This is a genomic window from Chryseobacterium edaphi, from assembly GCF_025628985.1.
GTDB lineage: Bacteria > Bacteroidota > Bacteroidia > Flavobacteriales > Weeksellaceae > Chryseobacterium > Chryseobacterium edaphi.
Genome location: NZ_JAOTEM010000001.1, coordinates 1,499,455 through 1,557,125, shown reverse-complemented (window position 1 = coordinate 1,557,125; position 57,671 = coordinate 1,499,455). Strand labels below are relative to the sequence as shown.

Sequence of the window (57,671 nt, the reverse complement as noted above, 5' to 3'; positions counted from 1 at the left end):
CGGAATGTACATTGCAGAAATGAAACTGAAAACGAAGTAAAATGAAAAAAGTCTCCTGTCTTATTGCCGACGACGAACCAATGGCATTGAATTTAATTGAAAGCTATGTTCTGAAAACCCCTTTTCTAGAATTAACGGCAAAATGTAATAATGCTATCGAAGCAATGCAGGTTTTAGAAGAAAAAGATATAGATCTGTTTTTTCTTGACATTCAAATGCCGGATTTGTCTGGTCTGGAATTTTCAAAATTGCTGCCTTCGAAAAGTAAAGTAATTTTTACCACTGCGTTTGACCAGTATGCAATTGAAGGCTACAAAGTGAATGCTCTAGATTATTTGCTTAAACCATTTGACTATAATGAATTTTTGAGCGCATCTTCAAAAGCGAAAAGTCACTTCGAATCACTACAATCAGTTTCGTTTTCAGAACCAAAGAAAAAGCAGGAATTTATTTTCGTAAAATCAGAATACAAACAAATTAAGATCAATTTTTCTGAAATCCTCTACATCGAAGGTTTGAAAGATTACGTTAAAATTTACCTTAAAGACAATCCAAAACCGATTTTGACTTTGATGAGTCTGAAAAAACTGGAAGAAGAATTGCCTTCTGAAGATTTTATGCGTGTTCACCGTTCTTTTATTGTTGCTTTAAATAAAATTGAAGCTATCGAAAGAAATCACATCATTATCGAAAAGGAGCAGATCGTCATTGCTCCAAATTATAAGGATAGTCTGATGGAATATATTGGCGGGAAAAGTTTATAGTTACTATATCTATTTATGAAAATAAGTTGCTCTTAATTTCATAAATTGCATAAAAATTTCAGGCAATGCATAATTTAGATAAAGTTGACTTACTTAAATCTGATTTGAACAAACTAAAACCTATCAATTTTACTTATCAAAAAAGAATTGATGAAAAGTTTAGGCTGGAATTTAATTATAATTCTAATCATCTCGAGGGTAATACGCTTACTTATGGTGAAACAAAATTATTACTTATTTTTGGAGATACTCAAGGAAGTCATCAGAAGAGAGAATTTGATGAGATGGAAGCTCATGATGTAGCATTTAATATTGTCAGAGAATGGGCAAATGACACTGAAAGACCGTTAAGTGAAAATCAAATTAAAGAGTTGAATGAGATAATTTTGGTTAAACCTTTTTGGAAAGATGCAATTACAAATGAAGGTCAGCAAACCAGAAGACAAATAAAAATTGGGAATTACAAAGAATTTCCAAATTCGGTGATACTATCAAACGGAGAAATATTTGATTATGCTTTACCATCTGAAACTCCAAGATTGATGGGAGAACTTATTGATTGGTATAGACACGAAGAATATGTTTTGAATCCTGTAACTTTAGCAGCAATGTTGCATTATAAATTTGTGAGAATACACCCGTTTGATGATGGAAACGGAAGGATTGCAAGATTGTTATTGAATTATGTTTTATTGAAATTTGGATTTCCACCCGTTGTAATAAAATCTTCTGATAAACAAAATTATTTGAGAGCATTGCATATCGCTGATTTAGGAGATTATACTGCTTTTATTAATTATATTTCTGAGCAATTAATTTGGAGTTTGGAACTTTCCATTAAAGGCGCAAGAGGAGAGTCGATTGAAGAACAAGGAGATTGGGAAAAGCAATTGGAAGTTCTTAAAAAAAACTATAATTATGATAAAATAAAAATCAGACAAAGAAATTCGTTTGCTGTATTTAATGAAATTTATCAAAGAACTATAATTCCATTTGTCAATTTATGGCAGAATAAAATTTCAAAATTTGATGATTTATTTGAAGAGAAAATAGTTAAAATTCATATTGAGACAGATAATGGACATATTACAGAAACAGGAGATAATCTTTTATTCTTTTTTGACAAAGTTTTTCAAGATTCTATTTCTAAGTTAGGTTTGATTTATGAAGAAATAAGATTCTCGGTTGAGTTTAAGAATTTGAAAAAATCAAATATTTCGAAAAACTTTTCAGGAGGTCTTATTGAATTTCAATTTGACGAATATAGTTATGAAATTGATACATTAAATACTTACAGCTTCATTTATGGCGATTATCTTTCGAATGAACAAATAGAAAATATAATTGATTCTTTTGGTAAAAATTTATTAAAGGAAATTAATAATCAGATTATTTAATCTCCATATTTTTTACCATCGAAAGAAATCACATCATTATCGGAAAGGAGCAGATCGTCATTGCTCCAAATTACAAAGATGATTTGATGGATTACATCAGTGGCAAAAGTTTATAAGATTCTATCGCAGTTTTCGATTGTATATTATATAAATAAATTGGAATTGTAGGTGCCTATAAATTTCTTTTTTTCTTAAAAAAACACGACATTTGTAACTTGAAAAAATTCAAAATAAATTTTCAAAATTAAAGGATGAAAATATCAAACAACTGGCTGAAAGACTATATTAAAACGGAATTAAAATCTGAAAGAATCGGTGAATTCCTTACAGATATAGGTCTTGAAGTAGAAGGGATAGAGAAATTTGAAAGCATAAAAGGAAGTTTGGAAGGTGTAGTTGTAGGAAAAGTTTTGACCTGCGAAAAACATCCGAATGCAGATAAATTAAAGAAAACAACGGTAGATGTAGGAAACGGTAAAGTTTTGGAGATCGTTTGCGGTGCTCCGAATGTTGAAGCCGGACAAACGGTTCCTGTAGCTATTGTCGGAACCAAAATCTATGATAAAACCGGAAACTTTTTTGAAATTAAAGCTGCTAAAATAAGAGGTGAAGTTTCACAGGGAATGATTTGCGCAGAAGACGAATTGGGATTAAGCGACGATCATGGTGGGATTATGGTTTTAGATGAAACTAAATATGAAGTTGGGAAAAATTTTGCAGATTATTTTGAATTGACAAATGATGAGGTTTTCGAGATTGGTTTGACACCAAACAGAACCGATGCAATGTCACATTACGGTGTTGCAAGAGATTTGTATGCATTTCTTTCAACCAATCAGCAAAAAGGTGATTTTCAAAAAGTATCATCAGTTGCTTTGAATAACGAAGGAACACACGAATTTACATTAGAGGTTGAAGATGCCGAATTAACACCGAGATACATCGGAGCTGTTATCGAAAACGTAAAAGTTTCAGAATCTCCATCTTGGTTGAAAGACAGATTAAAAGCAATAGGATTGAGTCCGATCAACAATATTGTAGATATTACCAACTACATTCTTCATGGTTTTGGTCAGCCGCTTCATGCTTTTGATGCAGATAAAATTTCGGACAAAAAAGTGAAAGTAGGAACTGTAGCAGAAGGAACAAAATTCACAACTTTGGATGGTATTGAAAGAACGTTGAATGGTTCTGAAATTATCATTAAAGACGGAAAAAATAACCCGATGTGTATTGCAGGAGTTTTTGGTGGGGCCAATTCGGGAGTTTCCAGCGAAACAAAAACGATTTTCCTGGAAAGTGCTTATTTCAATCCTGTTGCAGTAAGAAAAGCTGCAAAAGCACATGGTTTGAATACTGATGCATCTTTCAGATTTGAGAGAGGTGTAGATCCAAATATTACAAGAACTGCAATCACTCACGCAATCAAAATGATTCAGGATTTGGCAGAAGGAAATCTTGTTGGAGATTTATTGGAAGAATACCCTAAGAAAATTGAAGACAATTATGTGATCATCAGATTTTCAAAAATTGAGCAGATTTTAGGAACGAAAATTCACAGAGAAAAGGTAAAAGAAATTTTAAAAGCGCTTGAAATTCAGGTTTTAAATGAAATTCAGAATGGTTTTGAAATCTCTGTTCCTGCTTACAGAGCTGATGTGACAAGAGAAATCGACGTCATTGAAGAGATCTTAAGAATTTACGGTTACAATAAAATTGAAGCTCCGCAGAAGATTTCATTCACACCTGTAAAACTAAGTGCAAAAGATCAGGACGAATTAGAAAATAACTGGGCGAGAACTTTACAAGGTTTAGGTTTCAATGAAGTGATGAACAATTCTCTGACTTCTGTGAAAGATGAAACTGATGCTGTAAAGCTTTTGAATCCTTTAAGCAATGATTTGGCTTTCATGAGAAAGTCTTTATTGGAAGGACTTTTACAGAATGCTGTTTACAATATCAATAGAAAAAATCAAGATCTTAAGTTTTTTGAATTCGGAAAAATTTACCACAAAAAAGAGAAGTACGAAGAGAGAAAACAATTGGCAATTTTAGTGACAGGAAGAAATCTTTCTGAAAACTGGCTACAGCCAAAATCTGCAACAGATTTTTACAATCTAAAAGCTTATGTGAAAGTTTTGTTGGAAAGATTGGCAATTGATTATAAAGAAGTTGCTTTGTCAGACGATAGATTTTCAGATGCTTTAGCTTATGAATCTGAAGGTGAAACTTTAGTGAGAATCGGAAAAGTAGCTCCTCGAATGCTGAAAGATTTTGATATCGATCAGGATTGTTTCTATGCAGAAATCGAATTGGAATTTGCACAGAAATTACGCTCTGCAAACGAGCTTAAATTTAAAGATATTCCTAAATTTAATAAAATCAGAAGAGATTTAGCTTTATTGATCGATAAAAATATTACCTATCAGGAATTATTTCAGACTGCGAAAAAGAATAAGTCTCCATATATCAAAAACATTAATTTATTTGATGTTTACGAAGGAAAAAATCTTCCGGAAGGTAAGAAGTCTTACGCAATGAGTTTTGAATTATTGAATGAAGAAAAAACATTGGAAGAGAAAGAAATTTATGAAGTGATGGATTCTCTAATCAAGTCTTTCCAGAAAGAATTCAATGCAGAGTTGAGATCGTAATCACGAAAATAAATAAATTTCAACAATACAATATAACGGACTTTTGTCCGTTTTTTTATGGAATAAAGTGTAGAAACTGCCGTAAATAATATTATTTCCGTAAATTTGGTTTAAATCAAAAAAGAAGAATGGAACTTTTGTTGCATTTGACTTTAAAATAAAAAATCTAAAAATGAAAAATCTTTTTTTAAGTATATGCACGGTTGCTTTTCTAGCTTCTTGCGGAACAATGGCGAGTTCTTCGTCATCAAAAGTTGGAAAATCTCAACCTTCAATTGCAGCCACAAAATGGGTTTTGGCAGATAATGTAAAAGGGAAAACGCCTACATTAAACATTGATGGCGCAAAGGTGAACGGAAATGCAGGATGCAACAGTTACTTCGGAACATTGTCTACAGACGCAACTTCAGGAACTTTTACGGCTTCTCAATTGGGTTCTACAAAAATGGCTTGTGATAACATGAGCGTCGAGCAGAATTTTATGAGTATGATGGGGAAGGTGAATAAATATGTTGTTTCCGGAACTACTTTAGAATTGTATCAGGATAATCTTTTACTATTGAAATTTAATAAAGCTGACTAAAAATAAAAAAGGAACTCAAATTTGAGTTCCTTTTTTTATGAGTAATAAATTGATTATTCTTCCTCGTCTTCGTCGTATTTTGCCAACTCTTCATCACACCATTTGAAAGCAGCTTCTACAACCTTTGTAGCCTCATCTGCCATAGTTTCTTCATCGTCGCCTTCCAGATCATCTAACCATTCAACTTCCTCTTCCTCAACATTCAATATGAATCTTGGATATTCTGTATGAACTACAAATAAATCTTCAGGAAATTCCGAATTGTCTGCTAATAAAAACTTTGGTAATTTCATTTTTTTAATGTTTAAACTTTCTCAAAGATATATAAAATTATTGATATTTATTCTTGTCGATTTTAATTTTTTGTAAAACTTTGTAACGTGTAAGTGTTGTTTTCTGAAGCGTATCTGAAGCCTTAAAAGTTAGGGTAATATCGGGATTTACAGTGCTCAAAATTTCGGCAACCTGTATTTTTTCAAGATCTTTTTCTTCAATGACAAAGAATTTTAGAGGGATTTTATCCATTTTTTCAGCTTTCAGATATTCAGAAATAATCTTTCTGTTCTCCAGATAGTTTCCCTTTGATAACCATGTAAACATAAGTCCCGATGCCAAACTTAAAGCGCCAATTGCATATACTTTGATGTCAAATTTTTCAAATAATCTGTTGAAATAAACCAACCATATTCCCAAAACAAAAGGAGCCACCAATCTGTAATCTAGTGGGTTGACTGGATAAAAATACTGTACAAAATACGAGCAGATAATGCCACAGATTCCAATAAAAATATAACAAGCCTCAGTTTCTGATAGTTTTTTTCGCAGGAAAAAATAAACCATTAGAGCGATATTTAGAACACCAATACCATAAATTGCATAATTAACTGATCTTCCTTCTGGATCGGAAATGTGAATAAAAGGATTAAAGCTTGTCGCCAAACCCTGAAAAAGTTCTTTTAATAATTTTGAGGTTGGATAAAGGCCAATCAGCAAAGACTGATCAATATATTTTTCGTTAAAGTAATCTGTATAAATAAATTTAAACAACACCACAAATAAAAATCCGATTGCGCCTGAAATAATAAATGTTTTCCCGAATTTTTTTTTCCAATTTAATAATCCAAAAAGACCTGTTGCTCCGATAATAAAGAGCGAACTGAATCTTATATTATACATTAAAACAAGTAAGAGTGAAAGATAAAATATGGCTTTTAACTGAGACAATTTTCCTGAAATCGCCAAATGACAGGTATAAAGATAAACCATGACGAAAGGGAGAATAAAAGCCTCGCTCATCGTAAATGAAAAAATAGAAAGAAAACTAAAAAGAGAACATAAAATAACGGATTCTCTGAAATAAAACTTTTTCTTCCATGAAAAGATAATGATGAAAAGAAATGCCGCGATTCCCACCAATTTGCTACTCCAAAATTCATCAAGACCAAAATAAGTGAAAAATTTAATGCTCAAAGGATAACCAGCCGGAGTTTGCGTATTATCAATCACAGGAAATACATGCGCAAATCTCATATAATTGATTGAATCCGGATTTACGCGTCCTTTTTCATTGAGTAAAAAACGCAAAATGGTCATCACTAAAGTAATGATGACCATTGATATCTGAATATATTTTTCTTTAAATTTTATCAAGGTTGCAGTTTTTAGATTACAGGTTTAGGTTTTCGTTACCCAAATTTATAACTTAAAACTTATAACTTGTTATTCAAACATTATTTTGAAAACATTTTAGCAACTTTTTCTGCTTTTTTGCTTTCAGAGTAATCGTAAAAACCTTCTCCCGATTTTACTCCTAGTTTTCCTGCCATGACCATGTTGACCAACAACGGATTTGGCGCATATCTCGGATTTTTGAAACCGTCATACATGACGTTTAAGATTGCTAAACAAACATCAAGACCAATAAAATCTGCCAATTGAAGCGGTCCCATCGGATGAGCCATTCCTAATTTCATTACCGTATCGATTTCTTCAACTCCGGCAACACCGTTATATAATGTTTCAATAGATTCGTTGATCATCGGCATCAAAATTCTGTTGGCCACAAAACCTGGATAATCGTTCACTTCAACCGGAACTTTCCCTAAAGTTTTGCTCATTTCATAAATTGAGTCAAAAGTTTCTTTAGAAGTAGAGTAGCCTTTAATGATCTCAACCAATTTCATGATCGGAACAGGATTCATAAAATGCATTCCTATTACTTTGTCCGCTCTTTTTGTTGCTGCTGCAATTTTAGTAATAGAAATTGACGAAGTATTAGTTGATAAAATGCAGTTTTCGGGAGCAAACTCATCCATCTGAGCAAAGATTTTCAGTTTCAGATCCTGATTTTCTGTTGCAGCTTCTACAACCAGATCTGCATTTGTTACTGCATCTTTAAGCGCTGTAAAGATTTTGATATTTCCTAAAGTTTCTGATTTTTGTTCTTCGGTCAGGTTTCCCTTTGCAATTATTCTGTCAAGGTTGGTGGTAATGGTTTTGATTCCTCTATCTAAAGCGTCCTGTGAAACGTCTACCAAATTTACACTAAAACCGCTTTGTGCGAAAGTATGTGCAATACCATTTCCCATGGTTCCGGCCCCGATAACTACAATGTTTTTGATCATTTTTCCTTATTTAGTTTTAAATTATTTTTTATAGATAATTAAGTTTTTGATTTTTGATAAATCTGCCTTTGTCACCATTTTGGTACCTTCAAAATTCACAATTCCGTCACTGTTTTGGTTTCTCTTCGTATTTTGGGCAGTGATTGCTGACTGTAGACCTTTCTTGAAATTTACTTTTTGAGTTTTTGATAGCTGATCTGTGCCGATGTATAAATTAAATTCACCTTCACGTCCCAATCCCGACTGTCGGAGAATTTCAAAATTTTTGGTTTTATTTTTCTTTTGAAACTGATTTACATAATTCATGACAGGATCTGTTGACGGGGTTCCGCAACAAATACTTGAGTAACCGATTTCTATATAATTCTGATTTTTCTGCGCAGAAACGAAAGTGCAACAGAATATTGAAAAGATGAAGATTAAATTTTTCATATCTAAATTTTAAATTACCATTAAACTGAGTCAATGGCAATTTTCAAGCCTAAAAATAAGCTTTAAAATTTACTTATTAAAATGATCCCAAACAGCCTTCGAAATGTCGGAAATCATCTTGCAATTTGTCACTTCAGATTCTGTGGAATTGCTTACAAATACGGCAATTGCATAATGTTTTCCGTTGGGTAAAGTGATAATGGCAATCTCATTTTCAGCGCCTGTCAAACCCGAATCGTTTTTCCCGGAAGATCCCGTTTTTCTTGCAACAGGAGTGTTTTTTAAAAGTTGTTCTATCAATTTATTCAGTCCTGTTGATGTGGAAAGCATAACTTTCATCAGATAATCTGTTGATTTTTTTGAAAGTAATTTCCCGTCATAGAATTTCTTTAATACATCAACAGCAGATTGTGTTGTGCTGTAATTTTCATATTGCACATTCCAGTCTTTGTGCATTTCAGCTTCATTATATTTAATCTGAAAACCTTTTACCCCTTTAGAATCCATAAATTTCTGAACAGTTTTTGTGCCTCCCAAAAGTTTCAGCATAATGTCGCAGCCGTTGTTATCGCTTTTTGCAACCGTCAATTCAAGAATTTCACTTAGAGGAACTCCCGAACTTCCATTTGGATATTTATCACGAAGAGGCGACCAAGTATTTTCTAATAAATTTGATTTGTCTAAAACAATTTTCTGATCCAGAGACAGTTTTCTTTTTTCAACAAAGTCTAAAACTGCAGCAGCAATATGAAATTTAAAAACACTCTGCATCGGAAGCTTTTTATCTGAATTTTTATTGTAGTTGAAACCACTTTCAAATCCAAGAACCGAAATTCCGACCGTCGCCTTTTTATCTTTTGTAATTGAATTGATTTTCTGATCTAAAACTGATTGTTGTGCAAAAGCAAAACTTGAAATCAGAAGAAATAATAGTCCTATTTTTTTCATAATATTTGGTTAAAATAAATCCCTTTTAGAAAACTAAAAGGGATTTGCAATTTAAGATATTTTCTTATTTCAATTCAAAAGAATTTAAATTCACTCCATTATTTTCAAAATAAATTCTGATTTTGTTTTCTCCTTTTTGAAGATTGATTCCTTTTGTGGAAACGGTTTGCCAATTTTCTTTTCCCTTGGTAGAGCTTAGTGAAATGGTTGCCAATTGTTTTCCTGAAGCATTTTCAATTCTGATTTTTGAATCATTTTCACTTGAATATTTGATGTCAAAAGTGTAAGATTTGTCAGTTTTAGAATTGACGGTATATTGCAGCCATTCTCCAATTTCAGTTTTCCCAACGTAATATTGATTGTCTTTTGATTTGTAAATATCAACTCCATCGTTTCTGAGTTGATTTCCGGAATTCCATTCAGATCTTTTTGCAGAATCGCTTACCCAAAGATTGATAAAATCTTTATCTTCGTAAGCAGAACCCATTCTTCCCAAATCATAATCTGTTGCCCATATTTTCCCCGGAATCTGGTTATTTTTAAATGGCTTTGTGGAATTATCTTTCGTTTGTCTAAACATCGCATCAATCACATCATTTTTGATGTCGACATTAGAAAATTTATAATTTTCAGCGATTTTCATCAAAGTTTTTGTAGCAAATTCTTTCGAAGGTTTTTCGCCGCCATTTTTCCAGTAATCTAAAAGTCTTTGATATTCAGGGGTGATTTTTACATTAGTAATTCCGGCAATATTGTCGATCTTTTTCATTGGCCAAAAGGCGTAACCAATATTGTGTCTATCCAAAAGCTGGATCAGTTCTGTAAACCAAACGTTAGAATTTTCACCTGTTTCGCCCAACCAAATTGGCATATTGTGTTTTTCTCTCAGGTCCAAAGCAAATTTCAGGGTTTCGTCATTATTGTAATTCCAGTATTTATGAAAACTGAACGCCATATTTTGGTCCCAAATCGGAATCAATCCGTTATAATTGTTTCCCCAACCGTTTCCTTCAAGAAAAATAATATGCTTTTTATCAACTTGGCGAATAGCTTCTGTAATTTCCTTCTGTAATTTCCAAAGCGGAGCATTTGACATTTCATCGGTTCCGTTCGGGTTTTTTCCTGTGAAATTAATATTGGGTTCGTTGATCAGATCATAACCTCCAATCCATGGCTCATCTTTATATCTTTCGGCTAGTTTTTTCCAGAGGGCAATGGTTTTTTTCTGATTTTCGTCACTTTCCCAGAGTGAAGGTTTCGATTTGTCGTTGTCAGAAATATTGGCATCATTTCCTTGTCCTCCGGGAGCTGCATGAAGATCAAGAATCAAATATATTTTATTGTCTTTGCACCATTTTAGCAAATCGTCAGTCATCTTAAAACCTTCTTCCAACCAAGTGTTTTGTCCTTTAACAGATTCCTTTTCAATTGGTAAAGTGTACAGATTATAATGCATCGGAAGTCTTATTGAATTAAATCCTGATTTCGCTAAAAAATCAATATCCTGTTTTGTAATTCCGTTTTTTAGATATGCCTTATAAAATTCATTCATTCCGTCTTCACCGATCAATTCTGCAATTTTTTCTTTGATTTTAAATTGAGGTCCAGCAAAATCTGCGGTTTTCAACATGTAACCCTCCTGCAACATCCAGCCTCCCAAACCAAGACCTCTCAACTGAATATTTTCACCTTTGTCATTGACAATTTTTTGTCCTTCTGTTTTTAATAATTGTGATGTCCCAAAATGAGACAATAAAAGTGCGGATAATAGAATAGCTCTTTTCATAGGTTTGATTATTTAAATTTTAGGGAAGTTTTTAGAATTATAACTTTTAGACAATAACAAATATATTTAAAATTTGTTGAATAAAATTTAAATATACTAACTGCAATAAAATAAATTGGATACAATTATCAGTTTGTCATTCCGAAGGAATCTAGATACGAATCTTTTCATAAAGTTTTCTAATACTATGCTAAGATTCCTCCGGAATAACAATCGCTGGGAAATTAAACTTATAGAAATTACAAGAAATAGCCTCAATGTTTATCATTACTACGAAATGACAAAATTGTTTAGCGGTCTTTAGTTAGTTAGAGAACTTTATAAAAAAATAACTGAAACTAATTTATAACTGAAAATTATTTTTTTGATTTTAATCTTAAGCTATCGAAAAATTGATGCCCAAATTTAGCATGGAGATTATTATTCATCATTTCTTTATAACATTCAAGATTATTTGGATCAGTCTCTGAATTGGGTAAACAACTTGCAAATCGGAGTGTATCAAAAACAACCTTAATATTATTTTCTTTCATCAATATTGCAAAATTCTTAAGATCATTATTATCATTATTGTCCAATAAATCAATATGCTCAAAGTAAGTAAATTGGTTGTTTTTTAAATCTCGTTTTGCTTTTTTCCGTTGAGATTCACAAGTTATGTTTCCTTGTTTTTTGTCATTGCAGGAAAAAATAAAAAGAACCAATATCATTAATAAACATTTTTTCATTTAGCTGATTAGTTTCATAATTTCCAAAGCTACTTTTAAAGCTTCCGTTCCGTCTTCCAAAGAAACTTCTACGTCTTTATCTTCTAAAATTGCATCTGCAAAAGAATTTAATTCATCTAAAATCGCATTATTGGACTGAATATTTGGATATTCGAATAAAATCTGATTTTTTTCACCTTCTGAATTTTCAATGATCATATCAAATGGAGTAGGGTTTTCCGGAGCATCCTTCATTCGGATTACCTCTGCTTTTTTCTCTAAAAAATCAACTGAAACATAAGCATCTTTCTGGAAAAATCTGCTTTTTCTCATGGCTTTCATCGAGATTCTTGAAGTCGTCAAATTGGCAACGCATCCATTTTCAAATTCGATTCGTGCGTTTGTAATATCAGGAGTTTTACTTACGACACAAACTCCGCTTGCATGGATATTTTTTACTTTAGATTTTACAACACTCAAAAGAATATCAAGATCGTGAATCATTAAATCCAAAACTACGGAAACATCGGTTCCGCGAGGATTAAATTCCGCCAAACGGTGAATTTCAATAAACATCGGATTCTGAATGTAATCTTTTGCCCCGATAAAAGCCGGATTGTATCTTTCAACGTGACCAACCTGTGCTTTAATGCCGTGTTCACGACACTTGTAAAGAATTTCCTGAGCCTGTTCAAGAGTTTGGGTTACTGGTTTTTCAATGAAAAAATGAAGACCTTTATCAATTGCTTTTAGTGCATAATCGTAATGATAAATCGTAGGAGTTACGATGTCCAACATTTCTATCTGATCCAGTAATTCATCGAGATTTTCAAAATATTTATAACCGAATTCGGCTTCCAGTTTTTTACCGTTTTCCGCATCTTTGTCATGAAAACCGATAAAATCATATTTATCTGACTGATTCAGAAGTTTTAAATGTATTTTTCCCAAATGTCCGGCACCGACCAAACCTGCTTTTAACATAGCTTTTTAATTTTTGTAAATATAGCAATTTTAGGTATTCGGAAAGAGATGATAGGTTTTAGGTTGACAAATACTGATTCTTTTGCTATTTTTGTGAAAACTCTATTAACGATAATCTAATAACTACTGAATAAATGCAGGATTCATTCGTACACAAAGGGAAAAGAAAGATTTTGGTTGAATATCTCCATCAGAGAATCGGAATTTCCGATGAAAATGTACTTTCGGCGATTAATGAAGTTCCTCGACATCTTTTTATCGAAAGTATTTTTGAAGATTTTGCCTACGAAGACCGTGCTTTCCCGATTTTGTCGCATCAGACGATTTCGCATCCTTCAACAGTCGCTGAACAGTCGGAATTGCTGCAATTGAAAGCTGGTGAAAAAGTTTTGGAGATTGGAACAGGTTGTGGTTACCAGACTGCGGTTTTACTGGCAATGAAAGGATTAGTTTATACAGTTGAAAGACAGAAAGATTTGTTTGATTTTTCTAAGAAAAAATTTAGAGAACTAAATCTCCATCCGAAATTTCAAAGTTTTGGAGACGGTTTTGCCGGATTACCGACGTTTGCGCCATTTGATAAAATCATCGTGACTTGCGGAGCAGCAGTTTTACCGACAGAATTATTAAAGCAACTAAAAGTTGGTGGGAAAATGGTAATTCCTTTAGGACAGACTGACGAACAGGTTTTATACAGATTTACCAAAACTTCACCTACGGAGTTTGAAAAAGAAGAATTTGGAGCGTATAAATTTGTTCCGATGTTGAATAATACCAATCAGTAATTTAATTTTGAATTTTTTAAATCTGATAAAATTATTTTAATTAAATCTAAATACATGAATCCCGAAATTCAAAATTACAACAACTTACAAACTGAATCTGATCAGGAAATCTGCTCAAAATTATCTGAATTAATTAATGAAAACTTAAACAGTTCAGAATCAAAAATCTGGCACAGTCATCCGGTTTGGTTTCTGGAGGGAAATCCGATTGTTGGATATAGCAAACAGAAAAAAGGAATTCGTCTGATGTTCTGGAGCGGAAAATCTTTTAATGAAGAAAAATTAAATGTAGAAGGTGAAAAATTCCAGGATGCGTCCATATTTTTTAATGATAAAAATGAAATTGACGAAGATGATCTGAAACGATGGCTGGGAAAATCTAAAGAGATTCAATGGGATTATAAAAATATTGTGAAGAGAAAAGGAGAATTAATCAGATTAAAATAATTTTATTTGAAGTGCTCTATAAGATAGTCATTGATTTCGGAATAAAAATTGAATTCATTTTTAAACCTAATCACTTAAATCTTATTATTATGGACACAAACAGATTTAAATCGTCTCACGATTTCAGCAATATCGAAAAAAATCTGCACAATAATCCTGGTTACAGTGTAGAAAGTTTTTCTCAGCAGGCAAAAGATTATATCAATGACATGAGAAGTCAGAATCAGGAAGCTACAAAACAGGGATTTTTGTCTCACGCTCAAAAATCGGCACATGAAGTTTGGGAAGAAATTCAGCAAATGGCTTCCGAAGCATGGGAAAAGAATAAGGATCAATCGGATTCAGAAAAAGAAAAATAATATTTAACAAATCAGAACCTCACTTTTAATAGGAGTGAGGTTTTTTATTTTAAATAAATCATAAAAAGTAAATCAATGAAAGTATTCATAAACAAAAGAATTCCGGAAATAGGAATACAAATGCTGGAAGAATCGGGTTTAGAAATTATATTCCCTGAGAATGAAAATTTATCTCATGACGAATGGCTGAAATATTGCCAAAATGCAGATGTTATCTTGAATGTCGGACAACAAAAATATGATAAAGAATTTTTTGATGAATGTCCTAATATAAAGGCAATTGCTTTATTCTCGGTAGGTTTTGATTCAGTGGATATTGAGCAGGCAAATCAAAGAAAGATTCCTATCGGAAATACACCGGACGTATTGAGCAGAGCCACTTCAGATATTGCATTTTTATTGATGCAGTCGGTTGCAAGACGTGCAAGTTATAATTTTCAAAAAGTAAAAGATGATAATTGGGGAGATTTCGATCCTTTGCATGCTTTAGGTCAGGAATTGTATGGGAAAACTTTAGGGATTTTTGGTTTGGGAAGAATCGGATTTGAGATGGCTGAAAAATGTAAAAAAGCTTTTGATATGAATATTATTTACCACAACAGAAGTCACAATGAAGAAGCTGAAAAAGAATTGGGAGCTAAATATGTTTCTTTCGAAGAACTGATTGCTCAGTCTGATGTTTTAAGCGTTCATGCAAATTTTAAGGCTGAACAGAATGAACTTTTTAACAGTTCTGTTTTTGAAAAAATGAAGTCTAATTCGATTTTCATTAATACGGCAAGAGGTGGATTTCATAATCAGGCTGACTTATATAATGCACTGATTGAAAAGAAAATTTGGGGAGCAGGTTTGGATGTCACCAATCCGGAACCAATTTTACACGATGATCCTATTTTGGAACTTTCTAATGTCTGCGTTTTGCCACATATAGGTTCTGCAACAGTAGAAGCTCGAAACGGAATGGCAAAATCGGCTGCAGAAAATATTATCGCTTTTTCAAGACGTGAGAAAATGCCGCATTGCGCAAATCCTGAAGTTTATCAATAATAATGAAAGGTTGGAATCATTTTTGTCTTACCATGAGCAACACTAAAACATACTATTATGATATCAGAAGATAATAAAAACGAGCAAGACAGAAAATTAGAAGAAATGGATTACAATCCGGGAGAAGATATTTTCAATAAAGAAGAGCATATTCCTCTGGACGGTGACGGAAATCCAATCATCAATCCTGAACACGTAAATGACGGAATGCCTTACGGATTAGATGTTCCGGGTGCAGAAGATGATGATAATTTTGAACAGATCACAGATCAGCTTCCGGATGAAGAAAATGAATTCTACAGCAGAAGTGATAATGAAGATGATCACGAAGAAGAAAATGATGATATTGTGAGTTAAATCACAAATTAATAAAATTAATCAAAGCTGTCTCAATGTAGGCAGCTTTTTTATGTAAATTAAATATTAATTATAGATAAAAAAATATTTATGATTGAGTATTTAATAATAATAAAATTATATTTTTGCCGAAAATTTATTTGTAATTAATTATTGTTTAATAAAATGTTTATTTTATTCTCTGTTTAATGAAAAAATATTTATCGGTTTTATTGCTGTTTATCTGTGTTTTCTTCTTTTCACAAACTCCACTTCAGGTGAAAATAAAAGATGCGTCAGGAAATGAAAATTTTCATGTAACCTGTACCAATGATTTAGATCCAAACGGATGTCTTCAACTTCATGCAGAATACCCTGTTCTAAAAGCGACTACTTCCTACGCTTTGACGCCGGAAGTTTACAGTCCTGCAATTCCTTTGAATCAGGGAACTTCTATCAATGCCAACTTTGATGATCTTTTTGCAGTAAAATTGGATCTTCCGTTTTCTTTCTGCTTTTTTAATCAGAACTTCAACGCTTTGGTGGTCGGCTCAAACGGAATGGTTACTTTTGATGTCAGTCAGCTCGGAAATATCAACTATCCGAACGTTTTTTGGCAAAATCCGAATGCCAGTTTACCAAAAAACTCAATTTTCGGAGTTTATCATGATATGGTTTTTGCGGCAGGAGATTCTTCAGAAATTTATTATTCAACGATAGGAACTGCACCTTACAGAAAATTTGTCATCAATTTTTATGATGGAAGAGTTGCAGGATGTACAGATCGTTCATCGTCACAAATTGTTTTGCATGAAACTACCAATATTGTAGAAGTTTTTGTGGATAAAAAACTGACTCCTTGTCCCACGAGAAAGTTTGAGAATGCATTGATCGGAATTATGAATAATGACGGTGCTTTAGGCTATTCTCCGGCATCAAGAAACACAGGAAACTGGGAAGCTTTACAGGAAGCCTACAAATTTACTCCGACTGGAAATACAATTCAGCCGGAAGTTATCTGGACGAATTCTACGGGTCAAACGGTAGGAAACGGAATCCAGACTACAATTTGTCCGACACAAAATGATACTTATACTGCAACCGTAAAATTCAATGTTTGTGGCACTGGTTTTTTGACCTTCACAGATGATTTTATTCTTGATTTTGACGCAAGTTATCCGGTTGCAAAAAATTATACGCAGAGTTTTTGCGGAAATGCTCCCGTCAATATTAATTTGAATAGTTTTAAGCCCAATCTTACGTCACAAAATCCTTCTAATTTCAACTTTAGTTTTCATTCGACCTTGCAGGATGCGCAATCTGGTCAGAATGCTTTATCAACAAGTTACAGCCTAAATTCTAATGCTGTTTTTTATGTTAGAATTCAAAATCCGAATGTTCCCAATTGCTTTAGAGTTGCGGTTCTTACTTTAAATTTTCTTACGAAAAATTTAATCACTGATAATATTTCTATTTGTGATACCAATAATGATGGTATTGAAAACGGATATGATTTAACATTATTAAATAATCAGATTCTTCCACCGGGTACTACCGGAATTTCATATTTTCTTACTCAGACAAATGCACAGAGTAATACAAATTCTGTGGTGACGGCAAACATCAATTCAAACACAAAAGTTTGGGTAAGAGTTCAGGATGCGAACTGCGTTTATGTTTTAGGACCTTTAAATTTCTTTTTAAAACCGGGTGTAAATGCTAATTTGATTATCAATTATCCATATACAATGTGTGATATTAATGATGATAATCTTGAGCCTTTTGATTTTGTAGCCAATTTAGCACCGCTGATTACAAGTCAGGGAGGAGCGAGTTTTACTACTTACGATTCTTTTGGATCTGCTTATTCAGGTAACGGAACTCTTTTAGAAACTATTAAAAAAGGAATCAATAATGTTTACATAAGAGTGCAGATTCCGGGTGGTTGTTTTACCGTAGTATATGTTATTATGGATGTAACATTTACAGAAATCAAAGCAAATGAAAAAAATGAATATATCTGCTTCAATGGAACTGATAATATAAGTTTTAATTTACAGACTCTATCTGCAAATATGCTTGTGATGCCTACAACAGTTCCTGTAACAGAATTTTTTGCGACTTACGAAGATGCTGTAATAGAGAATAATCCCATTTCTCCCAATCAGACGATTACGACTAATGGAGATTTTGTAACTCAAACCTATTTTGTGCGTTTTGAGCAATCTAATACATGTTATACAATCAGACCAATCAATGTTCATTTAGTTCATCCTGTGATTGCAAGTTCAAATTTCAGTATTTGTGATTTTAACAATGATAATACAGAAAATATTTCGCTGGATTCGTTTTCAGGAGCGATTATTGGAGGTCAGAATACTACTGCTTTATATTATTTGAATCAGGCAAATGCTCAGTCTGGAAATAATCCTGTCACAACTGCTGCGATTACTGGAAATACTCAACTTTGGGTGAAAATCACCTCTTACAATTGTTCACAGATTTATCCTGTAAACTTTACCCTTGTTTCAACTCCTGCTGTTAATCCCACGGTAAATATTGCTTTGACGAATGTTTGTGATAATAATAATGATGGAGTGGAGAATTATAACCTTACACTTTCTCAGTCTCAGATTTATAACGGAACGTCAAATGTGACATTTACATATTATAGTTCTTACAATCCAACAACTCATGTTTTTTCGGGTGAAATTACCAATCCTACACAATTTGCAGTACAGGGGAGTGCAACGGTTTATGTAAGAGTGAAATTCAATAACAGTGAATGTTTTTCTGCTTCTCAGTTGAGTGTGCAATTAACCTTTTTACCAGTTGTTGTTCTGACGAATGCTGTTTTAAATACCTGTGATGAAGATTTTAATCTTAATGAAACTTTCCAGCTGAATAATGCGGTTTCACAACTGTTTTTACCTTCTCAGAATACTTATGCACTTTCTGATATGAATATTTCGTATTATCTCACTTCAGCCGATGCAAATGCAGGAAATACAGCCAATCAGATCGGAAATACCTATACAACCAATATTTCCACGGTTCAGGTTTGGGCAAGATTTCAGTCAAAAACTACAGAATGTTTTTCTGTAGCTCCCATTCAGCTGAATACTTATTTCCCTCCTAAAGCAATCAATTCAAGCATTACCGTTTGCGATGAAAATCTGGATGGAACTTATGAAGTCAACCTTCTGAATTACACAAATCTGTATGTAGATATTCCTAATGCGATAAATACATTTGCTTTTTATCTAACGCAACAGGATGCTCAAAATGGGGTAAATGCAATTCCAAATCCGCAGAACTTTACAGCTCAGCCTTTCCCGGCTCAGATTTGGGTGAAGATTCAGAATATTCCGGGTTGTGATGATATTGCAAGTATCAGTCTTATATCCGGAAACAAAGTTGTTATTCAGAATCCGGGACCATTTGAATTAAACAATGTATGTGATACAGGAAATGACGGAATTGAGAATGTTAATTTAACTCAATTTCAGCAGCAAATTTATTCAGGGAACAATGCTACATTTACTTACTATCCATCTTTGGCAAACTTAAATGCCGGAACGAACGCCATAAATAATCCATCCAATTATCTGTATAATCAAAACACGGGTCCTAATACAATTTATGTTAAAATAAGTGTTCCCGGTTCATGTCCGCAGATGGTTTTAATTAATCTTTCCTTGAAACCTACACCGTTCTTCGAGATTCCGACATTGTATTTTTGTCCGGATGGAAGTCTGACTTATACTGTGAAAATTGAAGGGTATCAAATTGTAAGTTATGTATGGACAAATCCTTCAGGTCAGGTGATTTCAAATACGGATACGATAACGGGAGTTAAAGCTTTAGGAACTTACAGTCTCACAGTGACTGCGGCGAATGGTTGTACATACACTGGTACTTTTGAAGTTAAATATTATGATGTTCCTGTTATTCAGCAATTGGTGGCAAACGGAAATTCTTACACCGTTACTGCAACGGGATCGCAGACCATTTTATATTCTATTGATGGAATTACTTGGCAATCATCCAATGTTTTCTACAATTTACCGATGGGAATTACCACTTTCTACGTAAAATATGCTGAAGGAAAATGTATCGTAAAACAGGACGGTTTGGTTCTAGATATTAAAAATGCAATTACACCAAACGGCGATGGGATCAACGATCAATGGATTGTAAGAGACCTTCATATTTTTGGAAGCAGAATGACCAATGTAAAAGTGTATGACCGTTACCAATATTTAATTTTCGAACAGAATACAAATACTCAGATTGTCTGGGACGGACATATCGCAGGTAGACCAATCCCTACATCAAGTTATTGGTACGTGATCACCGTTCCTGACGGAAGAGTTTTCACAGGATGGATTCTCGTAAAAAATAATAATTAAAATCTTAAATAATTGAACGATAAAAACCTCATTGCTTTTCAGTGAGGTTTTGTTGTATTAAAAAAAATAACCAGCAGAATCTTTCCACAACGCAATTCCCCTCCTCTGGAGGGGTGGCGGAAATTCAAAGAATTTTTGACGGGGTAGTTTTAAAGCAGTATTAAACATTAGGATTTTATTGTCGTGCACTTTCAAACCAGCCCGTCTAAATTTTCCGTGAAAATTTATCCACCCCTCCAAAGGAGGGGAATTCTTTGCGTAAAGAGGTGAATTCCATGAAAGAGAATTTTCCTAGTTTTATTTGTCTTATATTTTCTAATTTGAATATCTTTAAAACCACAAAAAAGCCAACAACGATCAACCAACAACAATCAACCAACAACAATCAACCAAATAATGACTTTCCAAGAACAGATACAACAGGGAATTCCAACAAAATTACCTCAGCCAAAACCATACGAAACCCAAATCAATCACGCTCCGAAACGTAAAGAAATTCTGTCAGACGAAGAAAAAAAACTCGCTCTGAAAAACGCTTTGCGCTATTTCGAACCCAAATTCCACGCAGAATTGTTGCCTGAATTCAGGGAAGAACTGGAAAAATACGGCAGAATTTATATGTACCGCTTCCGTCCGGATTATGAGATGAAAGCAAGAGATATTGCCGAATATCCCGGAAAATCTGAGCAGGCAAAATCCATAATGCTGATGATTCAGAACAATCTGGATTATGCCGTGGCGCAACATCCGCACGAGCTGATTACGTACGGTGGAAACGGTGCAGTGTTCAGCAACTGGGCGCAGTATCTTCTGACGATGAAATACCTGTCGGAAATGACGGACGAACAAACCTTAACAATGTATTCCGGTCATCCGATGGGATTGTTTCCTTCGCACAAAGATGCGCCGAGAGTGGTGGTGACCAACGGAATGATGATTCCAAATTATTCCAAGCCGGATGACTGGGAAAAATTCAATGCGCTGGGTGTTTCGCAGTACGGACAAATGACGGCCGGATCTTATATGTACATCGGTCCGCAGGGAATTGTGCACGGAACGACGATTACCGTTTTAAATGCTTTCAGAAAAATCAATAAAGAACCGAAAGGCGGATTATTTGTCACTTCAGGTTTGGGTGGAATGTCCGGAGCTCAGCCAAAAGCCGGAAATATCGCAGGTTGTATTACGGTCATTGCAGAAGTGAACCCGAAGATTACTAAAATCCGTCACGAACAGAAATGGGTGAATGAAATCCACGAAAATCTGGATGAACTGGTGGCAAGAGTGAGAAAAGCTCAGGAAAATCAGGAAACGGTTTCTCTGGCTTACCTTGGAAACATCGTCGATATCTGGGAGAAATTTGATGAAGAAAATTTAAAAATCGATATCGGTTCAGACCAGACTTCGCTTCACAATCCTTGGGCGGGAGGTTACTATCCGGTCGGTCAAACCTTTGAGGAATCCAATACAATGATGGCTGAAAACCCTGAATTATTCAAAGAAAAAGTTCAGGAAACCTTGAGAAGACATGCCGCTGCTATCAATAAACATACCCTTCGACAGGCTCAGGGTACGGGAACCTATTTCTTCGATTACGGAAATGCCTTTTTGTTGGAGGCTTCCAGAGCCGGAGCCGATGTCATGGCAGAAAATCCTACGATTGGAAGGGAGTTCAAATACCCATCATACGTGCAGGATATTATGGGACCGATGTGTTTTGATTATGGTTTTGGGCCGTTCCGTTGGGTTTGTACCAGCGGAAAACCTGAAGATTTGCAGAAAACGGATGATATTGCGTGTGCGGTTTTAGAGGAAATGATTAAAACATCGCCGGAAGAAATCCAGCAACAGATGAAAGACAATATCACGTGGATCAAAGGTGCTCAGGAAAACAATCTGGTCGTTGGTTCGCAGGCAAGAATCCTGTACGCCGATGCGGAAGGCAGAATGAAAATCGCTGAAGCCTTCAACAAAGCCATTGCTAACGGAGAAATCGGAGCGGTAGTTTTGGGAAGAGACCATCACGATGTTTCGGGGACGGATTCGCCGTACAGAGAGACTTCCAATATTTATGACGGCTCAAGATTTACGGCAGATATGGCGATTCATAATGTCATTGGCGACAGTTTCCGTGGCGCGACCTGGGTGAGCATCCACAACGGTGGTGGTGTTGGCTGGGGCGAAGTGATCAACGGTGGTTTCGGGATGTTGCTCGATGGAAGCGACGATGCCGACAGAAGATTAAAATCAATGCTGTTCTGGGACGTCAACAACGGAATTTCACGAAGAAGCTGGGCAAGAAATGAAGGGGCTGTTTTCGCGATCAAAAGAGCGATGGAAGCTGAGCCGAATTTGAAGGTGACGCTGCCGAATTTTGTGGATGAGAGTTTGTTTTAAAACACTTTAGATATGATAAAACCTGCTGTGAGGCAGGTTTTTTGTTTTAACGTAGTTATTTTTTTAAAATATCCAATGTATTGAAATTTTCAAAAATATTTAATGCTTCATACAACTTTGTTTTTTTGAATTCAACAAATTCATAAGCTAGTATTAAGCTATCTTCAATCGAATTAAAGTCGTGCAACATCTTATTAGTAGATGAAAAAGTTTTTTTAAGTAAAATATACAGGATGTTTGATAAATCGTGCCCATTTACCAAATGTTCTGTCTCAAATTTCTTCTTAGACACTTCTTTTAACTTGTCCAAAATTTCTTTTTTGGGTTTTAGCTTATTAGTTTTAGATTGGCTATAATTTATTACTGTATCAACTAATTTGTCATGTCCTAAAAAAGTTAAATCATTATTATTTATGAAGTCTTTATATTTAATTTGATTTCCATCTGGTTGTTGTGGTTTAAAAATAAGTCCTAAATCATAAATTTTATTTGCTAGTTTTAAATTACCAATTTCAATTCCTACAGAAATGATACATTCTCTAATCGTTTTTTTTCGATTCTTTTCGAAATCCTCTATTTTCTTTTTTTGTGTAAAAATATTTATAGTATTTTCAAGCGCTGAAGTTTTAATTATCATAACTTCTATATCATGATCATCAGTTACAAAAAGATTGTTAGTATTAATTTTTATATTTAATATTTTATTGAAATCGTAATCTATTATACCTAATTTTTTATCAAAATTTCTATCAGATAATATCTGCAAGACCATTTTAACTTTTTCACATCCGAAAGCTTCAGTGATCCGCAAATTTTCCAAATTAAAAAATTTACTATATAGTTTATAATCTTTATTACCCTCTACAATTAAATGATATCCATTAAATGTTTTATCCATCATAATTGCGTTAGCAATACGATCAACCAAAATATGACTTTCCATTTATTCTAAACCTTTTAATTCAACTTTCAAATTCCAATTATTTGAAATTATGTCAGGTGAGTGAGTAGCAATTACAACTTCAAGATTATTAAGTTTAACAATTTGTTTCAAATCTTCAATAAATGTATTTTGCCATGAGATGTGAAGTGAAACTTCTGGCTCGTCTATTAATATTAATGAATTAGGTTCTGTATTAAATAGCAATAAATAAAAAAGAACTAATTCATTTTGTTCTCCAGAAGAAAGTTTAGTAACAGGGATAATTTGCTGATTTCCCATTAAGTCAAAAATAATTGTTGATTTAAATAAAAACCCCTTATCCTTGTCAATATATAATTTTTTATGTTTGAATCTCTTATTAACAATATCAAGTAATATTTCGATCTTAGCTGCAAGTTGATCAAATATTTCTATTTTTTTAAAACTATCCTCAACATATAACATTAAAACATCTCTCACGACATCTTGTGGATTTTCAATTTCAAGAATATTTGAATCTTTCTCAATCTCGATCAGTCCAACTGTATCCAGTAACTCTCTTTTTTTTTCTAAACGTTTTAATTCACTATTTAAATCTTGATCAGTTACATTTGACAAATTTTTGATTCTATCAATTAATCGATTAGGATATGTTCTATCGAGTTTTGATGATAGTTCTGTAGATTCTGTTAGAAATGACTTTATCTGCTCTGTTAATTCGAAGGAATATTTTTCTACAGTCTTTTTATGGGTTTTACCCTCTTTTTCCTCTAATGAGATTAATCTTTGAGTTTCAATTAAGCTTACCTTAATTTTACCATTTTTGTCACTGAACCATTTTGGAACTTCTTCATTAATTAGATATATGTCATGTGGTATATAATCACCGTATTTGAATAATAATTGCTCAGAATTCAAAATTTGATTACTAAGCCTATCATCCCAAGCTCTTGGACCAATTCTTTTTAGATGAGGGATTTCTCGAGAGATCCTAAGTGCTAATAATTCCATATCTCTTGATTGAAAACTATTTAATTTCATAGGTTTGGATTCCTTCTTATTTTTATTTACTTGAAATAATTCTAATAAAGGAATTTCGTTATTCATGTTTTTTGTTAGAATCCAAGAAATTTCATCATCGAATTCAAACTTAATGCTTTCAAATTCGATAGTATTAAAATAAAAAAAACTTCCTTTAAAAAAAGCTTCAATCATTTCTAATAAAACTGTTTTTCCTAATCCATTTTCTCCAATAATTATTGTTATTTGAGAATGATCATTTAAAATAATCTCGTGATTAAATACTCCAAAGAGCTTTTCCACTTTAACCTTTCGTAATTTCATGGTACACTTATTTAATTCAGTAGTCAAATATAAAAAACCTACAGTAATAATAATTGTGACTTACCATAAAAAATCGAAAAATTCTAAATAATATATTCCGCTAGTCTGATCATTTGCTCGCATACATAAAATTATGATATTTAGAGTATGAAGCTGGAGCTAGCGAAATAATATAAAAAATATTTATATTCAAAATAACCTAATCAGGAATCTATCCGAACCCGCAAAACCCCACAATCACCATTAAAACAAACCTCCTGCACCTGTATTTTGTTTAAAACAACTTTGTTTGTAACTTCGTGCAATTGCATGAAGTCTCCCACAAGTTGCGGGGAACTTCATGCAACTGCATTTTATTTCCCACAAAATGTTTTAAACTAAATGCAGAATTATTTATATTTGTTTTGATTAATTAATACATTTTTAACAAACAAACACATTAAACGATGAAAATTTCATTAGTGAGACTGAGCACTAAAGATCTTGCGACTTTGGCTCAGAGAATTATTACCAACATTCAGTCAGGAAAATATCCTGTGATTTCCAACCATCCTCTTACCGCAACTTTGCAGAATTCCTATACTGAGTACGATGCAGTCTACACCAAGCAAATCTACAGCGGAAAAGGAAAAGACGTTGCCACGGCAGACTTTGAAAGAGATGTTGCCTACAACAGTCTCAAAGCTTTTCTGAACGGTTACCGAAAGCTACAGTCTGCACCCAATTGTCAGTCGGCGGAGGATTTGTACGGCGTTTTCAAAACTTTTGGGCTGGATCTCGACCGTTTAAGCTATTCCTCACAAACCGCACAGATGAAAAAGCTGATTGAAGCTTTGGAAAGTCCGGAAAACCAACAGAAAATTGCGCTTCTTTCTCTGAACACGGCTTTCGCAGATATGAAAACAAAACACGAAGCTTTTGAAACCGTCTTTGGCGAACAAGCAGTAGCCAATGCCGACCTCAGACAGATGACCAGCGCAAGCGCCATCCGCCGCGATCTGGAGAAAAACCTCAAAACCTACCTGAATCTGCTGACCGCCATGAAAGATGTATCAGGTTGGGAACTTCTCTACAGCGATACCAACGAGCTGGTAAAAGCAGCGAAAAATTCGGAAGTAAAAAGAAAGGAAGAAAAACCGGAATAAACAGAAAAACTCAGCGGAATGCTGAGTTTTGTGTTTTTATGATATCAAGTCGACCCACCGCCACACCCGTCAGTTCGAGTAGGTTTTTGAAAAAGACCGTATCGAGAACTTGTTGTTTGACACACAGATTTAGCGCTTCTGTTCACTGGTTCTCGATACAAATTCTTTCAGGATTTTATTCAAAGTGACGGATTTGTTAAGAATCACTATTTACAGTCATATTAGAGATAACCACTAAAGTTTGTCATCCTGAAAGGATCTAAACCTGAATTTTTGTACACTTTCTCTAATGCTTTATTGAGATCCCTACGGGATGACAAACTTTGTGGTAATGTATTCCATAGAAAAGAAAGGATTAACGCTATGTTTGTCATCCTGAAAGGATCTAAACCCGAATCATTCCTATCAATTTTCAAAAACGATGTTGAGATCCCTACGGGATGACAAACTTTGTGGAAATAAAGTGATATTTTTGGTGTTCTTAAATTATACACTAATTACTAAAAATATTAAATATTAAAATGAAAAAACTAGGAATCATCGGCTGTGGCTGGCTCGGAAACCACATCGCAGAACGATTATCAAATCAATACGAAATTTTTACAACAACAACCACAGAATCTAAAGTCGAGGAATTCAAATTGAAAGGTTATCAAGCAACCTTGGTCAGTTTTCCTAATGAACTCAATTCAGAAATGAAAGTGTGGGAAGTTGCGTCAAACTTAGATGCTATTATTATCAGTGTTCCGTTTTCGGGAATCAGAGGTGCGCAAATTCCGATGAATGACAAGAGAGAAAATCTGTTGAATTTTATTGGAGATTTCAAAGGTCAGCTTTTTCTGACAAGTTCTACCGGAGTGTATGCTCAAGAGGAAAAAGAATTTATAGAAGAAGATCAACCTGCAGAAAATGTAGAGAGTGAAAATTTCATTCTTAAGAAATTTCCGCATACTAATATTTTGAGATTAGCAGGATTGATGGGCGGAGAAAGGCTTTTAAAGAATTATAATATCTCAGGTTTGGATCAGTTGGTGAATCATATTCATTACGCAGACATCTGTTCGGTAGTTGAAAAAATGCTGAACAATCACTCTCAATCTAAAGTGTATAATGTTGTTGCACCAATTCATCCGAATAAAGAAGAAGTCATCAACGCTCAGAAAGATTTGCCTTATGACGGAGAGAGAAACACCTTTGGAAGAACCATTTCTCCCGAAAAATTGATTAAAGAATTAAATTTTGAATTTCAATATCCTGATCCGAGATATTTTCATTTGTAATTTTTTAAATAATAGATTTATTGTAGAAAATCTACGCTGGCTTTCCAACCTTTCTTCTGAATCATGCATCTTTATATAAAAAGAGACAATGAAAATTTCCATAACAAAACCATGTCACGAAAACTGGGAAATGATGACTCCCGAAGAGAAAGGGAGATTCTGCTCAGTTTGTTCTAAAACAGTGAGAGATTTTACTTTAGCTTCTGATGCTGAAATAATAGAGACTTTTTCAGCTCCAGCAGAAAATATTTGCGGTAATTTTTATGAATCGCAGCTCAATAGAAATCTGCAATATTCTTATATCAATTCATTGTTTACAAAATTTGCGGTAGGTTTTATCCTGACAACCGGAGGTTTTGTTTCGGTAAATGCACAGCAGAATATATCAAATGATACTTTAAAGGTTGAAGAAATAGGGGACGTAGTGATTCATCCGGCATTCAATAAAACTACAATACAGAAAAAGTTTATCGGAGCAACAACAATAGTGTCTGAACAGGATTTGAAAAATACACCGAAAAATAAAATAGCAGAAATTTCAGGCAAATCACCCGGTTTAATTATTAATCCAATGCCTAAAGATAGTGTTAGAGGAACAAAGATTACGATTGGTGGAGCGAATTCAAGTATTAGTGGGAACTCAGATCCATTAGTAGTGATGAGTAACAAAATAATCACCTTAGCAGAATTCAGAAAACTTGACCCAAACTCTATAAAAAGTATGAATATTCTGAAAGGCGAGTCTGCAACTGCAATATATGGTGAAAAAGGAAAAAATGGAGTGCTTGTAGTGACTATGAAAAAAAGGTTTAGAGTTAAATTCTAAAACTGAAATCAAATAAAATTTTATGAAAAATAAACCTGTCAAACGACAGGTTTTGTTTAAATAAGCCAAATATTTTCATTATATTTGTCTCATAAAATGATAATAAAAGTGTAAAATTATGATAGCAGAAATAGAAAAATTTATCGAAATCCAAAATAATATTGATGAGATTCTAAAAAATTCTCCTTTCAAAATGTCTTATATCATAGAAAAATCAGGAATTAAAAAACCAACATTCTTCAAAAAACTCAAAGAAAAAAGATTTACGCCCGAAGAACTCTTAGTGATCTCAAAAACTATTGAGCCGAAGGAATGGCGAAATGAAACGAAAGAGGAAATTTTGGAATCGCTGGATAGGGCTCAGTACGAAATTGACAATGGAACAACGACAGATTTCTACGATTTTGTAGCTGAACGCAGAGCAAAACTTAAAGTTCTGAAAGATGCCAAAAGTTGAAATCTCTTCAGACGCTAAACAGGATTAATAAAAATTGAAGAATATCTTATTAATAAGTGGAGCGAAAAAGTAGCTGATGATTTTTATGTTAAACTTATAGACGCCATTGATATTTTAGAATTAGGAAATGTAATTTTCGAAAGATATGAAAATACTCGTTTTAGAAAACTCCTTTTAAACATAACACAATCATTTATGATGTTCAAAATGATCTCATAACGATTGTCCGTATCCTCCAAAACTTTCAAAATCCCGACGATAACTATAAATCTTTAGAAGAATAAATAAAAACCCTTTGATTTTCTCAAAGGGTTTTATAATATTTTTAAAGTAAAACTTAATTCTTCACCGCCTTAATCGCAGCTTCATAATTTGGTTCATGACCAATATCGTCAACTTGTTCTTCGTAAACAATCTTTCCAGAAGGATCAATTACGACAACAGCTCTGCTTAATAGTCCTTTCATGGCAGAATCTGTCAGTTCTACACCATACGTTTTTCCAAAATCAGAACGAAAATCGGAAAGCATCACCACATTTTTTATGCCTTCTGCGCCGCAAAATCTTTTTTGGGCAAAAGGTAAATCTTTAGAAATACAAAGTACAATTGTATTAGAAATATTCCCTGCATCTTCGTTGAAATGATGTACTGAGGCCGAACAAACTCCAGTGTCAACACTCGGGAAAATATTGAGAATCACAAACTTCCCTCTGTAAGATTCTAAAGTTTGATCTTTCATCGAAACATCGGTAAGGGTGAATTTTGGAGCAGGTTTATTTACCGATGGTAATTTTGCATAAGTATGTACAGGTTTTCCTCCCATCAAAACAGTGTTTTCTGTTTTAGAATTTTGAGCGAAAGTAAATACGGAGAAGCACAATAATGTACTGAAAACTAATTTTGAAAACATAGATTTTATTTTAAAGTCGACTTAAATTTTAACAGTAAAGTCTTATGAATTTGATTCAATTCAATCTTTGATTTTAGTTGAAATAAAAGTTTTGACAGGTTTCAGCAAAATTATTCTTTTTTCCGTTACCGAAGATTAAATTTAATTCAAACACCCGAAAAATAGAGCAAATCTATGAGTTGCTATTCCGAAAGTCAATCTTTAGCTCTAACTTTATTCTTTCAAATATTCAAATTATTAAAAAAGAAAAATTTATGAGTTCAGGAAATACAGAATCATTCAAAGAAATTTTTAAAAGCGAAAACGACATTCCCGAAGAATATAAAGTTCAGGAAATTCACCAGAGAGTCTATCTTTTAAATGGCGAATTGGTAGAGTGGAAAGGAGAAGTCACAGAAATTTACTCACCAGTCTGCATCCGTACAGAAAATGGTTTAGAAAGAAAATTATTGGGAAGTATTCCGAATATCGGACCTGATGAAGCAATCGAAGTTCTTGATGCTTCGGTAAAAGCTTATAATAACGGTCTTGGAGAATGGCCGACCATGTCTGTGGAAGATCGTATCAAATGTATGCAGAAATTTGTGTACTTAATGATCAAAGAACGAGATCTAATCATTAAATTGCTGATGTGGGAAATCGGGAAAACATTACCTGATTCTACCAAAGAATTCGACAGAACAGTAGATTACATCAACCAAACCATCGATGCCCTAAAAGATTTGGATCGTGAATCTTCACGTTTTCAGCAGGCAGAAGGTACGATTGCGCAAATCAGAAGAGCGCCACTTGGTGTTGTTTTGAGCATGGGACCTTTCAATTATCCTTTAAATGAAATTTTCACAACGCTGATTCCGGCTTTGATTATGGGAAATACCATAATTTTTAAACTTCCAAAGCATGGTGTTTTAGCACATTATCCTTTATTGAACGCATTCAAAGAAGCTTTCCCGAAAGGAACTGTGAATACGTTATACGGTAAAGGATCAGAAATTATCACCCCGATTATGGAAAGTGGAAAAGTAAATGTTCTGGCGTTTATCGGCTCAAGTAAAGTAGCTAACGGACTGAAAAAACTTCACCCGAAAGTCAACAGATTAAGAGCAATCTTAAGTTTAGATGCAAAAAATGCAGCCATAGTTACCAAAAACGCCAATCTTGATATTGCCGTAAGCGAAATTATTCTTGGAGCACTTTCTTTCAACGGACAGCGATGTACTGCTTTAAAACTGATCTTTGTACAAAAAGATGTTGCAGAAGAATTTACTCAAAAATTAACTGCCGCAGTCTCTGCATTAAAACCAGGACTTCCATGGGAAAAAGATGTTAAGATCACTCCGCTTCCTGAAGTCAATAAGCCACATTATCTTCAGGAATGTATTGAAGATGCTGTTTCGAAAGGCGCAAAAGTACTTAATGAAAATGGTGGTTATAATGAGGAATCATTTGTCTTTCCAGCTGTAGTTTATCCAGTGAATAGCGATATGAAACTGTATCATGAAGAACAGTTCGGTCCTGTAATTCCTGTTGTTTCTTTTGAATCGATTGATGAGCCGATCGATTATCAGGTGAATGCCGATCACGGAATGCAGGTAAGTATTTTCAGTGAAGATGCCCAGGAAGTTTCAAAACTGATTGATCCGTTTGTAAATTTGGTAAGCCGGGTGAATATTAATTGTCAGGCGCAGCGTGGTCCAGATGTTTTCCCTTTTACAGGAAGGAAAGATTCTGCCGAAGGAACGCTTTCTGTGTTTGACGCGCTACGTTCGTTCTCAATCAGATCATTGGTTGCTGCAAAATCTACGGAATCTAATAAAAACCTTCTGAATACAATTGTCAGAGATCACGATTCAAACTTTTTGAGTACGGATTATTTGTTTTAAAATAAAGATTTTTTAGATAGGAAAAACCTGCTTTGTGGCAGGTTTTCTTATTTTATTTATTCATTAATATTTTTTCAATCGAATCTACAATTTCTTTTTCTATACTTCCTTCATTCAGAGTTTCGAGAGTGTAAGTTTGTTCTTTCATAGCGGCTGTTCCGGTACCATTCTGAAAAATAGTATCCAGATGCACTCCGATTTTTTTATAGTACTTGTCAGCGGTGAACATGACGTGTGGAAACTTATTGTTGGTATAAAAATTTGAATCTACATTTCTTGAGATCTGAAGTTTGATATTGGGTTGGGCATTGATTCCCGTTCCTTTTTTACTTTCTTCGTTCAGGGTAATTTTGCAACCATAACCGTTTTCTCTCAACATCCTTCTGAACTCCTGCATTTTCGGGTCGATGAGGTTTTTGCATAATGTTTTAAAACTCTCAACAAAAAGATCTTCTTCACTTTTCTGCTTTTCCTGACTCTCTTTCAGTTTTTGTTCTTCGGTTCTTAAGTTTGAAAACAGAGAATTCAATTTATCTATATTTTCTTCTTTCATTTGATATGTTTTTTTGAGTGGGTTGAATACATCTACGTTCCCTTAAGTACGTTATTATTCTTTTAAATATTTTTCAAATATAATTAAAATCGCAAAAAAGAATGTTTGGTAAATTTCAATATCTAAATAAGAGACTTCTCATTGATGCTGTGTAATTTAACTTCTCTGAAGAGTTGGATTTTTGTAAAGCGTTGTTAAAAGATTTTATTTCCCCCTGTTTCAAACATCTTGCTCACTCATAATGTATTTGACAGCACTTTTTTATAGATAACTAAGGAATTTTTTCGAATATTTTTTTTGTAATTTCGCTTGCTTCTTGCGTTTCAAATATTAGCAGATTTAAACATCTAAATATTGATTTTTAGCTTCTTTAAAAATAATAAAATTATTGGTAGGCATACTTTTTAAGGTATCTCTTAAAACTACAAATTTTTTGACTGCGAAATCAATTTGGGAAGGAACTTGTCTTAATAAATTACTATCACCTCCAAAATTTTCGAATTTTAAATTAAAAACTTGAAGATTAATCAGTAATTTTTCAAAAGCACTAATACCTACAGAATATAATTGTGAAAACAATTCTATCTCAGTTTCGGTTCTCTTTGCAGTTAAGTTCATTGTCTTAGATAGTCCTTTGTAAAGCATTGAAACTTCAGAACTATAATTATTAGATTTTTTTTCGTTTAGTAGGGAAAATTGTTCAGTCTTTTTGCCTATTTCTTCTGATTGTAGATTCATAATTGCTGTGATATTATTTATGCAAACGGTCGCATCATTAATTGATTCTAAATCTGAAATTATATCTTCGAAATCATTAGAAGCAACCCTTCCGCAATAAACATCAAATTTTTCATCATTTTTCTCAGAAGTAATTTTTATGAGCCTATTTTGTGATTTTTCGTTAAATTCCTGTTTGAAGGGAATTTCGATTTTCCATCTTTTTTTATTTTTTTTAAAATTATTTTCTTTAATCTCTTGCCAATAAGTTTTTCCTTCTTCGGGAATATATGCTACAAGAATAATAGGGATACAAAGGTTTATCCAATAATGATAATGAATGTTAGTTACATAATGTGAAAGTCCTTTATCCGTTTTATAAAAATTTCCAGAACCACTTTTAATTTGAACAGCAATGAATTTTCCAGTAGGTTCACCATTTTCAACTTGCTCTATGATTGCATATAAACCAACATCTACAATTGGTTGTTCACGAAAAATCCACCCAAGATTTTGGATTACAATTTTTTCAGTTTCATTAACTCCTATTCTTTCTGTTGGATTATATCTATTCATGACATTATTAGTAGCATTCGTTTTATTACAATGTGTTAATGCTAAATAATTTCTAAATATACCTAACTCAATCCATTCTTAAAAATGTTTTTGCATAATCCCAAAAATAAAAATCCCCAATTAACCCCATCTGCAACCTCCACAACTCCTCCGGAGGTTACAAACAACATTGTTTGCGACTTCCCGACCACTCGGTTGGTTTAAAACAATAATGTTTGTGACTTCCCGAGATGTCGGGAGGTCTCCTGCAACTTGCGGGTAATCTCACGAGAAGTCGGGAGGTTTGTTTTACGGGTATTTGTAACAAAACAACTTTTTTATATATTTGAATGAGTGAATTAAAAGTAAAATATTAACTAAAAACACAATGATCGTATGAAAATCGCATTAACAGAATTGACGACCAAAGACCTGGCGACTTTAGTGCAAAGAATTATTTCAACTTCCCAATCGGGGAAATATCCCGTCATCACCAATCATCCGCTTTTGGGAGTTTTGGAGAACTCGTATGCAGACTATGATCTCGTCTACGCAAAGCAGATCTACAGCGGAAAAGGAAAGAATGTAGCTGAAGCTGATGGCGAAAGAGATTTGGCATATGGTAATCTGAAAGCTTTTCTGAATGGCTATCGCAAACTTCCATCGGCGGCAAATTATCAGTTGGCAGAAGATCTGTATCAGGTTTTTAAAAACTACGTACTTGATCTTGACCGTCTCAGTTATTCTTCTCAAACTGCTCAGATGAAAAAGCTGATCGCAGATTTAGAACTTCCCGAAAATGTGCAGAAAATCGCTGTGCTTTCTTTAGGAACTGCTTTCACAGAAATGAAAACGAAACACGATGCTTTCGAATCTCTATTTGCAGAGCAGGCAGGAGCGAATGCCGACTTAAGACAGATGAAAAGCGCATCCGGAATTCGCAAACATCTTGAGAAAACTTTAAAGTCTTACCTCAATTTTGTCACTGCTTTGAAGGATATTGCAGGATGGGAAGTTTTCTATGCGGATCTTAACGAGTTGGTGAAGGCAGCGAAAAATTCAACACTGACGAGACTTACAACTCCTTCAGATAAGCCATAAAAAACTCGGGCTGCCTAAAAAAAAAGCAGCCCGAGTTCTATAGTAAGAGTAAAGTATTAAGTAGTTAAAAACTGAACCAAAACATTGTTTAATTTATCTGCATGCGTCACATTTAATCCGTGTGGAGCACCTTCAATGACAATAAAATCATTGTCAGGAATTCCCTGTGCAGCTTGCTTTCCTGAAGTTGCGATAGGTACTACCTTGTCATCGTCACCATGTACAATTAATGTTTTCACCGTTACATTCTGTAGTTCGGGACGGAAATCTGTGTTTGCCCAGCTTTCAGCACATTTTATTGTTGCAATAGGAGAGGCGCATGACGCGATGCTCCAATCGTAATTCAGTTGTGCCTGACTAACTGTTTGTGACAATAATCCGTAATTATAAAAGTTTTTGTGGAAAGTTTCTAAGAAAGTTACTCTGTCTTTTTTCAGATTGTCCATGATTTCATTTAAATCTGCTTCAGGAACTCCGTCAGGATTATCTTCTTTCTGTTTTACGATAGGAATGATCGAAGAAATAAGCGCAATTTTATCTACGTTTTCAGTACCGTAATTGGTTAAGTATCTTACTACTTCACCGCCACCCATTGAGAATCCGAAAAGGATGACATTTTTAAGTTCTAATTGTGTGATTATCTCATGAAGATCGGCAGTTAGTCCGTTATAATCATATCCGTCAAGCGTTGGTGCGGAATTTCCGAAACCTCTTCTGTCATAAGTGATCACACGGTAACCCAATTCCAGAAGAACAGGAACCTGAAGTTCCCAAGACTTACCACTCAATGGCCAACCGTGAATTAAAATAATCGGTTGTCCTGTACCGAAGTCTTCATAATAAAGTTCAAAATTTTTGCTGTCTTGTTTTGTAATGTAAGGCATATTGATATTTTTTTGTGATGTGATTTTGTAAACACAAATTTTGCGCCACCAGAAGTGTGAAATATAGATGTGGTATGTGTTTTTTATTGATTTAATAAATTTTTAACAAAAGCTGAGTTGAGGTTGACTTTTGAAAGCGTTTAATCGCAAGGTTAGACAAAGTTTTTTTAATGCTCATGTTTTTTTAAGATAAACAAAGGCGTAAACTTATTAAAGAAACACAATGTTTTGAAGTCTGAGTTTCAATTTTAAGATAGTTGCGCAAAACCTTGCGAAGGTTATTTGCATTGTGAATATTAGCCTTGACAAGGGTGATGATAGCAAATAAATTATTTACTTTAATTTAATTTGAAAAAAGTTGTAACATTTATTTCAAACCACTACTAACTCCATAGAGTTGAAAGCCATGACCTCATTAGAACAGGAATTTTTACATAAGATCGAAAAACATAAAGGAATCATTTTTAAGATTTCTAAAATGTATATGGATGATAAGGACGACCGTGACGATCTTTTTCAGGAGATCACATATCAGGTTTGGAAAGCATATTCAGGTTTCAGAGGTGAGAGTGAATTTTCAACATGGCTGTACAGAATCGCACTGAATACAGCAATCGTCTTTTTAAAATCTGAAAAGAAAAGAAGTTTCATTGGAAATGAAGATTTTACAGAATATAAAATCATTGAGGATGAATACGATCACGAAAAGGAAGAAAAACTTTCTGCCATGTACAAAGCGATTAATCAATTAAATCCCATCGATAAAGCTTTTATCTTCTACTATCTGGAAGATTTCTCAGGAAGGGAAATAGCCGATCAAATGGGAATCTCAGAAGGAAATGTGCGTGTGAAAATGAACCGCGCCAAAAACAAACTGAAAGATATTTTAAATAATAAATAAGCTGGAAGCCCGAAGTTTGAAGCTGGAAGACTTCAATGTCCCAACAACCAGCCAAGAATTTATAAAACAAAACATTATGAATATAGATGACCTTAAAAATACATGGAATGAAGATGTTTCAGACGAGACACCCGAAATCAGCATCGAACAAAATAACAAGATCAATCTTCCGCTAGAGAAAATCAGAAGAAATATGCGAATGGAATTCTGGTCAACGGTAGGGATTTTAATCTTCGGTTTTGCTGTCGTATGGATTCCGGTTCCGGAAGCTCCTTTTAAGTTTAAATTTTATCTGACGGTACTACTTTTTTCAATGGTAATTGTTATATCTTTTTTCTTCAGTAAGTTTTTTAAACTGTATAAAGACATAAGCAGCCCGATGATGAAAACGTATGACTCTCTGAAGGATTTGATGTATCAATTTGATTTGAATAAACAGTATTATCTGTCATTTATGCTTTCATTTGTGCCGTTTTTAGTATGCGAACTGATTATTGTGATCGAATTTATTCCTCACCGTACTCCATTAACTGATCTGCAGGTTGCAACGACCATTATTTCTATGCTCGCCGTGGGACTTTTCGGACTTTTTTTACTCGGGAAATATTGGTACAGAATATTTTATGGGAAATATGTAAAGCAGATTGAGAATCTTTTGACTGAACTTAAAAAATAAATTTAAATCTGCGAAACTTGTCTTACTTCAAGGATAGGGGGGAAACAAGTTTTGCAGACTTTCTACAATTACTGTGTATAATATGCCGGAAATTCTCTCAAAATAGAATATAAATCTCGCCATTCAAAATATTTCGGACTTGCACTGCTTACATTCATAAAACCATGATCTTTAAAAAGTTTTTTAGTTCTTGTTACATGGAAATATTGAGAGACAACAATCAAGCTTTTAAAGTGCAAAGAATCTTTCAATTTTAAAGTATTGTTGACACTTAATCTTGTGTTGTTTCCCAAATTATCAACTATAATTATACGTTCAGGAATGCCTTTTTCAACCAAAACATCTTTCATTTTATCACCTTCATAAAAGCCTTCTTTTCCCAAACCCCCGCTTACAATTATTTTCTGAATGCGATGCTTTTTGTAAAGCTCAATTCCGGTTTCTAATCGCTTTTCGAGCCTTTCGGATAATGTTCCGTCTTCATTTACTTTGCTTCCTAAAATTAAAGCAACATCGGCTTTTTCTCCATCATCAGAAAATCCGTCAATAATGATATAAAAAGAATGAACCAGAAACCAAGTAATAATTAAAACAATAATTATTTTTAAATATTTCAATAAATTTCTCATTAGTCAATCATTTCTCCCCAATTTTTCTCTTTAGCAATTTCATCTTTTACCCAATCCAATTGTACATCTTTTTTGTTAATAATATCCTGCATCGTCTGATGAACTTCAAAGTCAGGAACAACACCTTTTTGGGTATTAGTAAAATCAATATTGGGTTGAATGAGCAGCAAACCAATTGGTAAATCTATTTTTGAATTCGGGAGTTTTTGATAAGAGTAAAATCCGGCAACTGTTCCGTCGTTTGCGCCACCAGTTTCTTCGCCAACTAATGTCACTCGTTTGTCATATTTTAATTTAGATGAAATTATTGATGAAGCCGAAAAACTTCCGCCATTGATTAAGACATAAACCTTTCCTTTGAACGCATCTTTCTTGGGTTTTGTAAGTTTGTTTTCTTTCATTTTATAATAGGCAATTCCATCTTTTCCTTTGTAAACACTGAATGCCTGTGAGAAAAAATATCCGGGGTAAAGCAAACCTTTTATCGTAGTTTGCAACGGATTTGACTTTCTGAAATAATTGGTTCTTAAAGGTGTAATTCTAGAGGTTAACTGAGACGGTTTAATCAAAACAAATGGTTCAGGAGCGAGGTAAGAATACAGTTGATTGATTTCAAAGAGCGATCCGCCGTAATTATTTCTGATATCAATAATCAGATAGTGAGAGTTTGCATTTTTTATTTTGGCAAAAGATTCTTTGTAAAAACGATCAGAAAAACTTCTTGAAAAACTCTGAATTTTCATATAAACAACTGTGCTGTCTTTTACTAAAAATTTAAAATTTCTGTTGTAAGAGCTCGTAGAAGCATCATAATCATTGACTTTCTTTTCTTCGGTTCGCTTTTTTTCAAGTTTATCTTTTTCTAATTCTTCTTCGTTCTTAGATTCTCTTTTCAGATGTACAATTTTTCTTTCATTATTGTAAAGTGTTTCTACTTTTGCGCTGTCCATGATTCCTTTTTCGGCTACATAGAAGTTGAAGAAAACATCTTTGAGATAATAATCCTGAAACGTCGTATTGTAACCGTCGCTGCTGATTAATTCCCGGTATTTTTTAAGATAATCAGAAACCGGAATTTCATTGATGCTGACAATTTCAGTTCCCGGTTTTATATTCTCTACAGAATCTTTGTTTTCTACAATGTACAAGTGATCTTCTTCAACAAAATATTCAAATCGTCCGAAAAGACCTTTTTTATTTTTTAAAACTTTAATTTCTTTTCTGTTAAATTTTTTGGCCGGAATTCTCAATGCCAAATGTCCCTCACGGATTTTCGCAATGACGGGTTGAAGTTTAAAATAAAACTGAACCGGAGTGAGCGGTTTATTAATCGTTTTTTTCAGACTGTCAAATTTGAAATCAAGTTCCTGTTTTGAAATGTACCAATTGAGTTTAGGATGCATTTCCTGAAGTTTTTGGTAAGCAAAATCAACATCCTGATGCAATTTTTCGGGTGTGATGGTCGATTGCGTGTGTTTATTGTCTTTATTTATTGAGGCACATGAAGCAAAAACAAGTATAGAAAGGGAATATAGAAAATGTTTCAATGAGATTAGTTTTTTTAAAGATTAAATTTAAAAAGTTTCAGATAATTTCATTAAAAAAAAGTAAAATTTATTCCTGATCGTCATAATAGAATCCGACAGCATGAAAATGTGTGGAAAGTTATACATTTGAAGCTTATATTAAATTAAAAAATGATCTATTTAATCATCATCATAGCGCTTATTATTGCAATAACATTTATTGTAATGTCACAAAAGGTTTTTGGTGCAGAACCAAGAGGAAAACGTCTGGAAAGAATGTTGAAATCCGAACATTACAAAAATAAGCAGTTTCAGAATCTGAGTTATACACCATCTTTAGCAGAAGGTTACAGTATGTCGAAAGTAATGTATGACTTCTTTTTTAAAAAGAAAGATCCTTTTTTAAAACCTCATCACAACGTTCCTGCAATTCATACTGATTTAAAGAATCTTCCGAAAAATGAGGACGTTTTTATCTGGATGGGGCATTCTTCCTATTATATACAAATCGCTGGTGTTTCTTTTTTGATTGATCCTGTTTTGAGTAGTTACGGTTCGCCATTTAAGTTTTTTAATAAAGCTTTTGCGGGTGCAGATCTTTTTAAACCTGAAGATATTCCGAATATTGATTATTTGGTGATTACACATGATCATTATGACCACTTAGATTATCCCACCGTTAATGCTATTCGCTCAAAAGTTGAAAAAGTAATCATGCCTTTAGGAGTCGGAGCTCATTTTGAAAGATGGGGCTATAACGAAAACCAGCTGTTGGAAGAAGAGTGGGGCGCTTCTCTTAAACTTAAAAATAATATTAAAATAACTTATACTCCTGCAAGACATTTCTCAGGAAGAAAACTGCACAGAAATAATACACTCTGGACTTCCTATGTTTTGGAAACTCCGACCAAGAAATTGTTTTTAGGAGGTGACAGCGGTTATGATACGCACTTTAAAATGATTGGCGAAAAATACGGACCTTTCGATTACGCCATCATGGAAAACGGACAGTACAATGCAGCCTGGAAATACATTCACGCATTGCCGGAAGATGTTGTTCAGGCGAGTTTAGATATTCAGGCGAAAAATATTATTCCCGTTCATTCTGGGAAATTTGCCTTGGCTCTTCATCCTTGGAATGAGCCTTTAAAAAAAGTGACAACTTTAGGAAAAGAAAAAAATCTGCATATTCTCACTCCGAAAATCGGTGAGGTTTTAGATTTAAATAAAAAAGATAATCAGTTTCAGGTTTGGTGGCAGGATTGATTTAGTCATGCCAGATTCCTCGGTATCTTTTCGGGTGGTTTTCTAATTGCTGACGAACAAAATCACATTCTGGATCGATCATTAAGTCTTTTTCTTCAGCAAAACGTACTAGTTCATCTAAAAGCATTTTGGCATATCCGTGACCTTCAAGATCTTCATCAATTTTGGTGTAATAGACATTCATCAACCGACCGTCAACTGCAATTGACATATAACCGACTTTTTTATCGTCTATTAAAAGCTGTAATTCATCTTGGTAAGGTGTAATTTCAAATTTTATATTTTCCATAATTTTCATGTTGTTGGTGAAACTCTTCTTTAAAATTACAAATTAATATTTTATGAAAAGACTGTTTTATCAATCTTAGCGTAATTTATATTTATTTAAAATTAATAAGTATCATACAATATTTGTCTCTCAAGTATTTAATAATTTTAAAATAATTGTATGAAATTTTGTGAAATATTTTTAATATTAAATATTTAGTAATTGTTTTAACAAACTTTGTGAGCATCGGTTTTTGATTTGGCATCTATATTGACATTATAACTGTAAACAATTTAAAATTGATTAAAATGAAAAAAATATTATTAACAGCGTTATTCCTTGGAACTTTTAGTTTGGGATATGCGCAGTCAGCTTATTATGATGATTATAGAAGAAGCGTGACCGATGTAAATTGGCAGACAGTAGTTTCTGATTTACTACTTTCAACAACACAAGCCAACCAAATTAATTCTCTGAACAATAGATATGATAATTATGACGGATGGAATAGAGCATACGCAAATAATCCGGACAGATGGTCAACAGATCGTTATGCTGAACTGGAGAGAATTATGGGTCGTGATAAATATGTAAAATTTAAAACTAAATATTACAAAGGAAAAAATCCTGTGGCAGTCTACAACAGTAACAAAAACAATGATAAAAGATACAAGCACATGGATAAAAAAGCGAAATCTTACAAATCAAACAACGGTAAAGCCCACAAAAACAAATAAATCGGTATCAATATAAATATTTTCAAAATGAAATGACTGTTCGAAAGTTCAGTCATTTTTGTTTTTTTATGTTAAGTTATCATTTTACCTTTGTGGAGTTTAATATTAGCCGAAACGAATTGGCATACTTACCATGAAAATTCTTCAATCGAAAAATCAGTTTATTGCTACGATATTGGCTTTTGCCGTAATTCCGATGTCGGGTTTGGCAACAGATATTTATCTTCCATCGATGCCGAGTATGGCTACCGAACTTCATCAGCCGGAAAGTAGTATTCAGCTTACACTTTCTATATTTTTAATCAGTTATGGTCTTACCCAGTTTTTTGCGGGAAGTATTGTCGACTCATTTGGAAGGTTCAGAGTTTCTGCGGTTTCTCTGGCTTTATTTGTGGTTAGTTTTCTGATTACTGCTTTAACGAAAGATATTTATGTAATTTATGCCATGCGTGTTTTGCAGGGGATTTTGTCAGGATTTGCGGTCGTCTCGAAAAGGGCATTTTTTGTCGATGTTTACGAAGGTGAAAAACGAAAGCATTATCTGAGTATCATGACCATTGTTTGGTCTGTAGGTCCGATCATTGCGCCTTTTATTGGCGGTTATCTTCAGAAATTATTTGGATGGCAGTCTAATTTCTATGTTTTGGCATGGTACAGTTTGATTTTACTTATTCTCGAATTGATTTTTTCCGGTGAAACTTTAAAATTACAGAAGCCTTTTAATTTCAATTATGTGCTCAAAGAATATGATCTGATGTTCAGAACCAAAGATTTTTTCTACGGAATGCTTATGTGTGGGGTAAGTTATGCGATGGTGATTTTCTTTAATCTTTGTGGAGCTTTTATCATCGAACACAAAATGGGCTATTCCGAAGTTGTTGCAGGATATGTTTCATTAATTCTCGGTTTTGCCTGGATGACAGGAGGTTTTTTAGGAAAAGCTTTAATTAAAAAAGCATTTCTTCCAAAAATCAGAAATGCGAATTTTATTCAGATATTTTTAATTGTAGCGATGATTTTTTGTTCATTTTACCTGAATAATATTTTTACTCTGGTCGCATTTGCATTTGTTATTCATGTGACGGCAGGATTTATCTTTAATAATTATTTTGCCTACTGCATCGGGAGATTTCCCGATTCTGCAGGTATTGCAGGAGGTTTGACAGGAGGAGTAGCTTTCATTATCACTTCAGCGATCAGTTATGGAATTGTAGCATTAATTAAACCCGAAATTCAGCTTGAAGTTGCAGAAGGATATTTTGTTTTGGGAATTTTAGGATTGATTATTTTGAGTATTACGAAATTAAGGAAAGCACATATTTAATCGTGTTGGATATCTTATAAGCAAATAAATCAAATCCTCTCGTAATTGAGAGGATTTTTCTGTGTAATTATTTTGAATTTTAATTTTACAAAAGCATTCCACCGTCAATGACGATTTCGGTTCCAGTCATGAAGCTTGAAACGCTGTCATCGGACAAATAAACAACCAGTTTAGCAACATCTTCAGCTGTTCCCATTTTTTTTAAAGGAATCGTATCAATCAACCATTCGTTGATACCTTCCAGTGTTTTTTCATCCAGTCCGGCTTTCGACATTATTTCCGTTTTTGTTGGTCCAGGACTTACCATATTGACTCGGATTTTTCTAGGTGCCAATTCTGCAGCAGCTGTTTTTGCTATTGAATTTAATGCAGCTTTACTTGCCTGATAAACCGAGCTGTTGGGTTTGTAAGTGGTTGCAACATTTGAAGATAGAAAGACAACTGAAGCGCCGTCGTTTAAAAGTGGTGTTAATTTACTCAACGTGAAATAAGCTCCTCTGAAATTAATATTCATTACCTGATCAAAGTTTTCTGCAGTCATGTTTTCAATTGATACTAAACGTCCTGTGATTCCTGCATTGATAAATAGAATGTCAACTTTTCCATATTGATTTTCAACTTCTGTCTTCAAAGATTCAATATCTTCTAATTTTCCCTGATCTGCCACGAAAGGAATTGCTCCCAATTCTTCAGCAGCCTTTTCAATAGCTTCTTTTCTTCTTCCCGTGATAATCACTTTTGCGCCTTCTGCTATAAGTTCTTTTGCGGTTGCATAACCAATTCCGCTGTTTCCACCGGTTACGATGGCTAATTTGTTATTAAATTTATTCATTTCTTTAAAATTTTTGACAAAGTTATTTCAAATTGGTATACTTTTGTAATCAGTATCACAGAGTATATCAGTATCATCAATTATATCAAGTAAATTTGCAGACATGGAAAGAGATCAAACCGAAGAATTAAGAGCATTGCAGGACACCCTTTATTTTATTGGCGGAAAGTGGAGAATTCCTGTTATTAATGCCATTTGTAACGGCAACAAACGTTTTCGTGAAATTGAAAGAAGCATCCCCGGAATTACAACAAGAATGCTTTCTAAAGAATTAAAAGATATGGAATTGAATAAATTAGTCAAACGAAATGTTTATCCCGAAACTCCTGTCTTAATTGAATATGAAGCAACGGATTATTGCAGAACTTTCGGAAATATTATTTCAGAAATGATCAATTGGGGTAGAGAACACCGGAGAGTGATTGTGGAGAATAAGATTTAATTTTTAAACACAAATGACACAAATATTTTTCACGAATAGCATAATTATAAAATCTATATAATATCAATAGGAACGGGCTTTAGCCCGTTTTCATTTTAAATATAATCAAAAATTGGCTTTAGCCAAAACTTAAAATATTTTGTTAATACTATGATTAGATTCCTCCGGATTAACAAAAGGAACGGATATTTTGTGGTTATTCGTGAAAAACATTTTCGTCATCTGCGTTTAAAAACAAAAAAAGCTCCTTCAAAAAAAGGAGCTTTCAATTTATATTAAATCCGAAAATTAAATTCCGTCAATAATTTCGTTTAAAACCGTACTTGGTCTCATTGCTTCATACGTTTTGTATGTATCGGTTTTGAAATAACCATCAATGTTTTGAGGTTTACCTTGAGCACCGATCAATTCAGAATTGATCACTTCTTCGCTTTCCTGTAATGCTTCTGCAACCGGAGCAAATTGTTGAGCTAATTCTGCATCGGCAGTTTGGTTTGCTAAAGCTTCTGCCCAGTACATTGCCAAATAGAAATGAGAACCTCTGTTATCGATTTGTCCAACCTTTCTTGCAGGAGATTTGTCAGTTGCTAAGAATTTAGCATTTGCCTCATCTAATGCATCTGCTAAAACCTGAGCTTTTGTATTATTTTGAGTTTGTGCTAAATGCTCTAATGAAGCCTGTAAAGCTAAGAATTCACCTAAAGAATCCCATCTTAAATATCCTTCTTCCAAGAATTGCTCAACATGTTTTGGAGCAGAACCTCCAGCTCCAGTTTCGAACAAACCACCACCGTTCATCAACGGAACGATAGAAAGCATTTTCGCAGAAGTTCCAAGCTCAAGAATTGGGAAAAGATCCGTTAAATAATCTCTCAATACGTTTCCTGAAACAGAAATTGTATCTTTTCCTTCTCTTGCTCTTTTCAACGTTTCCGTCATTGCATCTTTTACATCAAGAATTTTGATATCCAATCCGTTGGTATCGTGATCAGCTAAGTATTTTTCAACTTTTTTAATCATTTCTCTGTCGTGGGCTCTTCCTTTATCCAACCAGAAAATGGCAGGAGTATCAGAAAGTCTCGCTCTGTTTACTGCTAATTTTACCCAGTCCTGAATTGGAGCGTCTTTCGTCTGACACATTCTGAAAATATCTCCAGCCTCAACTTTTTGAGAAAGAAGAACGTTTCCATTTTCGTCCTGAACTTCAACTGTACCTTCCGCTGTAGCCTGGAAAGTTTTGTCGTGTGATCCGTATTCTTCAGCTTTCTGAGCCATCAAACCAACGTTAGGGACAGAACCCATTGTTGTAGGATCTAATTTTCCGTGCGCTTTCATATCGTCAATTACTGACTGATAAAAACCTGCATAAGAACGATCCGGAATAATACAAACCGTATCTTCTTCTTTTCCTTCTTTGTTCCACATTTTACCTCCACCTCTTACCAAGGCAGCCATTGATGCATCAACGATAATGTCAGAAGGAACATGGAAATTGGTAATTCCTTTGTCAGAATTTACCATTGCCACTCTTGGTCCGTTTGCCAAAGCAGCTTCGATATCCGCTTTTATTTCAGCTTCCTGAGCATTTCCTTTAATTTTATCAAAAAGATCAGCTAAACCGTTGTTTGGATTAACATCTAATGAATCAAAAGTTTCAGCATATTTAGCGAAAACATCTTTGAAGAAAGTCTCAACGATCGCTCCGAAAACGATTGGATCTGAGATTTTCATCATCGTTGCTTTCAGGTGAGCAGAAAGTAATACATTTTTATCTTTAGCTTCCTGGATCGCTTCTTTTACGAAAGATTTTAAAGAATTTAAATTCATTACTGATGAATCGATTACTTCTCCAGACTGAAGACCTGCGAAATCTTTCAATAAAGTTTCTGCACCGTCATTACCTTTAAAAACGATTTTATATTTTGTAGCATTCTCAAGAGTTGTCGAAGTTTCAGTTCCGTAGAAATCTCCGCTGTTCATATGAGCAACATCAGTTTTACTGTCAGAAGCCCAGTCACCCATTCTGTGAGGATTTGCTTTTGCATAGTTTTTAACGGCTTTTGGAGCACGTCTGTCAGAATTTCCTTCTCTTAACACAGGGTTTACAGCACTTCCCAATACTTTAGCGTACTTTGCTTTGATCGCTTTTTCATCATCATTTTTAGGTTCTGCAGGATAATTTGGAACGGCGAAACCTTTAGATTGTAATTCAGCTATTGCTGCATCCAATTGAGGTGCAGAAGCAGAAATGTTTGGTAATTTTATAATGTTTGCATCGGGTTGAGTTGCCAATTCACCCAATTGAGCCAAAGCGTCATCAGTTTTCTGATCATCTTTTAAAAACTCAGGGAAGTTTGCTAAAATTCTTCCTGCCAAAGAAATATCCGGAACTGCGATCTCAATGTTTGCAGGCTTTGTAAACGCTTTTACAATCGGTAAAAATGAGTGTGTTGCCAACATTGGAGCCTCATCTGTAAGTGTGTAATAGATTTTTGATTTTTCTGACATTATACTGTTATTTATTATTTAAAGTTTTAGTTTCACAAATTTAGTAATTATCATCGTTTTATCAGGAGTGTTTACATAAAAAAAGAGGCCGAAGCCTCTTTAAATTATATTTGTGTTATTGTGTAAGTTCCTGTTGCGTCAAAATTAATACTAAATTCTACCTTGAAATTTTTAGGAGTTGTTGTTAAGTTTGGGATCATAATGTACGCTCCACTTATATCAAAACTGCCATCACTAAGATTGTCACCTAAAATTTCTTCGTAAGAATTACTTCCACCACTAGGTAATTTTATGTAAAATCCAGAAAAATTTGCCGATGATACACCTGTTAAATTGATTGAAAATTTGTTAGTAGAAGTATCATAAGCTGTTGTAGAGATTTGTGGAGGTGTACTACTATAATTCAAAGAAATAGTAGGATTAATGTTTCCCATATGTACAGTCGTCGTCGTTCCATAAGTAAGAAGATTAATTCTGTAAAAACCGTTAGAAGAAAGAGTAAAATTAGCTCCGTTAGCAACTAATGTACTTTGGCTTCCTGAACCATATACTTGTGCAGAAGTATTTGGAGCTGCAAGAAATTTATACTGAGTACCTGCAGATACATACTTATATCCAATTTTTTCATTTCCACTTGAATTTCTTAGTAATTCTGCAGAGCTTGCATTAAAATTGTTATTAGAGCTATAAAAATATAGGTTTGCAGGAATCGCTGAACTTGAACTAGAGCTTGTCGGCAAACTCAAAGTTCCCGCATCATTTACACCTAAAGTATAAGCTGTTCCATTCGGAGAAGTAAGTGTAATTCCTTGTCCCGCCCCTGTTACAACAGTTTTACTTATCTGAGAATAAGGTACGCTCATCAATTGATTTACCCCAACATTAGTATAATTGGTTCCACCTGCAGGATCCATCTCCACTTTTACAAATTTTGTGTTTGTTCCCCAGTTGATTGCTCCAAAACTTCCAGTTGTAGGAGTTCCTTGTCCGATATTTAAATTAACTAAACCTTTAGAGTTGGTTGTTTTTGTATGAGTTTCTGTGTATAAAACTGTTCCGGTAGCAGAGTTTTCCAGAATGCTTATTTTTAATGCGACGTTTCCGTTTGCGATCGGAGCTCCTGCTGAATTGAATGCGATTGTTTGATAACTAAAAGCTTGAGGAACTTGTGCACTTAATAATGTTGCTAAAAATAATCCTATAGTAGCGTATAATTTTTTCATGTTTAGATAGTTTAAGGTTTTTTAATGATTTTAATAGGTTTTAGGTCAGGATTTTTGAAAGTGATCATGTAAACACCTTGGTTTAAAGATCTCAAATCAAGTTGGTCTGATTGTAATTTTGTCTTTAAAACAAGTCTACCTGCAAGATCAAATATTTCAACTTCGTCGATTTTTGATTTTGAATTTAATTTTACATAAACGAAATCAGCAGTTGGATTAGGATAGATTTTTACAGTCTCTTTTTCCAATTCACTTACGCCTAATACCTGTAGTACGGTTTGATACAGCATTCCCAATGTTCCTGAGTTGTTTTGGTCAGGATCAGTCGGAATCACATAGATTTCTCCGACAGAATGCGTGAAGTTATCTGCAGAAACAGCTCCGGAATTAATATTCCCAATCACAGACTGGGCAAATCCGAAAAACGGTACGGCAAATAACAACAGAGTAATTTTTCCTCTCATAGTTAATTATTTTTAAGAAGGCGAAAGTAAATAAATTTTGTTATTAAAAACATGATTTAAATTATAAGTATTTTTATTTTCACTTTAAGAATTATTTAACCATTATTTCATCGTAAAACTTTCTATTTTGACTAAATTTGAGAAACTTTAAAAAAATAAATTATGTCAAGTATCACATTAAAAGGAAATGAAGTAAATACATTGGGAACTCTTCCTGAAATTGGTTTTACCATCAAAGATTTTGCTTTGGTAGATTTTGGTTTGAATGTAAAAACTCTGGAAAGCTACGAAGGAAAGAAAAAAGTATTTAATATCTTCCCAAGTATTGATACACCCACTTGTGCAGAATCAGCACGAAAATTTAATGTGGAAGCCAATAATCTGGAAAATACTGTAGTAATTAATGTTTCTAAAGATTTACCCTTCGCTTTAACGAGATTTTGTGCAGCAGAAGGTCTGAATAATGTAGAAACACTTTCGGATTTCAGAGGAAGTTTCGGTGACGATTACGAGGTAACGATTACGGATTCTCCAATGAAAGGTCTTTTGAGCCGTGCAGTAATTGTAACTGACGAAAACAATAAAGTAGTGTATACAGAGCAGGTTTCTGAAATCGCCAATGAACCGAATTACAGCGCAGCTTTAGAAGCTTTGAAATAAATAAAAATATTTCTCGTGAATTTGAATCATTCTGTTGTATAACAGAATGATTTTTTTATTTTTGTGCGAACTCAATAATCAGTCATTGAAAAATAAATTCACTTCAGTTCTTGTTTTGTATTCGCTATTTTCTGGGGTTTTCCAATTACGAGCGCAGGATTCTAAAGAAATTTTAAATTTAAAACAGAAATCTGCAAATGTATCTGATCCAAAAAACCTCGTTGAAATTAATAAGTCACTTGCCAATACCTATAATAAAAATGGTGTTGCAGATAGTGCGATCGTTTATGCAAAAAAGATGATTCCTTACTATGAGGCAACCAGAGATCGTGAAAGGGCAGGGAATTTACAGTTGATGCTGGTCTCTCTGAACAGTAAGATTGACAATACAGAAATGATGAGGCTGCATTTTGATAATGCCGAGAAATATTACAATGATTTAACACTGGAAAACAAGATTTACCTGAATAATATCGGAGGTCATATCCATGATAATTTTTACAATAGTACTAAGAAGGCAATTCATTATTATGAAAAAAATATTGATCTGTATCATAGTGGTAAGAATGTAGATAAGAAGAAAATTGATCTCACGTATCAGGCATTAATATCCTTATATTCTCGTAAAAATTATGATTACGCAAATACTCTAAAAATAACCAATGATTATCTGAAGTTCACCGAAAAAGAATTTCCTAATAGACTTGCCGATATACATGCTTACTTAGGTTCATTTTATTGGCAAGTCGGATTTAACCAAAAAAGCATCCAGGAATTTGAAAAAGCGTTGCAACTTTATCAAAAACAGAAAGGCAAGGAAGATTATATTTATGGGATTAAAAATATGATTGGTGCAAATTATATGAGCATTAAGGTGTTTGATAAAGCTAAGAAGAATGCTCAGGAAGCTTTTGATTATTTCAAAAAAAATAATGATGCTAAATCTCTTTCTTCTGTTTATAATTTGCTTTCACATATAGCTTATCAGGAAGAAAAGTTTCTAGATGCAAAAGAGTATATAGTAAAAGCTATAGAAATTATTCCGGACAGTGCAGAAACAAATCTTTACAACAAAGCGTATTTAGGTACGATAAAGTATAAGATTTTGATGCAAAAAGATAGTCTAAATATAAAGAAAGATCTTACAAAATATAAAGAGCTTGAAATTATTACCAATGAACTATCGCATAATTTTGAAAAAATTGAAGCCAAAAAAAATGATGTAACTTCAGGTTTACTTCTTCACAATTATAATATTCTTGCAGATGCTTACGGAATGTTGGGCAATTATGATAAGGCTTATTATTACTTAGATAAAACGGTTAAGCAACGAGAAAAATCTTATAGTGTTGAAAAAGTTAAAGCATTATCTGAAGCTCAGGGAGAGCAACAACTTAATGATGAAAGAATCCGAATAAAACTCGAGGAAGAAACCAAACGTATTCAGCTTCAAAAAGAAATCGAATTAAAAGCGCTTCGTTTCGAATACGAGAAAAAACAAGCTGCTGCAAAAACAGAGGAAGAACGAAAAAGATTGGCGCTAGAAGAGGATTTAAAACGAAAAGAAATTCAGATTAAATTTGATCAGGAACAGAAAGCAGTTGTTTTAAGATATAATCAGGAAAAAAATATTGCCAGAATTAATCAGGAGAAAAAAGATGCCATTGCCAAAGCAGAATTGGAAAGTTCACAAAATCAAAAAAACATTTGGGCTGTTGGAGCCGGGCTTTCACTTCTCTTATTAGGCTTTGCGGGATTTTCTTATAATCAGAAACGGAAAGACAACAAAAAAATCGCTGAAGAAAAACAAAAATCAGATGATTTATTGCTTAATATTCTTCCATACGAAGTTGCAGAAGAACTAAAAGAGAAAGGAAAAACCAACGCAAAGCATTATGATGAAGTCTCGGTTTTATTTACAGATTTTGTCAACTTTACATCAAATTCAGAAAGAATTGGTGTACAGGAAGTTCTCAATGAGTTGAATATCTGTTTCACAGAGTTTGATAGAATCATGGAGAAGTATAATTTAGAAAAGATAAAAACCATTGGTGATGCATATTTGGCAGTAAGCGGATTACCTGTTTCCAATGTTCAACATGCGAAAAACGCTGTAAATGCAAGTTTGGAAATTCTTTCTTATATTCAACATCGGAAACAAGAGAGCCCAAATGCTTTAGATATCAGAATCGGAATACATTCCGGACCAGTGATTGCGGGAATTGTGGGTGTGAAAAAATTCGCCTACGATATTTGGGGTGACACTGTGAATACTGCGGCGAGAATGGAGCAAAACAGTGCTTTGGGAAAATTAAATGTTTCGGAAGCGACCTATCAGTTAATAAAGGACGATTTTTCTTTTGAATATCGCGGAAAAATCGAAACCAAAGGGAAAGGTGCAATGGAAATGTATTTTGTTAATCAAATTTAATTTTATCAATGTGAAAAAAAATCTACTCCTTAAAATTTTATTTTCTGCATTTGTTTTATTGCAAACATTTTGTTCTGCACAGAATTCCTTTGAAAAGCCAAGAGTTTTTACTGAAAAAGAAATTAAATCCGGTGTCAATATCGATGAGATAAGTAAGTTTTATGCGGGTGATAATCCTGCTTTTGCTCTTCCAAAATTTGATGACTCTGCATGGAAACATGTCAATTTTAATTCTAAAAAAGTTTATTCGTGGAACCTTATGAAATTAAATTCAAAAAAAGGTTCAAAAAAAGATCAGATTTATTGGGTTCGGTATTATTTTAAAATAGATTCTACTTTGGTGAATGAATCTTTATGTTTTGACATTACTCAGCTTGGTGCTTCGGAAATTTATCTAAATGGTAAAAAAATAGAAAGCATCGGTAAAATTGGCGATGCAAAATCCAGAGAATATAAGATTAAAGAAAAAATCCCAACATTGTTTTCTTTCGATAATACAGATGTAAATGTTTTAGCCATCCGATTTTTGCCTTTTGTTTCGGACAAAAAAAAGACCGTTAACTTAAGTCCTTTTGCAATAAGTGCAGAGCTTATTACGGCTAATAAATTTATTAAGGATAAGGTAGAGATGTGGAAAGAATTCAATTTCTACACCATGCTGATCTGCGGGATATTTGGAGCATTGGGTTTTATTCATCTGTTGCTGTTTATTTTTTACAGAAAAGCAATCTATAATCTTTATTTCTCGACTTACAATTTTTCCATTTCTTTAATGAGTTACTTAGTATTACTCTTTTCTGAAATGACAGATCCTTTAATTCTTGATACTTACACCTTTCTTTCGTTTCTTGCAATGATGGTGTTTGGAACTTCACTCACAGGTTTTGTCAACACTTTATTTGGAAGAACCAAGAAAAGATTGAAAATAATGCTAATCATTTCTGCTGCGATATTTATTCTTTACTATTTCAGTGCTACTGCTGCGGCAAGTTTTGCATTTTTTTATCTTACTTTCGTCGCTTTTGAATCTTTTTATTTAATAGTGAGAGCGATGATCAGAAGAGAAAAATCAGCCTTCATTGTTGGAGGAGGAGTTCTGGTATTCTTTCTTTTTATTGTAATGGTTATTATCTTCATGTTTTTAAATAAACTGAATACGATTGATATTAGTGAAACAATGGGAGACGATTTTATGGGATATGCGCTTATCTTTATTTTTATCAGTTTTCCTATTTCAATCTCTGCTTACTTGGGTTGGCAATTTGCTTCAACCAATTTAAGTCTGGTAAAACAACTGGATGAAGTAAACCGACTTTCTGATATTAATTTAAAACAGGAACAGGAAAAACAGCAGATTCTTCAGGACCAAAATGATATGCTAGAAGAGCAGGTGAACGAAAGAACACAGGAATTACAAAGAGAAAAACAGAAAACAGAAAACTTGCTTCTCAATATTCTTCCGCATGAGGTTGCTGAAGAGCTCAAGGAAAACGGAAGTTCTGAAGCCAAATATTATGATGAGGTAACCGTTTTATTTACTGATTTTGTTAATTTTACCCAGAATTCAGAGAAAATGGATGCTGAAAAAATGCTCGTCGAACTCAACGAATGTTTTACAGCGTTTGATATGATCATGGAAAAGCATGGTTTGGAAAAAATAAAAACCATTGGAGATGCATATTTGGCAGTTTGCGGTTTACCTATCAAAAATAAATGTCATGCCTATCAAACCACTTTAGTAGCTTTAGATATTATTGAATTTATCGAAAATCGTAAGAAAACAAATCCTGATGTTTTAGATATAAGAATCGGAATCAATTCGGGTTCTTTGATTGCCGGAATTGTTGGAGTGAAAAAATTCGCTTACGATATTTGGGGAGATACGGTAAATACGGCAGCCAGAATGGAACAGAACAGCGAAAAAGGTAAAATAAATATCTCTGAATCGACTTATCAATTGGTAAAAGATAGAATCCACTGCGAGTACAGAGGAAAAATCCACACCAAAGGAAAAGGAGAAATGGATATGTATTTTGCATTGGAAATTAAGAAAGAAGACAAAATTTCTTAATTTTAAATAATTCAAAAATCTTAGCGGAACTTTGCATTAAAATTATTTTAATTAATAAAACAACCCATTCTTTATTTTAAATATGGAATACGAAAAAATAAAAAAACACATTTTAAACTTGCTTAAGGAAAAGCTTCCTGAGCATTTATCTTATCACAGCGTCAATCACATCAAAGACGTCATAGAATCTGTAGAGCAGATTGCGGTGGCTGAAAAAGTAAATGATGAAGATTTATTACTGCTAAAAACTGCTGCTTTATTTCATGATACAGGATTTTTGTACGGCTCAAAAAATCACGAAGAAAAGTCTTGCGAAATTGCACAGGAATATCTTCCTGAATACGGATATTCTCAACCGCAGATTGATAAAATAAGCGGAATGATCATGGCAACAAAAATTCCGCAGACTCCAAACAATAATTTAGAAGAAATTCTTGCAGATGCCGATCTGGATTATTTGGGGAGAGATGATTTCTTCGTCATCGGAGACAAATTATTCGAAGAACTATCCATGTTTGGAATCGTCAATTCGGAACAGGACTGGAATCTTCTTCAGGAGAAATTTTTAGAAAGTCATCATTATTTTACCGAAACTGCCATCAACAGCAGGAGAGATAAAAAACAGGACAATCTGAATATTATTAAAACAAAACTAAAAAACGATTAACCCTTTTATGAGCTCAGCAACTAAACATGGCCCGCTTTTTACCATTTCAGATATCATTTATCTGGTTTTAGGTGTAATTTCTGCGAGTTTTGCTTTAAAATCTTTCCTTGTTCCCAACCATTTTTTAGATGGGGGAGTAACAGGAATCTCACTTTTACTGCACGAAGTTTATCATTGGAATTTGGGGATTGTTTTATTACTTTTAAATATTCCTTTTATCATTTTAGCTTATTTTCAAATTGGGAAACACTTTGCCATCAGAAGTTTTTTGACGATTTTATTAATTATTGTAACCATTTCTTTCGTTCCTTTTCCGGAAGTGACGCACGATAAACTGTTGGTTGCTGTGTTTGGTGGATTTTTCATGGGAATTGGAATCGGTTTATCCATGAGAGGTGGCGGAACCTTTGACGGAATGGAAGTTTTAGCATTATTGACATTTAAAAAAAGCAGTTTCAGTATTACTGAAATTATTTTGGGAATGAATGTGATTATCTTTATCATCGCAACCGTTTTTCTTAAATTTGAAACCGCTTTATATGCTATTATGACCTATCTCGTGGCAAGTCAGATTACCAAATATGTTATTGAAGGAATCGAAGCTTATACCGGAGTAACCATTGTCTCCGGAAATAGTGAAGAAATAAAAAAAGCTTTGGTTTTAACAATGAACAGAGGAATTACAGTCTACAAAGGAGAAAGAGGTTTTATGAAAGAATCATTCGAACATAGCTCTGATGCAGATATCATTTTCACTATTGTAACAAGATTGGAAGTTAGAAAATTACAGAATATTGTCCGTGCAATCGATCCGAAAGCATTTATTTTTACTCAAACCGTAAGAGAACCTCAAGGTGGAATCGTAAAGGAAATTATAAAGCATTAATTCTAATAATAAGAATAAATAGAAAATTATTTCATCAATAGGAACGGGCTTTAGCCCGTTTTTTTGTAATAATAATGGTTTTAGCCAAAAATTACATTATTTACCTTGTGACATTTGTGTGAAAATTTGTGAGGTTTGTGTTTACAAATTGTTTCAAATCATCAAAATTATTTATAATTAAAAGTACCTTTACATAATGAAACGCTCCGGAACCGCAACTTTACCACTACATTACGGGAAAGTCCCACCTTGGCTTTACGAACGAATGTCTGTACTCGGACTTTCGATTGTAGAAGTCATGTTGGCAGACTATGGAAGAGATGAAGTGCTGAAAAGATTGGCAGATCCATTCTGGTTTCAGAGTTTTGGTGCAGTAATGGGAATGGATTGGCATTCGTCAGGAATCACAACTTCCGTGATGGGAGCTTTAAAACGTAGCATCAATCCAAGATCAAAGGAACTTGGAATTTACATCTGTGGCGGAAAAGGTAGATTTTCAAAAGAAACTCCAAACGAACTTCTTGTTATTGCTGATAAAACTGGACTGAACGGAAACGATTTGATCCGTGCGAGCAAACTTTCCGCAAAAGTTGACAACACAGCAATTCAGGATGGATATCAACTGTATTTGCATAATTTTATCGTTTCAGATGAAGGAAATTGGGCAGTCGTACAACAGGGAATGAACGACGCAGACGGAACGGCAAGACGTTATCATTGGCATTCTGAAAACATGGAATCTTTTGTTGATGAACCCCACAAAGGAATTCAGGGCATTAATAAAGGGCAGATTCTGAATTTAACAGCTCACCAAGCTCAGGAAAGCAGAAAGGGGATTTTACAAATTTCTCATACCAATTCAGAAAAAATCATGCAGGATTTTGCCAATTTGATTTTACCTGCGCATCACGACGTTCGTGCTTCCGATGTTGATTTAAAAAAATTAGGAACACTTTTGTATATGACCAGAGAAAATCAGCCTGAAAATTTTGAAGAATTACTTTTACTGAAAGGAGTCGGACCAAGAACTTTACAAAGTCTTGCCTTAGTCAGCGAAGTTATTCACGGTGCTCCATCAAGATTCCGTGATCCTGCGAGATTTTCGTTTGCTCATGGAGGAAAAGACGGACATCCGTTTCCTGTTCCCATCAATGTGTATGATGAAACGATCAATATTTTGCAAAAAGGAATTGAAAAATCGAAGTTGGGAAATTCAGATAAATTGCAGTCAATCAATAAACTTCACACGATCATTTCGGAGGCCGAGAAAAATTTTACTCCCGATTTTGATATTAACGATGTGATTGAAGAAGAACGCCAAAACTCATGGCGCTTCGGAGGAAAAACAGTTTTCGGCGATGCTCAAAAACCTTCAAAACCGAAACCGATTCAGCTTTCGTTGTTTTAACTATTTTTATTATTCTGTATCTGCATTTTATATATTGTTTGTCACTCCGGAGGAATCCGAACGAAAATTTCGACATACATCGTTGAGATTAATCCAGAATGACAAAATAAATGTTTAAATTTTTTATGTATTAATTACTTTTTTTGATCTAAATATTTCACCGTTCCAATAAAAATTTTAATTTTAAAAACTTAAAACATAGATTAAATGACCAGCAAAGCCTTTGAAGTATATTCAGATTTTCCATTCTTTTTTGAAGAAGAACTTGCAGAAATCTTTCAGGCACACGAAAAAGTGGTTTTCCAAAAAGGAGATTTAATCCTTGAAGAAGGCAAAACAGCCAATGAATATTATATTTTAGAGAAAGGTTTGGCAAGGTCATTTGTGACAGATTTTAATGGAAATGACGTTACGACGCACTTTTTTGTGGAAAATGAGATCGTGATTGAAGTTTCTTCACTTTTTCAGAGAATTCCGACACAGGAAAACATCGTCTGCATCACAGACTGTGAGTTGTTGAAAATAGATTTTGATATGTTTCAGGAGTTGTATCACAAGATTCAAAACCTCAGTGAATGGGGAAGAGCGTGGATGTCGCAGGAACTTTTTGCCTATAAGCAACGTTCTGTCGAGATGTTTACACTTTCGGCGACAAAACGTTATCTCAATCTTTTAGAGCAAAAGCCACAAGTTGTACAATTTGCTCCTTTGAAGCAGATTGCGTCCTATCTCGGCGTTACAGACACTTCACTCAGCAGAATCCGTAAAGAAATAGTTTCACATCCCAGAAAAGTTTAAATCTTGCCTTATGGCAAGTTGATTTTCATGCCGACTTGGTAATTTTGGTTAAAAGTTTAACACTAAAAAAATTACAAAATGGAAATCACGGATATTTATGTCAACCTCCCTGTAAAAGACATCGCAAAAACCAGAGAATTCTGGACAAAGCTTGGATTTTCTATTGACGAGCAATTTTCAGACGAAAAGGCGATTTGTGTAATCATGAAGAAAGATCATATTTACACCATGTTTCTTCAGAAAGAATTTTTCAAAACCTTTACCAACCGGCCGATTGCAAGCGGAGAAACAACTCAAACGCTTCTTGCAATAGGTGTAAAAAGTCGTCTGGAAGTGGACGATATGGTAAGAACGGCCATTCAAAACGGAGGTTCAAAATACAGCGAACCACGAGATCACGGCTGGATGTATCAAAGTGCATTTGCAGATTTAGACGGACATCAGTGGGAAATCATGTATGGTGATATATCTCAAATTCCTACAGAGCAATAAATTCTATATTTTAATTTAAATCAAATCCAAAAAAAAATAAAATGAAAATCAACCAGATTTATGTAAACCTTCCGGTAAAAGAAATTCAGAAAACAAAAGAATTCTGGACCAATGTAGGATTTACAATTAACGAACAGTTTTCAGATGAGAAAGCAGTTTGTGTGGTCTTAAACGATAATACATTTGTCATGTTTTTAACCGAAGAATATTTTCAGACGTTTTC

The 57,671-nt window shown here is 33.8% G+C and carries 54 protein-coding genes (2 of these 54 only partly in view); 33 read left to right on the top strand and 21 right to left on the bottom strand.

Annotation, left to right across the window (positions count from 1 at the left end; genetic code table 11):
• The 5 genes from NZ698_RS07270 to NZ698_RS07250 all read left to right on the top strand — a co-directional run.
• Positions 1–40, top strand: the end of a protein-coding gene (locus tag NZ698_RS07270) for a sensor histidine kinase (protein WP_263002410.1). The gene continues 842 nt to the left of window position 1, outside the view; the window shows 40 of its 882 coding nt (coding positions 843–882); its start codon lies beyond the left edge, outside the window; it ends in the stop codon at positions 38–40.
• A gap of 1 nt (position 41) precedes the next feature.
• Positions 42–764: a LytR/AlgR family response regulator transcription factor gene (locus NZ698_RS07265; RefSeq protein WP_263002409.1), complete on the top strand. Its 723-nt coding sequence runs from the start codon at positions 42–44 to the stop codon at positions 762–764.
• A gap of 65 nt (positions 765–829) precedes the next feature.
• Positions 830–2,161 (top strand): Fic family protein, encoded by a 1,332-nt coding sequence (locus tag NZ698_RS07260; protein WP_263002408.1) that lies wholly within the window; start codon positions 830–832, stop codon positions 2,159–2,161.
• A gap of 251 nt (positions 2,162–2,412) precedes the next feature.
• Positions 2,413–4,815, top strand: coding sequence for a phenylalanine--tRNA ligase subunit beta (gene pheT, locus NZ698_RS07255; RefSeq protein WP_263002407.1), 2,403 nt, complete (start codon positions 2,413–2,415; stop codon positions 4,813–4,815).
• Positions 4,816–4,987: 172 nt separating this feature from the next.
• A complete protein-coding gene (locus NZ698_RS07250; protein ID WP_263002406.1) occupies positions 4,988–5,398 on the top strand; it encodes an META domain-containing protein in 411 nt (136 codons plus the stop codon).
• Between the two features lie 53 nt (positions 5,399–5,451).
• On the opposite strand, the gene NZ698_RS07245 is transcribed toward NZ698_RS07250, so the two are convergent.
• The 8 genes from NZ698_RS07245 to NZ698_RS07210 form a co-directional block, all read right to left on the bottom strand.
• Complete coding sequence (locus NZ698_RS07245) at positions 5,452–5,691, bottom strand: DUF8828 family protein (RefSeq protein ID WP_263002405.1); 240 nt, start codon at positions 5,689–5,691, stop codon at positions 5,452–5,454.
• Positions 5,692–5,728: 37 nt separating this feature from the next.
• A complete protein-coding gene (locus NZ698_RS07240) occupies positions 5,729–7,048 on the bottom strand; it encodes a hypothetical protein (RefSeq protein WP_263002404.1) in 1,320 nt (439 codons plus the stop codon).
• Positions 7,049–7,128: 80 nt separating this feature from the next.
• Entirely contained in the window at positions 7,129–8,019 is an 891-nt protein-coding gene (locus NZ698_RS07235; RefSeq protein WP_263002612.1) for a 3-hydroxybutyryl-CoA dehydrogenase, read from the bottom strand.
• A 24-nt stretch (positions 8,020–8,043) separates the two neighbouring features.
• Entirely contained in the window at positions 8,044–8,454 is a 411-nt protein-coding gene (locus tag NZ698_RS07230; RefSeq protein ID WP_263002403.1) for a hypothetical protein, read from the bottom strand.
• A 69-nt stretch (positions 8,455–8,523) separates the two neighbouring features.
• A complete protein-coding gene (gene bla-A / locus NZ698_RS07225; protein WP_263002402.1) occupies positions 8,524–9,402 on the bottom strand; it encodes a CGA/CIA family class A beta-lactamase in 879 nt (292 codons plus the stop codon).
• 64 nt (positions 9,403–9,466) lie between these two features.
• Positions 9,467–11,188 (bottom strand): cellulase family glycosylhydrolase, encoded by a 1,722-nt coding sequence (locus NZ698_RS07220; RefSeq protein WP_263002401.1) that lies wholly within the window; start codon positions 11,186–11,188, stop codon positions 9,467–9,469.
• 356 nt (positions 11,189–11,544) lie between these two features.
• A complete protein-coding gene (locus tag NZ698_RS07215; protein WP_263002400.1) occupies positions 11,545–11,916 on the bottom strand; it encodes a hypothetical protein in 372 nt (123 codons plus the stop codon).
• Positions 11,917–12,879 carry a Gfo/Idh/MocA family protein gene (locus NZ698_RS07210; protein ID WP_263002399.1) on the bottom strand — a complete coding sequence of 321 codons (963 nt, stop codon included), beginning with the start codon at positions 12,877–12,879 and terminating at the stop codon, positions 11,917–11,919. It lies immediately after the preceding gene.
• Positions 12,880–13,013: 134 nt separating this feature from the next.
• Between NZ698_RS07210 and NZ698_RS07205 the strand changes: the two genes are divergently transcribed.
• The 7 genes from NZ698_RS07205 to hutU all read left to right on the top strand — a co-directional run bounded on the left by NZ698_RS07205 (position 13,014) and on the right by hutU (position 22,662).
• A complete protein-coding gene (locus NZ698_RS07205; RefSeq protein ID WP_263002398.1) occupies positions 13,014–13,664 on the top strand; it encodes a protein-L-isoaspartate(D-aspartate) O-methyltransferase in 651 nt (216 codons plus the stop codon).
• Between the two features lie 54 nt (positions 13,665–13,718).
• Complete coding sequence (locus tag NZ698_RS07200) at positions 13,719–14,111, top strand: DUF1801 domain-containing protein (protein ID WP_263002397.1); 393 nt, start codon at positions 13,719–13,721, stop codon at positions 14,109–14,111.
• Between the two features lie 89 nt (positions 14,112–14,200).
• Positions 14,201–14,470: a prevent-host-death protein gene (locus NZ698_RS07195; protein ID WP_263002396.1), complete on the top strand. Its 270-nt coding sequence runs from the start codon at positions 14,201–14,203 to the stop codon at positions 14,468–14,470.
• Positions 14,471–14,545: 75 nt separating this feature from the next.
• Positions 14,546–15,517, top strand: coding sequence for a 2-hydroxyacid dehydrogenase (locus tag NZ698_RS07190; RefSeq protein ID WP_263002395.1), 972 nt, complete (start codon positions 14,546–14,548; stop codon positions 15,515–15,517).
• 57 nt (positions 15,518–15,574) lie between these two features.
• Positions 15,575–15,874, top strand: a complete 300-nt coding sequence (locus NZ698_RS07185) for a hypothetical protein (RefSeq protein WP_263002394.1) — start codon at positions 15,575–15,577, stop codon at positions 15,872–15,874.
• A gap of 188 nt (positions 15,875–16,062) precedes the next feature.
• Positions 16,063–20,265, top strand: coding sequence for an FIDD domain-containing protein (locus NZ698_RS07180; protein ID WP_263002393.1), 4,203 nt, complete (start codon positions 16,063–16,065; stop codon positions 20,263–20,265).
• Between the two features lie 396 nt (positions 20,266–20,661).
• Positions 20,662–22,662 (top strand): urocanate hydratase, encoded by a 2,001-nt coding sequence (gene hutU, locus NZ698_RS07175; protein WP_263002392.1) that lies wholly within the window; start codon positions 20,662–20,664, stop codon positions 22,660–22,662.
• A gap of 55 nt (positions 22,663–22,717) precedes the next feature.
• On the opposite strand, the gene NZ698_RS07170 is transcribed toward hutU, so the two are convergent.
• Entirely contained in the window at positions 22,718–23,605 is an 888-nt protein-coding gene (locus NZ698_RS07170) for a DUF4435 domain-containing protein (protein ID WP_263002391.1), read from the bottom strand.
• Complete coding sequence (locus tag NZ698_RS07165; RefSeq protein ID WP_263002390.1) at positions 23,606–24,928, bottom strand: AAA family ATPase; 1,323 nt, start codon at positions 24,926–24,928, stop codon at positions 23,606–23,608. It abuts the gene before it with no gap.
• Between the two features lie 446 nt (positions 24,929–25,374).
• Between NZ698_RS07165 and NZ698_RS07160 the strand changes: the two genes are divergently transcribed.
• The 4 genes from NZ698_RS07160 (at position 25,375) to NZ698_RS07145 (ending at position 28,636) form a co-directional block, all read left to right on the top strand.
• Entirely contained in the window at positions 25,375–26,073 is a 699-nt protein-coding gene (locus tag NZ698_RS07160; protein ID WP_263002389.1) for a DUF6261 family protein, read from the top strand.
• A gap of 521 nt (positions 26,074–26,594) precedes the next feature.
• Positions 26,595–27,353, top strand: a complete 759-nt coding sequence (locus NZ698_RS07155) for an NAD(P)-binding domain-containing protein (protein ID WP_263002388.1) — start codon at positions 26,595–26,597, stop codon at positions 27,351–27,353.
• Between the two features lie 88 nt (positions 27,354–27,441).
• Complete coding sequence (locus NZ698_RS07150) at positions 27,442–28,179, top strand: TonB-dependent receptor plug domain-containing protein (RefSeq protein WP_263002387.1); 738 nt, start codon at positions 27,442–27,444, stop codon at positions 28,177–28,179.
• Positions 28,180–28,297: 118 nt separating this feature from the next.
• Positions 28,298–28,636 carry a hypothetical protein gene (locus NZ698_RS07145; protein WP_263002386.1) on the top strand — a complete coding sequence of 113 codons (339 nt, stop codon included), beginning with the start codon at positions 28,298–28,300 and terminating at the stop codon, positions 28,634–28,636.
• Between the two features lie 337 nt (positions 28,637–28,973).
• On the opposite strand, the gene tpx (NZ698_RS07140) is transcribed toward NZ698_RS07145, so the two are convergent.
• Positions 28,974–29,546 carry a thiol peroxidase gene (gene tpx / locus NZ698_RS07140; RefSeq protein ID WP_263002385.1) on the bottom strand — a complete coding sequence of 191 codons (573 nt, stop codon included), beginning with the start codon at positions 29,544–29,546 and terminating at the stop codon, positions 28,974–28,976.
• Positions 29,547–29,800: 254 nt separating this feature from the next.
• Here tpx (NZ698_RS07140) and NZ698_RS07135 point away from each other — a divergent pair, with 254 nt between their 5' ends.
• Positions 29,801–31,429 (top strand): NADP-dependent glyceraldehyde-3-phosphate dehydrogenase, encoded by a 1,629-nt coding sequence (locus NZ698_RS07135; RefSeq protein ID WP_263002384.1) that lies wholly within the window; start codon positions 29,801–29,803, stop codon positions 31,427–31,429.
• Between the two features lie 52 nt (positions 31,430–31,481).
• On the opposite strand, the gene NZ698_RS07130 is transcribed toward NZ698_RS07135, so the two are convergent.
• A complete protein-coding gene (locus NZ698_RS07130) occupies positions 31,482–31,982 on the bottom strand; it encodes a hypothetical protein (protein ID WP_263002383.1) in 501 nt (166 codons plus the stop codon).
• Positions 31,983–32,321: 339 nt separating this feature from the next.
• Complete coding sequence (locus tag NZ698_RS07125) at positions 32,322–33,275, bottom strand: DUF4365 domain-containing protein (RefSeq protein WP_263002382.1); 954 nt, start codon at positions 33,273–33,275, stop codon at positions 32,322–32,324.
• Between the two features lie 375 nt (positions 33,276–33,650).
• Between NZ698_RS07125 and NZ698_RS07120 the strand changes: the two genes are divergently transcribed.
• Positions 33,651–34,355, top strand: a complete 705-nt coding sequence (locus tag NZ698_RS07120; RefSeq protein ID WP_263002381.1) for a DUF6261 family protein — start codon at positions 33,651–33,653, stop codon at positions 34,353–34,355.
• Positions 34,356–34,411: 56 nt separating this feature from the next.
• On the opposite strand, the gene NZ698_RS07115 is transcribed toward NZ698_RS07120, so the two are convergent.
• Positions 34,412–35,239, bottom strand: coding sequence for an alpha/beta fold hydrolase (locus NZ698_RS07115; RefSeq protein ID WP_263002380.1), 828 nt, complete (start codon positions 35,237–35,239; stop codon positions 34,412–34,414).
• A 406-nt stretch (positions 35,240–35,645) separates the two neighbouring features.
• Between NZ698_RS07115 and NZ698_RS07110 the strand changes: the two genes are divergently transcribed.
• Entirely contained in the window at positions 35,646–36,140 is a 495-nt protein-coding gene (locus tag NZ698_RS07110; protein ID WP_263002379.1) for an RNA polymerase sigma factor, read from the top strand.
• Between the two features lie 76 nt (positions 36,141–36,216).
• Positions 36,217–36,816, top strand: coding sequence for a hypothetical protein (locus NZ698_RS07105; protein WP_263002378.1), 600 nt, complete (start codon positions 36,217–36,219; stop codon positions 36,814–36,816).
• Between the two features lie 68 nt (positions 36,817–36,884).
• Here the strand turns inward: NZ698_RS07105 and NZ698_RS07100 are convergent, their stop codons facing one another.
• Together NZ698_RS07100 and NZ698_RS07095 are read right to left on the bottom strand one after the other, a co-directional pair.
• Positions 36,885–37,445, bottom strand: a complete 561-nt coding sequence (locus tag NZ698_RS07100; protein WP_263002377.1) for a YdcF family protein — start codon at positions 37,443–37,445, stop codon at positions 36,885–36,887.
• Positions 37,445–38,992, bottom strand: coding sequence for a S41 family peptidase (locus tag NZ698_RS07095; protein WP_263002376.1), 1,548 nt, complete (start codon positions 38,990–38,992; stop codon positions 37,445–37,447). The genes NZ698_RS07100 and NZ698_RS07095 overlap by 1 nt, the downstream gene beginning before the upstream one ends.
• A 150-nt stretch (positions 38,993–39,142) precedes the next feature.
• Here NZ698_RS07095 and NZ698_RS07090 point away from each other — a divergent pair, with 150 nt between their 5' ends.
• Positions 39,143–40,237, top strand: a complete 1,095-nt coding sequence (locus NZ698_RS07090; protein ID WP_263002375.1) for an MBL fold metallo-hydrolase — start codon at positions 39,143–39,145, stop codon at positions 40,235–40,237.
• A 1-nt stretch (position 40,238) separates the two neighbouring features.
• Here the strand turns inward: NZ698_RS07090 and NZ698_RS07085 are convergent, their stop codons facing one another.
• Complete coding sequence (locus tag NZ698_RS07085; protein WP_263002374.1) at positions 40,239–40,526, bottom strand: GNAT family N-acetyltransferase; 288 nt, start codon at positions 40,524–40,526, stop codon at positions 40,239–40,241.
• A 287-nt stretch (positions 40,527–40,813) separates the two neighbouring features.
• Here NZ698_RS07085 and NZ698_RS07080 point away from each other — a divergent pair, with 287 nt between their 5' ends.
• Complete coding sequence (locus tag NZ698_RS07080) at positions 40,814–41,242, top strand: hypothetical protein (RefSeq protein WP_263002373.1); 429 nt, start codon at positions 40,814–40,816, stop codon at positions 41,240–41,242.
• 133 nt (positions 41,243–41,375) lie between these two features.
• Positions 41,376–42,566 carry an MFS transporter gene (locus tag NZ698_RS07075; protein ID WP_263002372.1) on the top strand — a complete coding sequence of 397 codons (1,191 nt, stop codon included), beginning with the start codon at positions 41,376–41,378 and terminating at the stop codon, positions 42,564–42,566.
• Between the two features lie 85 nt (positions 42,567–42,651).
• Here the strand turns inward: NZ698_RS07075 and NZ698_RS07070 are convergent, their stop codons facing one another.
• Positions 42,652–43,398, bottom strand: coding sequence for an SDR family oxidoreductase (locus NZ698_RS07070; protein WP_263002371.1), 747 nt, complete (start codon positions 43,396–43,398; stop codon positions 42,652–42,654).
• Positions 43,399–43,501: 103 nt separating this feature from the next.
• Here NZ698_RS07070 and NZ698_RS07065 point away from each other — a divergent pair, with 103 nt between their 5' ends.
• Positions 43,502–43,840 (top strand): winged helix-turn-helix transcriptional regulator, encoded by a 339-nt coding sequence (locus tag NZ698_RS07065; protein ID WP_263002370.1) that lies wholly within the window; start codon positions 43,502–43,504, stop codon positions 43,838–43,840.
• 288 nt (positions 43,841–44,128) lie between these two features.
• On the opposite strand, the gene NZ698_RS07060 is transcribed toward NZ698_RS07065, so the two are convergent.
• The 3 genes from NZ698_RS07060 to NZ698_RS07050 form a co-directional block, all read right to left on the bottom strand.
• The gene (locus NZ698_RS07060; RefSeq protein WP_263002369.1) at positions 44,129–46,348 is read right to left on the bottom strand and encodes an NADP-dependent isocitrate dehydrogenase; all 2,220 of its coding nucleotides are present in this window, start codon (positions 46,346–46,348) and stop codon (positions 44,129–44,131) included.
• 104 nt (positions 46,349–46,452) lie between these two features.
• The gene (locus NZ698_RS07055; protein ID WP_263002368.1) at positions 46,453–47,571 is read right to left on the bottom strand and encodes a DUF8740 domain-containing protein; all 1,119 of its coding nucleotides are present in this window, start codon (positions 47,569–47,571) and stop codon (positions 46,453–46,455) included.
• An 11-nt stretch (positions 47,572–47,582) separates the two neighbouring features.
• Positions 47,583–48,035 (bottom strand): T9SS type A sorting domain-containing protein, encoded by a 453-nt coding sequence (locus NZ698_RS07050; RefSeq protein WP_263002367.1) that lies wholly within the window; start codon positions 48,033–48,035, stop codon positions 47,583–47,585.
• Positions 48,036–48,197: 162 nt separating this feature from the next.
• Between NZ698_RS07050 and tpx (NZ698_RS07045) the strand changes: the two genes are divergently transcribed.
• The 9 genes from tpx (NZ698_RS07045) to NZ698_RS07005 form a co-directional block, all read left to right on the top strand.
• The gene (tpx, locus tag NZ698_RS07045; protein ID WP_263002366.1) at positions 48,198–48,695 is read left to right on the top strand and encodes a thiol peroxidase; all 498 of its coding nucleotides are present in this window, start codon (positions 48,198–48,200) and stop codon (positions 48,693–48,695) included.
• Between the two features lie 85 nt (positions 48,696–48,780).
• The gene (locus tag NZ698_RS07040; RefSeq protein WP_263002365.1) at positions 48,781–51,126 is read left to right on the top strand and encodes an adenylate/guanylate cyclase domain-containing protein; all 2,346 of its coding nucleotides are present in this window, start codon (positions 48,781–48,783) and stop codon (positions 51,124–51,126) included.
• Positions 51,127–51,136: 10 nt separating this feature from the next.
• Positions 51,137–53,197 carry an adenylate/guanylate cyclase domain-containing protein gene (locus tag NZ698_RS19510; protein WP_263002364.1) on the top strand — a complete coding sequence of 687 codons (2,061 nt, stop codon included), beginning with the start codon at positions 51,137–51,139 and terminating at the stop codon, positions 53,195–53,197.
• Between the two features lie 82 nt (positions 53,198–53,279).
• Complete coding sequence (locus NZ698_RS07030) at positions 53,280–53,864, top strand: HD domain-containing protein (protein WP_263002363.1); 585 nt, start codon at positions 53,280–53,282, stop codon at positions 53,862–53,864.
• Between the two features lie 7 nt (positions 53,865–53,871).
• The gene (locus NZ698_RS07025; RefSeq protein WP_263002362.1) at positions 53,872–54,750 is read left to right on the top strand and encodes a YitT family protein; all 879 of its coding nucleotides are present in this window, start codon (positions 53,872–53,874) and stop codon (positions 54,748–54,750) included.
• A gap of 196 nt (positions 54,751–54,946) precedes the next feature.
• Positions 54,947–56,158, top strand: a complete 1,212-nt coding sequence (locus tag NZ698_RS07020; protein ID WP_263002361.1) for a DUF763 domain-containing protein — start codon at positions 54,947–54,949, stop codon at positions 56,156–56,158.
• A 207-nt stretch (positions 56,159–56,365) separates the two neighbouring features.
• Positions 56,366–56,956, top strand: coding sequence for a Crp/Fnr family transcriptional regulator (locus NZ698_RS07015; RefSeq protein WP_263002360.1), 591 nt, complete (start codon positions 56,366–56,368; stop codon positions 56,954–56,956).
• Between the two features lie 78 nt (positions 56,957–57,034).
• Positions 57,035–57,448: a VOC family protein gene (locus tag NZ698_RS07010; protein ID WP_263002359.1), complete on the top strand. Its 414-nt coding sequence runs from the start codon at positions 57,035–57,037 to the stop codon at positions 57,446–57,448.
• A 41-nt stretch (positions 57,449–57,489) separates the two neighbouring features.
• Positions 57,490–57,671: the start of a VOC family protein gene (locus NZ698_RS07005; RefSeq protein ID WP_263002358.1), read on the top strand. It continues 226 nt past the right edge of the window; the window shows 182 of its 408 coding nt (coding positions 1–182); the start codon lies at positions 57,490–57,492; its stop codon lies off the right edge, out of view.

Excerpts from the sequence above, each read along its gene's own strand:
- NZ698_RS07265 (WP_263002409.1), top strand. The coding sequence starts at position 42 with ATGAAAAAAGTCTCCTGTCTTATTGCCGACGACGAACCAATGGCATTG.
- NZ698_RS07260 (WP_263002408.1), top strand. The coding sequence starts at position 830 with ATGCATAATTTAGATAAAGTTGACTTACTTAAATCTGATTTGAACAAA.
- pheT (WP_263002407.1), top strand. The coding sequence starts at position 2,413 with ATGAAAATATCAAACAACTGGCTGAAAGACTATATTAAAACGGAATTA.
- NZ698_RS07250 (WP_263002406.1), top strand. The coding sequence starts at position 4,988 with ATGAAAAATCTTTTTTTAAGTATATGCACGGTTGCTTTTCTAGCTTCT.
- NZ698_RS07245 (WP_263002405.1), bottom strand. The coding sequence starts at position 5,691 with ATGAAATTACCAAAGTTTTTATTAGCAGACAATTCGGAATTTCCTGAA.
- NZ698_RS07230 (WP_263002403.1), bottom strand. The coding sequence starts at position 8,454 with ATGAAAAATTTAATCTTCATCTTTTCAATATTCTGTTGCACTTTCGTT.
- bla-A (WP_263002402.1), bottom strand. The coding sequence starts at position 9,402 with ATGAAAAAAATAGGACTATTATTTCTTCTGATTTCAAGTTTTGCTTTT.
- NZ698_RS07220 (WP_263002401.1), bottom strand. The coding sequence starts at position 11,188 with ATGAAAAGAGCTATTCTATTATCCGCACTTTTATTGTCTCATTTTGGG.
- NZ698_RS07215 (WP_263002400.1), bottom strand. The coding sequence starts at position 11,916 with ATGAAAAAATGTTTATTAATGATATTGGTTCTTTTTATTTTTTCCTGC.
- NZ698_RS07210 (WP_263002399.1), bottom strand. The coding sequence starts at position 12,879 with ATGTTAAAAGCAGGTTTGGTCGGTGCCGGACATTTGGGAAAAATACAT.
- NZ698_RS07205 (WP_263002398.1), top strand. The coding sequence starts at position 13,014 with ATGCAGGATTCATTCGTACACAAAGGGAAAAGAAAGATTTTGGTTGAA.
- NZ698_RS07200 (WP_263002397.1), top strand. The coding sequence starts at position 13,719 with ATGAATCCCGAAATTCAAAATTACAACAACTTACAAACTGAATCTGAT.
- NZ698_RS07195 (WP_263002396.1), top strand. The coding sequence starts at position 14,201 with ATGGACACAAACAGATTTAAATCGTCTCACGATTTCAGCAATATCGAA.
- NZ698_RS07190 (WP_263002395.1), top strand. The coding sequence starts at position 14,546 with ATGAAAGTATTCATAAACAAAAGAATTCCGGAAATAGGAATACAAATG.
- NZ698_RS07185 (WP_263002394.1), top strand. The coding sequence starts at position 15,575 with ATGATATCAGAAGATAATAAAAACGAGCAAGACAGAAAATTAGAAGAA.
- NZ698_RS07180 (WP_263002393.1), top strand. The coding sequence starts at position 16,063 with ATGAAAAAATATTTATCGGTTTTATTGCTGTTTATCTGTGTTTTCTTC.
- hutU (WP_263002392.1), top strand. The coding sequence starts at position 20,662 with ATGACTTTCCAAGAACAGATACAACAGGGAATTCCAACAAAATTACCT.
- NZ698_RS07170 (WP_263002391.1), bottom strand. The coding sequence starts at position 23,605 with ATGGAAAGTCATATTTTGGTTGATCGTATTGCTAACGCAATTATGATG.
- NZ698_RS07165 (WP_263002390.1), bottom strand. The coding sequence starts at position 24,928 with ATGAAATTACGAAAGGTTAAAGTGGAAAAGCTCTTTGGAGTATTTAAT.
- NZ698_RS07160 (WP_263002389.1), top strand. The coding sequence starts at position 25,375 with ATGAAAATTTCATTAGTGAGACTGAGCACTAAAGATCTTGCGACTTTG.
- NZ698_RS07155 (WP_263002388.1), top strand. The coding sequence starts at position 26,595 with ATGAAAAAACTAGGAATCATCGGCTGTGGCTGGCTCGGAAACCACATC.
- NZ698_RS07150 (WP_263002387.1), top strand. The coding sequence starts at position 27,442 with ATGAAAATTTCCATAACAAAACCATGTCACGAAAACTGGGAAATGATG.
- NZ698_RS07145 (WP_263002386.1), top strand. The coding sequence starts at position 28,298 with ATGATAGCAGAAATAGAAAAATTTATCGAAATCCAAAATAATATTGAT.
- tpx (WP_263002385.1), bottom strand. The coding sequence starts at position 29,546 with ATGTTTTCAAAATTAGTTTTCAGTACATTATTGTGCTTCTCCGTATTT.
- NZ698_RS07135 (WP_263002384.1), top strand. The coding sequence starts at position 29,801 with ATGAGTTCAGGAAATACAGAATCATTCAAAGAAATTTTTAAAAGCGAA.
- NZ698_RS07130 (WP_263002383.1), bottom strand. The coding sequence starts at position 31,982 with ATGAAAGAAGAAAATATAGATAAATTGAATTCTCTGTTTTCAAACTTA.
- NZ698_RS07125 (WP_263002382.1), bottom strand. The coding sequence starts at position 33,275 with ATGAATAGATATAATCCAACAGAAAGAATAGGAGTTAATGAAACTGAA.
- NZ698_RS07120 (WP_263002381.1), top strand. The coding sequence starts at position 33,651 with ATGAAAATCGCATTAACAGAATTGACGACCAAAGACCTGGCGACTTTA.
- NZ698_RS07115 (WP_263002380.1), bottom strand. The coding sequence starts at position 35,239 with ATGCCTTACATTACAAAACAAGACAGCAAAAATTTTGAACTTTATTAT.
- NZ698_RS07110 (WP_263002379.1), top strand. The coding sequence starts at position 35,646 with ATGACCTCATTAGAACAGGAATTTTTACATAAGATCGAAAAACATAAA.
- NZ698_RS07105 (WP_263002378.1), top strand. The coding sequence starts at position 36,217 with ATGAATATAGATGACCTTAAAAATACATGGAATGAAGATGTTTCAGAC.
- NZ698_RS07100 (WP_263002377.1), bottom strand. The coding sequence starts at position 37,445 with ATGAGAAATTTATTGAAATATTTAAAAATAATTATTGTTTTAATTATT.
- NZ698_RS07090 (WP_263002375.1), top strand. The coding sequence starts at position 39,143 with ATGATCTATTTAATCATCATCATAGCGCTTATTATTGCAATAACATTT.
- NZ698_RS07085 (WP_263002374.1), bottom strand. The coding sequence starts at position 40,526 with ATGGAAAATATAAAATTTGAAATTACACCTTACCAAGATGAATTACAG.
- NZ698_RS07080 (WP_263002373.1), top strand. The coding sequence starts at position 40,814 with ATGAAAAAAATATTATTAACAGCGTTATTCCTTGGAACTTTTAGTTTG.
- NZ698_RS07075 (WP_263002372.1), top strand. The coding sequence starts at position 41,376 with ATGAAAATTCTTCAATCGAAAAATCAGTTTATTGCTACGATATTGGCT.
- NZ698_RS07070 (WP_263002371.1), bottom strand. The coding sequence starts at position 43,398 with ATGAATAAATTTAATAACAAATTAGCCATCGTAACCGGTGGAAACAGC.
- NZ698_RS07065 (WP_263002370.1), top strand. The coding sequence starts at position 43,502 with ATGGAAAGAGATCAAACCGAAGAATTAAGAGCATTGCAGGACACCCTT.
- NZ698_RS07060 (WP_263002369.1), bottom strand. The coding sequence starts at position 46,348 with ATGTCAGAAAAATCAAAAATCTATTACACACTTACAGATGAGGCTCCA.
- NZ698_RS07055 (WP_263002368.1), bottom strand. The coding sequence starts at position 47,571 with ATGAAAAAATTATACGCTACTATAGGATTATTTTTAGCAACATTATTA.
- NZ698_RS07050 (WP_263002367.1), bottom strand. The coding sequence starts at position 48,035 with ATGAGAGGAAAAATTACTCTGTTGTTATTTGCCGTACCGTTTTTCGGA.
- tpx (WP_263002366.1), top strand. The coding sequence starts at position 48,198 with ATGTCAAGTATCACATTAAAAGGAAATGAAGTAAATACATTGGGAACT.
- NZ698_RS07030 (WP_263002363.1), top strand. The coding sequence starts at position 53,280 with ATGGAATACGAAAAAATAAAAAAACACATTTTAAACTTGCTTAAGGAA.
- NZ698_RS07025 (WP_263002362.1), top strand. The coding sequence starts at position 53,872 with ATGAGCTCAGCAACTAAACATGGCCCGCTTTTTACCATTTCAGATATC.
- NZ698_RS07020 (WP_263002361.1), top strand. The coding sequence starts at position 54,947 with ATGAAACGCTCCGGAACCGCAACTTTACCACTACATTACGGGAAAGTC.
- NZ698_RS07015 (WP_263002360.1), top strand. The coding sequence starts at position 56,366 with ATGACCAGCAAAGCCTTTGAAGTATATTCAGATTTTCCATTCTTTTTT.
- NZ698_RS07010 (WP_263002359.1), top strand. The coding sequence starts at position 57,035 with ATGGAAATCACGGATATTTATGTCAACCTCCCTGTAAAAGACATCGCA.